We start from the raw sequence: 57,507 nt of genomic DNA on the forward strand, positions 1-57,507 counted from the left end.
GCGAGCGCCCAGGCGACGGCAGACGAGCAGTCGGCCAACCTCCAGCCCTTCAGCCAGCAGTGGAACGCCGGCATCAAGCAGGGCCGGATGGCCACGATGACCTGTCCCGCCTGGATGACCGGGCAGATCGCCACCGCCGCCGGCGACGCGGGCGCCGGGAAGTGGGACATCGCCGCGGTGCCGGGCGGCGGCGGCAACTGGGGCGGCTCCTTCCTCACCGTGCCCAAGCAGAGCAAGCACGCCAAAGAAGCCGCCGAGCTGGCCGACTTCCTCACCTCCGCCGCCGCGCAGAAGAAGATCTTCACCGGCCCGGTCGGCGCGCTGCCCTCCCTCGTCCCCGTCCTGGAGGACCCCGAGGTCCGGGGCACCACGTCCGAGTACTTCAACGACGCCCCGACGGGTCAGCTCTTCGCCTCCTCCGCCCGCGGCCTGGGGCCCAACTACCGGGGCACCAAGGACCAGCAGGCCCGCATCCCGTTCGGCAACGCGCTGCAACTCGTCGAACAGGGCAAGGCGGACCCGGAGGAGGCCTGGGACAAGGCGCTCGACGAAGCGGACAAGAACCTCCGCTGACACCGGCCGGGCGGCGCCGGCTCCCGCGCGCCGCCCCCGCCCCGCCCTCCCGCCCCTCAGACCTCCTCGTTGCGGAGACCAGCATGGCGCTCCAGGCCGCCTCCACCACCACGGACCCACCCGCCCGCGCGACGACCCCGCGCCGCTTCCGCGGGGAGCGCCATCTGCTCCCCTACCTGTTCATCGCCCCCTTCTTCCTCGTCTTCGGCGTCTTCGGGCTCTATCCGCTGCTCCAGACCTTCTGGGTGTCCCTGCACGACTGGGACCGCCTCGCCGGAGCGGGGGAGTGGGTCGGCCTCGAGAACTTCGGCAGGCTGCTGGAGGACTCGGACTTCTACACGGCCACCTTCAACACGCTCAGCATCTTCGTCCTCTCCACCGCGCCGCAGCTGCTCGCCGCCCTGGGCGTCGCCTGGCTCCTCGACCGGCACCTGCGCGCCCAGAGCGTGTGGCGGGCCCTGGTCCTCGTGCCCCAGTACGTCTCCGTGGTCGCCGTCGCGCTGGTCTTCTCCCAGCTCTTCGGCCGGGACTTCGGCATCGTCAACTGGGTCCTGGAGGGCACGGGGCTGATCGGCGACCCGGTCGACTGGACCGCGGACACCTGGAGTTCGCACCTCGCCATCAGCTTCATGGTCATGTGGCGCTGGACCGGCTACAACGCGCTGATCTACCTCGCCGCCATGCAGGCCGTGCCCCGCGACCAGTACGAGTCCGCGCAGATCGACGGCGCCGGACGCCTCCTCACCTTCCGGAAGGTCACCCTGCCCGCCATCCGGCCGACCATCGTCTTCACCGTGGTCATCTCCACCATCGGCGGCCTGCAACTCTTCGCCGAGCCCTTCCTGTTCGACCAGCAGGGCAACGCGGAGGGCGGAGCCGAGCACCAGTTCCAGACGCTCACGCTGATGCTGTACAAGTACGGCTTCATCAACAACGACGCCGGGTACGCCTCGGCCGTCTCCTGGGTGCTCTTCCTCGTCATCGCGGTCGTCGCCGCCGTCAACTTCCTGCTGGCACGCCGCTCCGAGCGCGGCTGACCGCCGCCCCGGCAACCTGGAGAACCCCATGGCCGTCACCACACCACCCCGAGTCCCGGCACCGGGCCGGGGCGCCGCCGTCCGCCGCGGTGTGCCGCGGACCGTCCCCAAGCGCGGGCCGGGCAGGCTCGACAAGGCAGGCCCCGTCGCCTACGCCCTCCTGGCGGCGATCACCGCCGCCTCCGTCTTCCCGCTCTACTGGAGCGTCGTCGTCGCCTCCCACGACGACAACTCCGTCCTCGCCGGCTCCACACCACCGCTGGTGCCGGGGGGCCACCTCGTCGAGAACCTCCAGCGCGTCTTCGAGCTGTCCGCCTTCTGGCAGGCGCTCGGCAACTCCTTCGTCGTCGCCGGCACCACCGCCGTCAGCAACGTCCTGCTCTCCTCGCTGGCCGGCTTCGCCTTCGCCAAGCTCCGCTTCCGCGGCCGCAACCCGCTGCTGGTGTGCGTGGTCGTCACCGTGATGGTGCCGACGCAACTCGGCATCATCCCGCTGTACATGCTCGTCACCGACATGGGCCTGTACGGCAAGCTGTCCGCGCTGATCGTGCCCGCCCTGGTCTCCGCCGTGGGCGTCTTCTGGATGCGTCAGGCCGTCGAGGAGAACATCCCCGACGAACTCGTCGAGGCCGCCCGCATGGACGGCGCCGGACTGCTGCGCACGTACTGGCACGTGGTGGTGCCCGGGGTGCGGACCACCGCGGCCGTCCTCGCCATGTTCACCTTCATGTTCGCCTGGAACGACTACTTCTGGCCGCTGATCGCCCTGCCGCCGGAGAACGGCACCGTGCAGATCGCCCTCAACCAGCTGGCCGCCGGCTACTACACCGACTACACCCTGATGCTCGCCGGTGTCGTCGTCTCCGTCCTGCCCGTCCTCGCGGCCTTCACGCTGCTCGCCCGGCGCATCGTGTCCGGCGTGATGGCCGGCGCCGTCAAGGGCTGACGCACCCCCTCACTCCCCGGAGAGACACATGACTGCCGTGCCCACCGCTCCCGGCCAGGACCGGTCCGACCGGCCACGGGCCGACGGGCGCCGAGGCCCCGACATCGTCAACCCCGTACTGCCCGGCTTCCACCCCGACCCGTCGATCCTGCGGGTCGGCGACGACTACTACATCGCCACCTCCACCTTCGAATGGCTCCCGGGCGTCGCGGTGCACCACTCCCGCGACCTCGTCAACTGGCGTCCGCTCGGGGGCATCCTGCGCGAGAAGCGCCTCATCGACCTGACCGGCCGGCCCGACTCCGGCGGCGTCTGGGCCCCCTGCCTGTCCCACACCGACGGACTCTTCCACCTCGTCTACAGCGACGTCACCAACCTCTCGGGCGCCTTCAAGGACGTCCGCAACCATGTCATCACCGCCCCCTCACTCGACGGCCCCTGGTCCGACCCGGCCCCCTTCCCGTCGCACGGCTTCGACCCGTCCCTCTTCCACGACGACGGCCCGGACGGCGACGGACGCAGCTGGGCGCTGTGGATGGAGTGGGACCACCGCCCCGGCCGGCACCCCTTCGCGGGCATCCTGCTCCAGGAGTGGGACCGCGCGCGGCGCCGGGTCACCGGCCCGCTGCACCGGATCTTCGGCGGCACCCGGCTCGCGCATACCGAGGGCCCGCACGTCTACCGCCACGGCGGCTGGTACTACCTGATGACCGCGGAGGGCGGCACCTCCTGGGCGCACGCGGTGACCGTCGCCCGTGCCCGTCGTCCGACCGGCCCCTACGAGGCCGACCCCGCGGGCCCCCTGCTCACCTCCGCGGGACACGACCGGCTGCCGCTCCAGAAGGCCGGACACGGCAGCCTCGTCACGACCCCGGACGGCGAGTGGTACCTCGCCCACCTCATGGCCCGCCCGCTCGGCCCCCTCGGCCCGTGCGTGCTCGGCCGGGAGACCGCCATCCAGCGTGTCGTGTGGACACCCGAGGGCTGGCCCCGCCTCGACGGCGAGCCCCCGGCCGGGCACGCCGGCCCACTGCCGCGCACCGTCGTGCCCGCGCCCGCGCTGCCCCCGGCCCCCGCGCCCCGTCCGCCCGCCCGGGACGACTTCGACGGGCCGCGCCTCGCCGCCCCCTGGGCGACCCTGCGCCGCCATCCCGACGCCTCCTGGCTGGACCTGTCCGAACGCCCCGGCCACCTGCGGCTGCGGGCCGGCCAGTCACTGGGCTCGACCCACGGGCAGAGCCTGGTGGCACGCCGGCAGCAGGCCAGGGACTTCGAGTTCTCCGCGCGCCTGGAGGCCGCCCCGCGCTCCCCGCTCCAGATGGCCGGCATCGTCCACTACTACAACTCGACGCTCTGGCACTACCTGCACCTGACCTGGGACGAGAAGCTCGGCCGGGTGCTGCGCGTCGGACTGTGCGCCCACGGCCGGTACTTCGAGCCCGCATCCCCGGTGGCGGTGCGGCCGGGCCCAGTGGACCTGCGGCTGACGGTCCTCGGCGCGCAGGGCGCCTTCTCCTGGCGCGGCGCGCGGGCGGCGGGCTGGCGGCGGACCGGCCCCGACCTCGACGTCACCCGGCTCTCCGACGAGAGCGCGACCCTCGGCGACCCGTCGACCGGCCACTTCACGGCGTGGGGGTTCACCGGAGCCTTCGCCGGACTGTGCGCGCAGGACCTCACCGGCGCGGGGATGACCGCCGACTTCGCCTGGGCGGAGTACCGGCACACGCCGCCGAGCGACGACGAGGCGGGGTGAGCCCGGCCTCCGGCGCGTGGCAGACTCCTGCGTGGCGGCCCCCGGAGTGGCGGAGTACGCACCACCCAGCGGAACGGACACCTCGAATGACAGCGGAGAAGCCCGACGCCCCGGGCCGGGTCACCCTCAGCATGATCGCGTCCGAGGCGGGCGTGTCCGTCTCCACCGTCTCCAAGGTCCTCAACGGGCGCTCCGACATCTCCGCGGAGACCAAGGACCGCGTGGAGGCGGTCGTGGAAGGACTCGGATACGAACGCCGGCCCGCCCGCCGCCGGGGCGCCGTCGTCGACCTCGTCCTCAACGAACTCGACAGCCTCTGGTCGGTGGAGATCATCCGCGGGGTGGACGAGGTGCTCCACAAAGCCGGCGCGAGCATGGTGCTGTCCGCCGTGCACGGACGCAGCTCCGACACCCGCGAATGGATCGACCAGCTCGCCGCCCGCCGCAGCAACGGGGCGATCCTCGTCGTCTCCGACCTGACGCCCCAGCAGCGCAAGAGGCTGGCCGCGCTGGAGGTCCCCTTCGTCCTGCTCGACCCCGTCGGCAGCGTCGACGCGCTGGTCCCCACGGTCGGCGCCACCAACTGGGCCGGCGCGGTGAGCGCCACCCGGCACCTCATCGACCTGGGCCACACCCGGATCGCCCACCTGGCCGGCCCCCGGCACGTGCTGTGCAGCAGGGCCCGCGCCGACGGCTTCCGCGCCACCATGGAGTCGGCGGAACTCCCCGTGCCGGCGGGCTGGGTGCCGTACGGGGAGTTCAACGACACCTCGGGACGCGCCGAGATGGCCCGTCTGCTGGACGCCGCCGACGCCGCGGGGGAGCCGGCCCCCACCGCGGTCTTCGCCGCCAGCGACCTCCAGGCCCTCGGCGCCTTCGAGGCGCTGCGCGAGCGCGGCCGGGCCATCCCGCACGACGTGAGCCTCGTCGGCTTCGACGACCTGCCCGTGGCCCGCTGGACCCACCCGCCGCTGACCACGGTGCGTCAGCCGCTGCAGGACATGGCCTCGATGGCCGCCAACACGCTGCTGCGCATCATGGACGGCGAGCCCGCCGACCAGCTCCGCCTCGAACTCCCCACCCAGCTGGTGGTCCGGGGCAGCACCGCCCGACGGGCCGTGCCATGACCCGCGCCGGCCGCCGACGCCGTGCCGCTCAGACCCGCCGGAGCTGTCGCCGGAGGCCGTTGCAGGTCCTGTGCCGGACGTGGCCGCCCGGGGCCCGGGAGCCCTCGGCCACGTCCCGTCAGTGTCCGCTGTTCGCGTTGACCGGCCGGTGGACCGCGCCGTCGGCGGCGCCCGCCGCGTCACCGGTGCCGGTGAGGGCGCCGGTGGCGAAGTACGGCCTGCACACCGAGCCGTCCCAGTCGGTGGCGATCTCCAGCACCCGCCGGCCGTCCGCCGACGGGAGCAGCGGTGAGCTGTAGTTCTGGCAGTAGTTGACCTCCGGCGCCGGCACGGATACGGGCGCCTGGATCTCGTACCACGGACCGCTGCCGTTCTCCGTGTTGGCGAGGATCGTGCGGCCGCTGCCCGCGGCGGGCGTGCCGTCCCGGTTGAGCAGTCGCTGCCCGATCAGCAGCAGCCGCCCGTTGGGAGCGCCGTCCGGTGACGGTGCCCAGGCGACGGTGGGCGCGGCGCGGAAGTACTTGCCGTCTGCGGTCTCGGGGCGGTACCCGAGGAAGGCGGGGTCGCCCCAGTCCCAGCCGTCCGCCGAGGTCCGGAAGTGGACCACGCACTGGTACTGGCCGCCGGGGGTGCAGATCTCGAAGGTCATGAAGTAGGTGCCGCCGGGCAGCCGCCGTACCACCGGCATGCCCGGGCGGTCCGTGGACAGGGTGCTCGCCACGGTGTCGTGGCGGTCCTGCCAGTGGACACCGTCGTAGCTGCGCGCGGCGACCAGCTTCTGGCTGTGCCCCGGATCCGTCTCGTCGGACCAGTGGCAGACCAGCGCGCCGTCCGCGGCCACCGAGAACTCCGGTTCCCACAGGCCGCCCGTACCGCCGGCGACGGCGCACGACGACAGGTAGGACCAGGTGCGTCCGACGTCGTCGCTCCGCCAGATCCTGAGGGCCATCCGGCGGTTCTGCTCGTCCTGGCCGGCCGACGAGGCCCACAGCAGCGTGCCCGCGCGCAACCCGCCGACCTGCCGGGGCAGTTCGAAGAGCGTGGTGCAGCACAGGCCCTGGCCCGCGCCCGAGTCGGGGTCGACGACCCGCCCGACCTCGCGGAAGCTCGCCCCCTGGTCGGTGCTCTCGTGGATCGCGCCGACGCCGTTGTCACCGTCGAAGGTGACGACGCTCGCGAGGACGCGGCCGTCGGCGGCGCCGTTGTGCTCGAGGCGGACGGCGCGCGGATAGAGGCCCGTGCCGTCGCGCAGCGGCGTTCCCGTGGCCGCGGGTGCGACGGCGGGTCCTGAGGCGGTGGCCGTCTCCGGCGGACGGGACGCCCCCGGGGCGTCGGTGCCGGCGGTGGCGGGGGTGGCCAGGGCCAGGCTCAGGACGCCGGTCAGCAGGCAGAGCGCGGCCCTGCCCCGGGCCCGCGCGAGGAGGTGGTACAGGCGGAGGATCACGACGGTCTTCCTTCCTGCGGAGGACGAGATCCGCGCCAGAGTAGAGCCGGGTGTACATCGATGTAAACGGAAGGGACAACACGGCTTGCGATGAAGGAAAATGTTTGATTCTTGCTCTTACTGAGGGACTTCGTTGAAGTCTGTTTCCGTGCTACGTTCCCCGCGTCTCAGTCGCTCACCCGCGTGTGCCCCCGTGCTCAGGAGGAGTTCGATGCGACGCTTCATCGCCTTTCTGACGGCCCTGCTGATGTCGGCCGCAGGTGCCGTGTCCCTCGTCGGCACCGCGTCCGCGGTTGTCATGCCCAAGACACCTCCGTTGTCGACGCCGTGGACCGGCCAGGTGTCCACCACCAACCCCCTGCCGGAGTACCCGCGACCCCAGATGACGCGGCCCGAGTGGCAGTCGCTCAACGGGGAGTGGGAGTTCCTCAACCCGCCGGCCGACGGCGCCGGCAACGTCGACCGCAACGCGGCCCCACCGGTCGGACAGACCCTGCCCGAACGGATCCTGGTGCCCTACCCGGTGGAGTCGGCCCTGTCCGGCATCATGCGCAACGACAACCGGGACCTGATGTTCTACAAGCGCTCCTTCACCGTCCCGCAGAACTGGAACGGAAGACGGGTGCAACTCCACTTCGGCGCCGTCGACCACGAGGCCACGGTCTGGGTCAACGGCACCCGCGTCACCTCCCACAAGGGCGGCTACGACCGCTTCGAGGTCGACATCACGCCCCAGCTCAGGAGCGGCGCCAACGAACTGATCGTGCGCGTCTACGACCCGACCGACGGGCGGGGCGAGAAGCAGACCGTCGGCAAGCAGGTGAACAACCCCGGCGGCATCTTCTACACACCGACGTCGGGGATCTGGCAGACCGTCTGGATGGAGCCCACGCCCGCGTCGTCGCTGTACTCCGTCGACATCCGTCCCAGCCTCTCGGACAACACCGCCCGGGTCCGCGTCTTCACCCGGGGCGACGTCGACGGCCACACCGTGCTCGCCGAGGCGATGAACGGCTCGACCGTCGTGGGCCGCGCCACCGGCGGCTTCACCGAGTTCGCCGTACCCGTCCCCGACGCCCGCCGCTGGTCGCCCGACGACCCGTTCCTGTACGACCTCCGGGTCACCCTGCGCAACGCCTCCGGCACCGCGGTGGACACCGTCACCAGCTACTTCGGCATGCGGGAGATCGGCGCCAAGAAGATCGACGGGGTCATGCGCCCCACGCTGAACGGTGAGTTCGTCTTCCAGATCGGCACCCTCGACCAGGGCTTCTGGCCCGACGGCCTCTACACCGCGCCCACCGACGACGCTCTCGCCTTCGACCTGCGCAAGCACAAGGAACTCGGCTTCAACATGGTGCGCAAGCACATCAAGGTCGAACCTGCACGCTGGTACTACCACGCCGACCGGCTCGGACTCCTGGTGTGGCAGGACATCCCCTCCACCCCGGCGTTCGACCACGCCCGGACCCCCGCGCAGACCGCGCAGTTCGAGACCGAGGCGCGGGAGATCATCGACGAGCACCGCTTCTCGCCGGCCGTCGTCACCTACGTCCCGTTCAACGAGGGCTGGGGCGAATGGGACCTCGCCGCCACCAGGCGCGTCACCACCGCCCTGGAGAACCAGGATCCGTCCCGGCTGATGAACCCGCACAGCGGCTACAACTGCTGTGACTCCAGGGGCGATCCGGGAACCGGGGACATCATCGACTGGCACGTCTACACCGGCCCCGACGCACCCCGCCCCTCCGACACCCGCGTCTCCGTCCTCGGCGAGTTCGGCGGCATCGGACTGCGCACACCCGGCCACGAGTACAGTCCCAACGGCCAGTTCTTCGCCTACGAGCAGGTCGGCAGCAGCGAGCAGCTCAACGACCGCTACACCGGCATGGTCCGCGACGTCCGGCAGCTCATGACCACCAAGGGCCTGTCCGCCTACGTCTACACCGAGATCACCGACGTGGAGGGCGAGTACAACGGCCTGCTCACCTACGACCGGCGCGTGCAGAAGGTCGACACCGAGCAGGTGCGCCGGGCCCACAGCGACCTGATCAACGCCTCCCGAACCCTCAACTCCCCGGCCCCCCTGACCCTCGGACACGTCCGGTCCTTCAAGGTGACCACGCCCGGACACACCGACCGCTACCTGCGGCACGCCGCCTCACTGGCCCGCACCGACGTCCTCGGCACCGGTTCGGCGGACGTCGCGCGCCAGGACGCCTCCTTCCGGACCGTGCCGGGCCTGGCCGACCCGCGCTGCTTCTCCTTCGAGGCGGTCAACCAGCCGGGCCGCTACCTGCGGCACGCCGACGGCCGGGTGCGGATCGACGCCGACACCGGTGGCCCCTTCGCCGCCGACGCCACCTGGTGCGCCCGGCCGGGCCTGGCCGCCGGCGGAGTCTCCCTGGAGGCCTCCAACCAGCGGGGCAGCTATCTGCGCCACTACGCGGACCAGGTCCACCTGGCCCGCAGCGGCGGCCCGAACGCCTGGGACACCGCCACCTCGTTCGCCGCGGACGCCACGTGGAACACCGCCGAACCGGCCCTGTGGCGCAGCTCCGTCCTGCTGCCCACCGACCGGCGCCAGTCCCTGCGGGTGACCACCTGGGGGCACACCAACCGGTACCTGCGGCACGCCGACAGCCTCGCCCAGACCGAGATCGTCGACGCCAACAGCAGCGGTCTGCTCAAGCAGGACGCCACCTGGACCCTGCGGCGCGGTCTCGCGGACTCCTCGTGCTACTCCTTCGAGTCCGTGAACTACCCGGGCCGGTTCCTGCGCCACGCGGACAGCCGGGTCCGCACCGCGACCGACGACGGCTCGGCGCTCTTCCGGCAGGACGCCACCTTCTGCGCCCGTCCCGGGCTCGGCGGATCGGGCGTCACCTTCGAATCGATCAACATCCCGGGCTCCTACCTGCGCCACTTCGCATCCGCCGTCCACATCGCCGCCGGAAGCGGAGCCGGCGACTCCTACGACCGCCCGCAGACCCTCACGGCCGACGCGACCTGGAGCGTGGCGGCACCCTGGGCGCCCTGACCGGACCGCTCCGCACGACCGCGGACTCCCCGGGAAGAAAAACCGCATCCCCGTCATACCTCTCCCGTACGGCACCGAATACCTGGCAGACGGAAAGACGTCCGACAGGCAGCGGCTCAGGGGGTCCTCATGACGGGACAGCGGCTGGAGGTGCGGGGCACGGTCCCCGCCCACCCCACCGGAGAGTCCGCGGATCCCGCGGCCGACGGAACGCGGGAGGCGTTCGCCGGGCTGCTCGCCGACGTGCTCCACGCCGACGACGTCCGCCCGGACAGTCACTTCTTCAACGACCTGGGTGCCGACTCGCTGCTGATGGCACACTTCTGCGCCCGGGTCAGGAAGTGCCCCGGCCTGCCGTCCGTGTCGATGCGCGACATCTACCGGAATCCGACCCTCGACGCCCTCACCGGGGCGCTCGCGCACCCTCCGGCCCCGGCTCCCGGTCCCCCGGGGGCCGTGCCGGCGGCGCCGGTGCCCCGCGCACCCGAAGCGACGGGCCGCCCCCACCGCCTGATCTGCGGCGCCCTCCAGTTTCTGAGCTACCTCGGCTACGCGGGACTCCTCGCGGTCGTGACCTCCCTCGGCTACGACTGGATCTCCGCCGGCGGCGGCGTACTCGACACCTACCTGAGGTCCGTGTCCTTCGGCGCGGTGCTGTTCGCCGTACTCTGCGCCCTGCCGGTGATCGCGAAGTGGCTGCTGATCGGCCGCTGGAAGCCGGCCCGGTTCCGGGTCTGGAGCCTCGCCTACGTCCGCTTCTGGCTGGTCAAGGCGCTGATCCGGGCGAGCCCGCTCGTCCTGTTCACCGGCACGCCGCTGTACCCCCTGTACCTCCGGGCGCTCGGGGCGCGCGTCGGTCCGGGGGTGACGTTCCTGTCGCGCGGCCTGCCCGTCTGCACCGACCTGCTGACGATCGGCGCGGGCACCGTCGTCCGCAAGGACTCGCTGGTCAACTGCTACCGCGCCACCGACGGGGTGATCGAGACGGGCCCCGTCACCCTGGGAGCCGACGCGGTCGTCAGCGAGGCGACGGTGCTGGACATCCGCACCTCGCTCGGGCGCGGCGCGCAGCTGGGACACGCGTCCTCCCTGCACAGCGGCCAGGCGGTCCCCGACGGCGAACGCTGGCACGGCTCACCCGCCCAGCCCGGCGGACCCGACTTCCGCGGAGTGGAGCCCGTCCCCTGCGGCACGCCCCGGCGCGCCGCCTACGGGAGCGTCATGCTGCTGGCCGCGCTCCTGGTGTACATCCCGCTCGTGGTGGGCTTCGTCGACGTACTGCTCTCCCGCGTCCTCGCGGGCGCCACCGTGCTCGACCAGGGCCGCCCGACACCGGCCGGCTGGGTCTTCTACGCCGACATCCTGGTGATCACCTCCGTGGTCTTCTTCGGCGCGGTGCTCCTCGCGATCGTCCTGGTGGGCACCGTCCCGCGCCTGACCGGACGATGGGTCGTCCCCGGCCGGACGTATCCGCTCTACGGCCTGCACCACGGCCTGCACCGGGCGACGGCCCTGCTCACCAACCGCAGGTCCCTCACCCGGCTGTTCGGCGACAGCACGGGCATCGTGCACTACCTGCGCTGGATCGGGTACGACCTGTGCCGCGTCGAGCAGACCGGCTCCAACTTCGGCACCCAGGTCAAGCACGAGAGCCCCTTCGTGAGCCGGGTGGGCACCGGCACCATGGTCGCCGACGGCCTCTCGCTGATGAACGCCGAGTACTCCGGCTCCTCCTTCCGGCTGCGCCCGACGGCCGTCGGCGCGCACAACTTCCTGGGCAACCGCATCGCCTACCCGCCCGGCGGCAGGACCGGCGACAACTGCCTGCTCGCGACCAAGGTCGGCATCCCCCTCGACGGTCCGCTGCGGCACGACGTCGGCCTGCTGGGCTCCCCCTCCTTCGAGATCCCGCGCTCGGTGCCGAGGGACAGCACCTTCGACGGGCTGAAGGAGGGCGACGGGCTGCGCCGCAGGCTGGCCGCCAAGAACCGCCACAACGCGGCGACGATGGCGGGCCACCTGCTCACGGGCTGGCTGTTCTTCTTCTGCGTCAGCCTGCTCTTCTCGTCCGCCGCGAGCCTGTACCCGCGCTGGGGGACCGTGGTGATCGCGCTGGCCAACGCGGTCCTGCTGCCGTTCACCCTGCTCTACTTCGTCCTGGTCGAACGCGTCGTCACGGCGCTGCGTCCTCCGGGGCCGCTGTTCTGCTCGATCTACGACCCGCGGTTCTGGCTGCGCGAGCGCTACTGGAAGATCCCCTCGGAGACGTACTTCCGGGTCCTCAACGGCACACCGTTCAAGGGCCTCGTGTGGCGCATGCTCGGTGTCCGGGTCGGAGCGAGGCTCTTCGACGACGGGTGCAGCCTGACCGAGCGCCCGATGGTCACCATCGGCGACGACTGCACGCTCAACGCGGGCAGCGTCGTGCAGTGCCACTCGCAGGAGGACGGCACCTTCAAGTCGGACCGCAGCGCGATCGGCTCCGGCTGCACCCTCGGGGTCGGCGCCTTCGTGCACTACGGAGTGACGGTCGGCGACGGCGCTCGACTGGAGACCGACGTCTTCCTGATGAAGGGCGAGACCGTGCCCCCGGGGGCCCGCTGGGTGGGCAATCCGGCCCGCCCCGCGTCCGACGGAGACGGAGGCGAACGGTGATGGCGACCGCGACGAACGAACGGCGCGCCCCCGGGCCCGGCGATCCGGGTGAAGGCGGCGCGACCGCCCTGCCCCGCTGGACGCGCACCCCCGTACCGGGTACGGCCGAGTACACGGTCGTCCTCCCCGGCGCCCTGACACCGGCCCTGCGCAGGCGGGCGGACCTGCTCGGCGTGACGCCCGCGGCGATCCTGCTGGCCGCCCACGCCAAGGTGCTGGCGCTGCTCTCCGGCGAGACCACGGTCCGGGCGGGCCTGCTGACGTCCGCCGCCGCGAGGCCGCTGCCCTGGGAGCTGGCCGTCCGTGCCGGCAGCTGGCGCCAACTCGTCGAAGAGGCCGGCCGGTCGCTCAGTGACTCCGCAACCCGCCCCGCGCCCCCGAGCGGCTTCGAGGCGGTCCTCGACCCGGCCGGGGACGCGGGCCCGCGTCTCCCGGACGGTGCCGTCCTCGCCGTGGCGGCGGGGGAGCGGGACGGCCGGCCGGTGCTGCGCCTGCGCCACCGCACCGACGCCTTGGACGCCGACAGCGCCGCCCGGATCGGCGGATACCACCTGGCCGCCCTCGAACGGATCGCCGCCGACCCCGGCGCCCCGCACGACCGGGACACCCTGCTCTCCCCCGAGGAGGTCCGCCTCCAGCGCGACTGCCTCGCCGGACCGGACCGGCCCCTGCCCGACCGCCGCGTCCACGAACTCTTCGAGGAGGGCGTACGCCGGCACCCCGCCGCCGTCGCCGTGGTCCACCGCGACCGGAGCTGGACCTACCGGGAACTGGACGTCCGCGCCAACCGGCTGGCCCGTGCCCTGCTCGCCCGGGGCGTGCGCCCCGAGGAGGTGGTCGCGGTCGCGACCGAACGCGACCTGCACTGGGCCGCCGCCGTCCTCGGCGTCCTCAAGGCCGGCGCCGCCTACCTGCCCCTCGACCCCCACGGCCCGCCCGACCGCATGACCGCCATGCTCCGCCGGGCCGGCTGCCGCCTCGTCCTCACCGAGCCGGGCAGCACCCGCAACCCGGACCGCGCCCTGACCGCCCTGCCCGGCACGCGCGCGCTGCTCGTCCCGGACGTCACCGAAGGCGCCAACGACGGCACGCCGCCCGGCCCGCGCGTACCCGCCGGCGCGCTCGCCTACGTCTTCTTCACCTCGGGGTCCACCGGCGAACCCAAGGGCGCGATGTGCGAGCACGCCGGCCTGCTCAACCACCTCCAGGCCAAGATCGACGACCTGGGCATCGGCGAGGGCACGGTGGTGGCGCAGACGGCCTCGCAGTGCTTCGACATCTCCCTGTGGCAACTGCTCGCGGCCCTGCTGGCCGGCGGCCGCACCCTGCTGGTCGGCCAGGACGCGATCCTCGACGCCGACCGCTTCCTCGACACGGTCACCGCGGGCCGGGCCGCAGTCGTCCAGCTCGTCCCCTCCTACCTCGACGTCGTGCTCGGCGCCCTGGAGCGCCGCCCCCGCGAACTGCCCGACCTGCGCTGCGTGTCGGTCACCGGCGAGGAACTCAAGGCGGACCTCGTCCGGCGGTGGTTCGAATCCGGGCCCGGCGTCCGCCTGGTCAACGCCTACGGACTGACCGAGACGTCCGACGACACCAACCACGAGGTGATGGACGGCCCGCCCGCCACCGGCCGGACACCGCTGGGCCGCCCCGTCCAGAACGTCCGCGTCCACGTCCTCGACGAACACCTCGCGCCCGTGCCGCTCGGCGCCCCGGGGACCATCGCCTTCTCCGGCGTCTGCGTCGGCCGCGGCTACGTCAACGACCCCGAGCGCACCCGCGCCGCCTACCTCCCCGACCCGCACCACCGGGGCCAACGCCTGTACCTGAGCGGCGACATCGGCCGCTGGCGCCCCGACGGCAAGCTGGAGTACCTCGGCCGCGCCGACGCCCAGGTCAAGATCCGCGGCTTCCGCGTCGAACCGGGCGAGGTCGAGAACGCGCTGCTCGGTGCCGCCGGGGTCCGGGACTGCGCGGTCGTGGTGACCGGCGCCGAGGCCCACGACCGGCAACTCGCCGCCTTCTGGGCGGGCGGCCCGCGCGTGTCCGCCGACGGCCTGCGCGAACACCTCGCGGACCTGCTGCCCGCGTACATGGTCCCGGCCTCCTTCCACCGGGTGGAGAGCCTGCCGCTGACCCCCAACGGCAAGACCGACCGGAAGGCGCTCGCCGGCCTCGCCCCGTCGCCCGGCGAACCGGGCCACGGCGACCGGCGGCCGCGCACACCGGCCGAGCGACGGCTCGCGGCCGCCTGGGCGGACGTACTCGGCCTGCCGGCCGGCCGGATCCGCCGCGACGACGACTTCTTCGCGCTGGGCGGCACCTCCCTGTCGGCGGTGCGGCTCGCCGTCTCCCTCGACCGGGCGCTCTCCCCGCGCGACCTCACCGGCCACCCGGCACTCGCCGACCTGGCCCGCCTGCTCGACGCCCGGACCGGCACGGAACCCGCCGCACCGGCGGCCGGGCCCTGACGAGACCCCCTCCGAAGGAGGAGACCCCATGCTGTCCGCACTGTTCCGCAAGCACCCGGCCGCCACCACGCCGTTCCCACCCGCCGGGCACACCCCGGCACCGGACGGCGCCGCACCACCGGTCCTCGCGGCCCGCGAACCGGCCGACCCCGCCGCCTGGGTCGCCGAGCACCGGGACACCCTGCGCGGCCTCGCCGCCGAACACGGCGCGCTCACCGTCCGCGGCCTCGGGCTGCGCGACGCGGCCGGAGTGAAGGCGGTCCTCGACCGGATCACCGGCCGCCCGATGACCGAACGCGAGGGCTTCGCCGCCCGCGACCGCCACGCGGAGGGCGTCTACTCGTCGTCGGCATGGCCGCGGAACCAGCCGATGTGCATGCACCACGAGATGAGCTACGCGACCCGCTGCCCCGGACTCCTGCTGTTCGCCTGCCTCCGGGCGCCCACCGAGGGCGGCGCCACCGCCGTCGCCGACGCGGCTGCCGTCCTGCGCTCACTCCCCGCCGAACTCGTCGAACGCTTCGAACGGGAGGGCTGGATCCTCACCCGCGCCTACCACGACGAGATCGGCACCGCACCCGCCCAGGCGTTCGGCACCGACGACCGCGCCGGGATCGAGGCGTACTGCCGCGACCACGCCGTCGACTGGTCCTGGCAGCCGGACGGTTCGCTGCGCACCCGGCAGCACCGCCGCGCCGTGGCCCGCCACCCGGTCTCCGGCCTGCGCTGCTGGTTCAACCAGATCGCGTTCCTCAGCGAGTGGACGACCGCGCCCGAGGTCCGGGAGTTCCTCACGGACGAGTACGGACCCGACGGCCTCCCCTTCAACACCCTGTACGGCAACGGCGAACCGCTCTCCCCGGACGTCGTGGAGCAGATCAACAAGACCTACGAGGCACACACCGTGCGCCGGCCCTGGCGGGCCGGGGACCTGATGATCGTGGACAACGTCCGCACCGCGCACAGCCGGGAGGCCTACCAGGGGCCCCGCGACGTGCTGGTGGGGATGGGAGACCCCCTGGCGCCGCAGCCGGCGCGATCCGAAGGGACAGCGACATGACCACCGTCCGACCGGCAGAGTTTCGCACCGCACCCGCGGACGCGCCGTCCGTGCCGCCCTTCGCCGTCATCCCCGGCAGCCAGGTCCAGGAGGCCCTCCAGGGCCAGGAGAAGGCGGTCGTGGACGTCGTGGAGGAGACGTACCGCCTCCACGGGGCGGGCCGCACCGTCAACCCCCCGTCCAGCTTCCTCCGCTTCACCGACCGGCCCACCGCACGCATCATCGCCCTGCCCGCCTCCCTGGGCGGCGAGAACCGCGTCGACGGCATGAAGTGGATATCGAGCTTCCCCGCCAACGTCGCCCGCGGCTTCCCCAGGGCCTCGGCCGTCCTCGTCCTCAACGACCACGACACCGGCTACCCGCTGGCCTGCATGGAGAGTTCCATCATCAGCGCCGCCAGGACCGCCGCCTCCGCCGCCTCGGCCGCCGACCGGCTCAGCCGGGGACGCGCCCGCCCCGCCCGGCTGGGGTTCGTCGGGGCGGGCCTGATCGCCCGCTACATCCACACCTACCTCGAAGCGACCGGCTGGTCCTTCGACGCCGTCGGCGTGCACGACGTGTCGGCCGAGAGCGCGGCGGGCTTCCGGACCTACCTGGAGCAGTCCGGGGCCGCCGGCCGGGTCACCGTGCACCGCGGCGCCGAGGAACTGGTCCGCACCAGCGACCTCGTCGTCTTCGCCACGGTCGCCGACCGCCCGCACGTCGACGAGCCGTCCTGGTTCGACCACAACCCGGTGGTGCTGCACGTGTCGCTGCGCGACCTGGCGCCCCGGGTGCTCCTGTCCGCCACCAACGTCGTCGACGACATCGACCACTGCCTGCGGGCCTCCACCTCGCCCCACCTGACCGAGCGCCTCACCGGCGGCCGCGCCTTCCTGGCCGGCACCCTCGACGACGTGATGGCCGGCCGGGTGACCGTACCGGCGGACCGGCCCGTCGTCTTCTCGCCGTTCGGCCTGGGCGTACTCGACCTCGCCGTCGGCAAGTTCGTCTACGACGCCGTCGCCCGTTCCGGGACCCTGCGCGTCGTGGACGACTTCTTCCACGAACTCCGGCGCCACGGCTGAGGCACCACGCACGTACCACCGAGGAGGGCATCGTGCCCGTCATCACCGCACCCCAGGCCTTCAACGAGGAAGACCTCTACGTCGACCTCGCACCGATGCTCGGGCACCGGCTCTTCCTGAAGTGCGAGGGCTTCAACTTCGCCGGTTCGATCAAGCTGAAGGCCGCGACCGAGATGGTGGAGTCCGCCGAGCGCTCCGGCACCCTCACCCGGGACTCGATCCTGGTGGAGTCCTCCTCCGGCAACCTCGGCGTGGCACTGAGCATGATCGCCGCGAGCAAGGGATACCGGTTCGTCTGCGTCACGGACTCCCGCTGCAACCTGACCACCCGTCTGATGATGGAGGCCCTCGGCAGCCGGGTGCACGTCGTCTCCGACGAACACGCCGCCGGCGGGCTGCTGGGCGCACGGCTGGCCCACGTACGCGCGCTGTGCGCCGCCGACGCACGGTATGTGTGGCTCAGCCAGTACACCAACGCCGACAACTGGCGGGCCCACTACTTCCGCACCGCGCCCGCCATCGCCCGCTGGTTCCCGCGGCTCGACGTGCTGTTCGTCGGCGTCGGCACCACCGGCACCCTCATGGGATGCGCCCGCTGGTTCCGCTCCTGGCACCGGCCGGTACGGATCGTCGCCGTGGACAGCGTGGGCTCCGCCATCTTCGGGGACCCGCCGGGCCGCCGCATGATCCCGGGCCTGGGCATGAGCACCCGGCCGCCGCTCCTGGACGAGGCGTACGTGGACGAGGCGGTGCGCGTCGACGAGGTGGACACCGTCCGCACCTGCCGGAACCTCGCGCGGCGCGGCTTCCTCTTCGGCGGCTCGACCGGCACCGTGGTCAGCGGCGCGGCGGGCTGGCTCGCCCGGCACGGCACGCCCGGCCTCACCGCCGTGGCCATCGCGCCGGACCTCGGCGAGCGCTATCTCGACACGGTCTACCAGACCAACTGGGTGCAGGCCCTCTACGGCGAGGACGCCCTCGACCCCGACCGGCAGGCCGACGGCGACGCGTACCCGACGACATCGCCGCCCACCGGCATCACCCGGGTCGCCCGGGTCACGCCGGGAGGGCGATGACGCCGAGCGGCGTAGTCGTCGGCTGCCGGGACCCGCCCGCCGGTTCCACCGTGATGCCGACCGCCGTGGCCCCGTCGAGCGGCCCCTCCAGCACATGGGCCAGCTCTCCGCCCGCGCCGGGCAGCAGTCCGGCCGCCCGGTACGCGCCGCCCTCCTCGTACCAGAGTTCGTAGACCTTGGCGCCGCTGAGCCGGGGGAGGCCGGAGGCGATGAACGCGGCCTCGCCCTTGGCCCGCGAGGTCACGACGCCGGCCGTGGCACCGTCCGCGAGCCGGGCGGTGCTGATCGTGGCGTCCGGCGCGGCCAGCACACCCGCCAGCGCCTCGGCACCGGCGTTCGCCTCGTGGACCTGCTCCCGGGCGGTGTCCGCCTCCGAGTGCTGCCACCAGGCGATCCCCCCGAACGCGGCGGCCGCCGCGACGGACGCGGCCAGGGCGAACCCCAGCACCCGCTTGCCCCGGCGCGCGCGCCGCGCCGCGCGTACGGCCTCCCCGGCATCCTCCCCGCCCCGCTCCCCGTGGCGCTCCTGACGCACGGTGCCGATCTGGGCGAGCACCCGCCGCCGGACCTCGGGCGACGGCGTCCGGTGCTCGGCCGCGCCCAGCATCGCCGCGGTGGCCGCCAGTCCGGCCGCCTCCTCGCGGCAGGCGGCGCAGCTCGCCAGATGGTTCTCGAAGGCCGCCTCCTCGTCGGGAGGCAGGGCGTGCAGCGTGTACGCACCGACGTCGTCGTGCGGGTCGCCGCCGCCCACCGTCATGATCCCGACTCCACACACTCGCGCAGGCGCCGCAGCCCCCGCCGCATCCGTGACTTGATGGTGCCCGCCGGGGTGGCGAGGGAATCGGCGACCTCCGCGTAGGTCAGCCCCTCGTAGTACGCGAGCACCAGCGGCAGTCGCAACTGCCGGGACAGCTCGGCCAGGCAGCGGAACACCCTCCGGTGCTCCTCCCGCTCCTCGACCTCCTCGGCGACCGTGTCGAAGGGCCGGTCCAGGTCCCGCGCGCCGGTGCGCAGCTCGCGGGCGCGACCGGAGACCACCGAACGCACCCGGTCGACCGCCCGCCGGTGCGCGAGGGTCAGCACCCAGTTCCGGGCGGCTCCCCGCTCCGGCCGGAACCGGTCGGCGGTGCGCCACACCTCGACCATCACCTCCTGGGTCACCTCCTCCGCCTGCGCCTCGTCCCTCAGCACCCGGAAGGCCAGCCCCATCACCGGCGGCGCCAGGGTGTCGTACACCCCGGCGAAAGCCTGTTCGTCGCCGCCGGCCGCACGGGTGAGCAGCTCGTCCACCCGGCTCTCGCCGGCCGTCCGCTCCCTGCCCGGCGGGCCTTCGCTGTCCGCGCCGGTCCCGGCTCCGTCGTCCATGGCCGTCCCTCCGCTCTGGTCGAGACTGGGGCATGCCGGCGACGAGCGCACGCGGTCGGGAGCCGTCCGCCTGACGCGTTCACCTCCTTGCGGAGCCACGGGAGGCGCTGGGGGCCGCACGGCCCTCACCTGTGGTTCGTAGCCGCCGTCCCCTCGGATGCCGCCCGCCCGGGCGGAATCCGCGTCACTCCCGCCCTGCGGATCCCAGCAGCTCGGCCAGCACCTCCTCCGGTTCGCGGACCATGCTGCGCAGCATCACGGACTCGTACTCCTCGTCGCCGAGCACCGAGCGGACGGTGCTCTCGTAGTGGACGCGCACCGGACCCAGTTCCGGAGTGCCGCGCTGCGGATGCCCGACCGAACCCCACAGGGTCTCGCCGGCGGCGTAGGCCTCGGCGGCGGGGCCGACGGAGCCCTCGGCCGCGAGCGCCGCCGCCAGCACGTCAAGGCCCAGGGCCAGCCCGAAGCCGTCCCCGATGCGGCGCTTGCCGTCCAGCATCGAACGGGCGTACGCGACCGCCTGGCGCGGGCGGTCCTGGAAGAGCGAGACGAGGGCGAGCTGGTAGTCGGTGTAGGCGCGGGTCCACCACTCGCCGATCGCGACGCAGTCCGCGCGCAGCGACTCGGCCTCCTCCCGCGCCCGGTCCAAAAAGCCCTGGCCGGTGAGGGCGAAGACCCTGACGAGGCGGCACATCACCGCCCCGGGGGTCACGGCCCCGGCCGCCCGCGCCAGACCCGCGTCGGCCGTGTGCCCGGCGGCCATGGGGCGCCCGGTGAGCAGGTGGATGAGGCCCGCCAGGTACGCCGCCCGCAGCCGGCCGTCCGCGTCCCCCTCCTGCTCGGCCTCGCGCCGGCACGCCTCCGCCAGGTCGCTCGCGGACCGGATGTCGCCGCGCAGGACGTGGGCGACGCCGAGCGCCCACAGCGCCCGCACCCGCGCCGGGCCGGGCGCGCCGGGGAGCGTGAGCGCCTCCTCCAGGTACGAGGCGGCCTCCGGCAGGTGTCCGCAGCAGCTCCAGAAGAAACCGAGCAGGCCGGTCAGTTCCACCGCGGCGCCGGAGCGGGTGGCGAGCCAGTGGTCGACGGCGGCGCACAGGTCGGGGTGGGCGTCCTCCGTCCACCGGTACCAGTGCGTCTGGTCCGGGCCGAGCCAGCCCGCGTCGGCGCGGCGCGCCTGCTCCAGGAAGTACCGGGCGTGCCGCTCGGACAGCTCCGGCGACTCGCCCAGTTCGTCGAGCCACATCCGGCCGTACTCGCGGACGGTGTCGAGCATGCGGTGGCGGCCGCCCCGGACGCTCAGCACCGACCTGCGCTCCAGGCCCCGGAGCGCGTCGGCCAGTACCGGCGGCGTGAGCGGGCCGCCGCCGCACACGGCGCGCACCGTCCCGGCGTCGACGGGGCCGCGGAAGACCGACAGCCGCGCCCACAGCAGCCGCTCCGTCGGGGTGCACAGCTCGTGGCTCCAGCCCACGGTGGTGCGCACCGCGCGGTGCCGGGGCGGGCCGGCGCCGCGGTCCGCGGCGATGTCCAGGCGGGAGAGCAGCGCCCGCTCGACCTCCTCGATGCTCTGCTCGGCCAGGTTGCCCGCCACCAGTTCGACCGCGAGCGGGATGCCCTGGAGCCACCGGCACAGCCGGCCCGCGGCGAGCAGGTCGGCGGGCGCGTCCAGACCGGCGCCCAGCGCGGCGGCCCGGTCGCGCAGGAGCCGCACCGCGTCGGTCTCGGCGGGCAGCGGCTCGACCTCGACGACCCGTTCGCCCGTCAGGCCGAGCGGCTCCCGGCTGGTCGCCAGCACCGTCAGCCCGGGACTGGCCCGCAGCAGCCGGTCGACGAGATCGCGGCAGCCGTGCGTGACGTGCTCGCAGGAGTCGAGGACGAGCAGGTGCTCCCGGTCGCGCAGCCATCTCCCCAGGGCCTCGACGGGGTCGATCGCCGTGTGGTCGGAGAAGTCGAGCGCGTCCGCCACCGTGGCGGTCAGCAGCCGGTCGTCGGGCAGCGGCCACAGGTCCGCCCACGCGACCGTCCGGCCCCCCGCCGCACGCACCCGGTCCGCCGCCTGGAGGGCGAGCCGGCTCTTGCCGACCCCGCCGACCCCGGTGAGGGTCACGAGTCGGGGCTCCCGCAGGGCCTCGTCCAGGCGGTCCAGTTCGCTCACGCGTCCGACGAAACCCGCCGGTATCTCAGGGAGGTTGCTCAACACGCCCCCAGTCTGGCCCGCCGCTCCGGTGCGGGGGAGACCTTCGGCCACCGGGCGGCCCCACACCGGCGGCCGGGTCACCCGACCGGGGGACGCGCGAAACCGGTGCCGAAGGCATCCGGCATCGACATCGGGGCATCCGCCTCGTACGGCAACTCACCCGGACGGAAACAGAGATGAGCGTGACGACGTGTCGTATCCCGAGCACCCCGCCACTCCCGGCAACGCCCCCCAGACGCAGCACGGCACCGGCGTGAGGCGCACCAACCCGATGGCGGTCGCCGCCCTCGTCCTCGGCATCCTGGCGGTCCTGCTCTTCTGGACCGTCGTCGGCGGTGCCCTGCTCGGACTGCTGGCCCTGATCTTCGGCATCATCGGCGCGCGCAAGGCACGCGGCGGACAGGCACCGCGCCGGGTGATGTCCATCGTCGGCGCCGTACTCGGCGCGCTCGGTCTCATCGCCTCCGTGGTGATCATCGCGATCGGCGCCTCGATCCTCAATTCGGACGAGTTCAAGGACTTCGACGACTGCGTCCAGCACGCCGACTCGCAGAGCGAACGGGACGCCTGCGCCGACGACTTCGAGCAGGACGTGAACAACTGACACCGGCCGCCCGCGGTGGTCTCCGACGCCGTCAGCGCCCGTCGGGCAGGAAGGTCACCTGGGGCGCTCCGGTGCGCGGATGGACGCTCACCTCGCCCACCACGCCGTACACGTCGGCGAGCAGCGCGGGGGTCAGCACCTCGGCCGGCGGCCCCGAGGCGACGATCCCGCCCTCGCTCAGCACGTGCAGGCGGTCGCAGTAGTACGCGGCGAGGTTCAGGTCGTGCAGGGCGAGCAGCACCGTCGCCGGCAGCCGGCGCAGTACCCCGAGGACGTCCAACTGGTGGCGGATGTCCAGGTGGTTGGTCGGCTCGTCGAGGACCAGCAGGGTGGGTTGCTGGGCGAGTGCGCGGGCGATGAGGACCCGCTGGCGCTCGCCGCCGGAGAGCCGGTCGAAGGGGCGGTCGGCCAGCCGGTCCGCGTCCACCGCGGCCAGGGCGTCGTCGATGACGGCGGCGTCCTCCGCGGTGTCCCCGGCCAGCATCCGCTTGTGCGGGGTGCGGCCCATGGCCACGACCTCCCGGACGGCGAGGTCGAAGTCCGCGGCGGAGTCCTGCACGACGGCCGCCACGGTGCGCGCCAGCTGCCGCGTGGGCAGCGTCCAGGCGTCGGCCCCGTCGACGCGGACCGTGCCGGCGGCGGGGCGCAGGACCCGGTAGACCGCGCGCAGCAGGCTGGACTTGCCGCTTCCGTTGGGGCCGACCAGGCCGACCACCTCACCCGCCGAAGCGGTCAGGGAGACGTCGCGCACCAGTTGCCGGGCGCCGGCGGTGAGGGTGACGCCCTCCACGGTCAGGTCGGCCGCGATGCTCATGCCACTCCTCGGTCGGTACCGCGCCGCGCGTCCCGGCGCATCAGCCACAGGAAGAACGGCCCGCCGCACAACGCGGTGAGCACGCCCACGGGGATCTCCAGCGGTGCGGCGACGGTGCGTGCGGCGATGTCGGCCCACACCAGGAAGACCGCCCCGGCCAGCGCCGCCGTGGGCAGCACCCGGCGGTGGTCGCCACCGACGAACAGCCGCACCACGTGCGGGAGGATCAGCCCGACGAAGCCGATCGGGCCGGACGCGGCGACGAGCACCCCGGTGACCAGGGACAGCAGCACGAACATGCGGGCCCGGAAGCGGGCGACGTCCAGTCCCATCGTGGTCGCCGCCTCCTCACCGGCCAGCAGCAGGTTCAGGTTGCGGGCCTGTACCAGCAGCACGCCGATACCGGTCAGCACCGCCACGCCCGGCAGCCACAGGGTCTGCCAGTTGACGCCGCCGAGGCCGCCCAGGGTCCAGGCGAGCACCGCGCGGGCCTCGTTGCCGCGGTCGGTGGTGAGCAGCAGCAGGTCGAGCACGGCGGTGAGCACCGCCGCGACCGCCACCCCGGACAGGACCAGGCGCGTGGAGGTGATGCGGCCGCCGGTGCGGGCGGTGGCGTACACGATCACCAGCGCGCCGAGGGCGCCGGCGAACGCGGCGGCGGACAACGACAGCGGGCCGAGGAAGGCGACGCCGAACACGATGACCGAGACCGCGCCGAGGGAGGCGCCGGAGGAGACGCCGAGCAGGTACGGCTCGGCCAGCGGGTTGCGGACGAGCGCCTGGAGCGCGGTGCCGACCACGGCGAGGCCCGCGCCCGTCACCGCGCCCAGCAGCACGCGCGGCGCCCGGACGTCGAGGACGATGGTCTCCCGCGCGCGCGACCAGTCGGGTTCGGCGAAGTCGGCGCCCATCGCGTGCGTCACGATCCCCCAGACCTGGCCGGGCGGTACCTGCACCGAGCCGATGGCCAGGCCCGCCGTCACCGAGACCACGAGGAGCACCACCAGGACCAGCGACGTCCCCGCCATGGTCGTGCGCCCCGCCCGGCGCGGCGGTGCCGAGGCGCCGGGCCGGGCGGCCGTGTCGGTGGCGGTGCCCGTCACCGGAAGCTCGCGGGGTGCAGCCCGCGAGCGAGGTCGCCCACGGCGTGGGCCGACCGGATGCCGACCAGGGTCGCGGTCAGCGGCAGGACGACGAACCGCTTGTTCCGGATGGCGGGGACGTCGGCCAGGGCCGGCTGCGAGAGCAGGAACTTCTTCTTCTGCTCCACGCTTCCGGCTCCGGCGTACTCGTAGATGGCGATGACCTCGGGCCTGCGCTCGACCACCTGCTCCCAGGAGACGTCGCCGAACACCTCGTCGAGGTCGCCGAAGACGTTCTCGCCGCCCGCCAGCCGGATCAGGTCGGTGCCGAGGCCCTTGCCGCCGGCGGTGAACGCGCTCTTGTCGCCGCTGTCGTAGACGAAGACCGGTACCTTCGCCTCGCCCTTCACGGCCGCGGACGCCTTGTCCACGCGGCCGCGCAGGTCGGCGACGAGGTCGTCGGCGCGGCCGGGGACGCCGAAGATGCCGGCCACGGTGCGGATCTCGGCGTAGGTGTCCTCCATCGTGATCCGCTTCTCGCCGCAGTACTCGCGGTTGAGGTACGTGTCGATGCCCGCGTCGGCGAAGGCCTTGCGGGAACGCCCCTCGTTCTCGGCGAAGGCGCTGCCGTAGCCGCCGTAGACGAAGTCGGGCTCGGCGTCCAGGATCTTCTCGAACGACGGTTCCCGCTCGGCGAGTTCGGGGATCGCCTCGTACGCCTTCCGCAGCTCCGGCAGGACGGCCGAGTCGGGGAAGGCGGTGCCCACCATGCGGTCCTCGAGACCGAGGGCGAGCATCAGCTCGGCCGGGTGCTGGTGGATGGTGACCACGCGGGAGGGCGGCTTGTCGTAGGTCGTCTTCACGCCGCAGTTGTCGACGGTGACGGGGAAGCCGGCCGCCGCCGAGGCGCCCGGGGCGCCGCCGTCGGACCGGTCGGACGCACCGCAGCCGGCGGTCACCAGGGCCGCCGACAGGGCGAGCGCGGCGGCCGTTGCGCGCAGGGTCCGGCGGCGCCGGGCAGGGGAGAACAGGGTTGACACGTAAAGCCTCCTGGGGAGTCCGCGCTCCTCGGATCGGGCCCGCGACGGGTCAGTGTCCTGACTCCCGGGCCCGCGCCCTTTGCCGGCCGGCCCGCTGTCGCGGGACGGGGCTTCGCACGTGATGCCCGGTCACAGTGGCGGGACCGTGCCGGATTCGCACCGGCTTCCTGTCTCCCGTCGCGGCTATGACCTGGCGATATTACGTTCCTGGGAGCCGGGTGCAAAGCGCGGGTGGCCAGGCGCCCGTGCGGCCGTCCCCGGGGTGGGGCCCCGCTGACAGGGCGGGGGAGGTGATGCGAGGATGCCCGGAGCAATTGGGCGACGGCGGCCCGAGGAAGCCGGTGCGATTCCGGCGCGGTCCCGCCACTGTGATCGGCGAGCGAGCCCCCACACGACCACTGCCCGACCGGGTGGGAAGGGGTGGGGCGGGCGACGACCCGAGAGCCAGGAGACTCACGCGGTCGCCTCCTCGACGGACCACCGGGGCGGATCTCCCCGGAGAGAGGGACGATGCCGCATGCCCGCCGAAGCGAGCCCGGCCCGAGCGACGCCCACCGCACCTCCCCGTGACCCGGCCCCCGCGCGGGTCGTCGTGTGCCGCGACTGCTGCTGCGGCACCCCGAAGATCGTCGGCGTCGACCACGCCGCGCAGACGGCGCGCCTGCGGGCCCTGGTGCCGGTGCGGGTGTCGGAGTGCCTCGACGTGTGCGAACAGGCCAATGTGATCGTCGTCCAGCCCTCCGCGGCGGGCCGCGCCGCGGGCGCCCGTCCGGTCTGGCTGGGACTGGTCAACGACCCGGACGCCACCGAGGACATCGCCGGCTGGGTCCGCGCCGGCGGCCCCGGCGTCGCGCCGCGGCCGGACATCCTCGACCTGTACGCCATCACGCCGCCGCGCCGCGGCCCGGTCTCCTGATCAGCGCCGCCGAGGACGACCCGGCGCCCGGGGGCCTCCGGGCATCGTCCGCCGAGGTCACCGCCGCCCTGCGCGACGTGGCCGCCCTCGGCGGCTTCTTCGTGCTGCGCGTCGGCGGCCCCGACGCCGGCTGGCAGCCGCTCGGCCGCTCCTACGCACGGGGCTGCACCGACCTCGCCGAGGCCGTCGCCCGCCGCCACCGGGCGCGCGAGGCCCGGATCGGGGTGTCCATCGCCCAGCTCGGGCACGCGGCACGCCTCTGGTCGCCCGCCCTGGCCTGCGTCCTCCTGCACGGGATCGTCCCCGACCTCGCCCGGCTCGAGCGGGCGGCCGACGGCCCCGCCCTGCGCATGCCGCACCCCGCCGGCCTGCGCGCCGACCGGCTCCCGTCGCCCTCCCTCGCGCTGTACGAGCAGGTCACGGGGCACCTGGACGCGCTGGCCCGCGGACTGCGCGTCAAGCTCGCCCCGCGGCTCCTTGACGGCAACTCCGCCTCGGCGCTGGTCGAGGCGGCCCGCGCCCTGCTCGCCGCCCGCCCCGCCCTGCGCGGTCCGCTCACCGCCCTCACCACCGAACTGCTGGCCACCGGCCGCCTCGTGGGCACCGGCGGCATCACCGGACCGGACCTCGCGTTCCGGCGCCGCAGCTGCTGCCTGTACTACCGCGCGCCCGACGGCTCCAAGTGCGGCGACTGCGGTCTGGCCCGGTGACGGGCGCCGTCACCGCCCGCCCGTCTCGGCCTCGGTCAGGGGCTGTTCGGTCCAGATGACCTTGCCGTGCGGGTGGTACCTGGTGCCCCAGCGCCCGGAGCACTGGGCGACGAGGAACAGGCCGCGGCCTCCCTCGTCGGTGCCCGCGGCCATGCGCAGGTGCGGCGCGGTGCTGCTGCCGTCGGAGACCTCGCAGATCAGGCTGCGGTCCAGCAGCAGCCGGACGCGGACCGGTGCGGCGCCGTGCCGGATGGCGTTGGTGACCAGTTCGCTCAGGATCAGCTCGGTGGTGAACGCCGTCTCCTCCAGACCCCACTCGGTGAGCCGGCGCGTCGCCTCGGCGCGGACGCCGGCCACGGCCGCCGGGTCGTGCGGCACGTCCCACTCGGCGACCCGGTCGGCGGGGAAGGCCCGGGTGCGGGCCACGAGGAGGACGATGTCGTCGGCCGGCCGGTCGGGCAGCAGCGCGTCCAGGATCGCGGCGCAGGTCTCCTCCGGTGTCCGGTCCCCGTCGGACAGCCGGCTCCGCAGCAGGTCGAGGCCCGTCTCGATGTCCCGGTCCCGGTCCGTCACCAGCCCGTTGGTGAACAGGACCAGGCGGCTGCCCTCGGGGAGCCGGAACGCGGCCGTGGCGAACGGCAGGCCGCCGAGACCCAGCGGAGGACCGGGCGGCAGCTCGGGGAAGTCCACGCGGCCGTCCGGCCGGACCACGGCCGGCGGCGGATGCCCGGCGCGGGCCATGGTGCAGTCGCCGGAGACCGGGTCGTAGACGACGTACAGGCAGGTGGCGCCGACGATCTCCGTGCCGCCGCCCGCCTCCGTGCGGTCCCGGTCGAGGCCGGTCACGAGTTCGTCGAGGTGGCCGAGGAGTTCGTCGGGGGCCATGTCCAGGGAGGCGAAGTTGTGCACGGCCGTCCGCAGCCGCCCCATGGTGGCCGCCGCGTGCAGCCCGTGGCCGGCCACGTCGCCCACCACGAGCGCGACCCGCGCCCCGGACAGCGGGATCACGTCGAACCAGTCGCCGCCCACACCCGCCTGCGCCGGCAGGTAGCGGTAGGCGATGTCGAGGGCGCTCTGCGCGGGCAGGCCGTGCGGCAGCAGGCTGCGCTGGAGGGCGACCGCGACGGTGTGCTCGCGGTGGTAGCGGCGCGCGTTGTCGATGGCGACCGCGGCGCGGGACGCCAGCTCCTCGGTGATCGACAGGTCCTCCCGCGTGAACGGCTCGGAACCGGCGCCCCGCCAGAAGTTCGCCACGCCGAGCGCGATGCCCCGGGCCCGCAGGGGCACGGAGATCAGCGAGTGGATGCCGTAGTCGAGGACCGCCGGGGCGCGCGCCGGGTCCTGCCGCTGCCAGCCGGTCTCCGCGCGCAGGTCGGCGATGAGGACCGCGTGGCCGGAGTCGAGGCCGGTCGTGGCCGGCGTGCCGGGCCGGATGGTCATCGCCTCGCCGACCGGGATCAGCGGGGCGTCGTCGCGGACGCCGTGCAGGACCACCCGGTGCATGACCAGGTCACCGGGTGCGGCCTCCTCGCCGCGCCGCACCGCCTCCAGCAGCTCGACGGTGACGAAGTCGGCGCAGCTCGGTGTCGACGCCTCCGCCAGTTCCTCGGCGGTGCGCTCCACGTCGAGCGTGGTGCCGATCCGCGCGCTCGCGTCGTAGAGCAGCTCCAGCCGTCTGAGCGCCCGCTCGGCCCTGCCGCGTTCCCGGTGCAGTTCGGTGGTGTCGCGCAGCGTGGCCACGGTCCCCCCGGCCGTGCCGCCCAGGTCCAGCCGGCGCTGGCTCACCGCCAGCAGCCGGTCGCCGGCCCGGTGCGGCTCGTCCGTGCGGGTGTCGCCCGCGGCGAGCAGGTCCGCGATGCCCGGGTCCAGGCCGAGGCGGGCGAGGGGCAGTCCCTCGCACCGGTCGGGCAGGCCCAGCAGGCGCCGCGCCTCGTCGTTGGCGAGGACCAGCCGGTCGCCGTCGACGATCAGGACGCCCTCCCGGATGGTGTGCAGCACCGCGTCGTGGTGCTCGTACATGCGGGTGATCTCGACCGGCCCGAGGCCGTGCGTCTGCCGCCGCAGCCGGCGGGTCACCAGGGCAGCGGCACCGAGGGCCAGGGCCAGCGAGGCGCCGCCCACCCCGAGCAGTGCGGGCAGTTGGCGGTGGGCGGACTCGTTGACGTTGGTCAGCGTGATACCGACGGCCACCCCGCCCACCACACGGCCGTCCGCCGCCCGCACGGGGGCGTCGGCGTTCACGGTGGGGCCGATGCTCGTGTCGAAGGTCCGGGTGAAGGCCTCGCCCCGCATGACCCGCTCCACCAGCCCGGGCGGGCCGACGACGCGTTTGCCGATCAGCGCCGGATCGGGGTGGGTCAGGCGGATGCCCTCGGTGTCGAAGACCACGACGTAGTCCACGTCGGTGGAGTCGCTGACCCCTTCGGTACGTGGCTGGAGCACCGCGGTGGGATCGGGTCCGGTGAGCGCCGTCGCCGTGCCCGGAGCCCTGGCGAAGGACTCCGCGACGCCCAGGGAGGTACGGCGGGCGTCGTCGGTGCTGTCGCGCTGCGCCTGGAACACCAGGAGCACCACCGCGGTCACGATGAGCAGCACCGCCGTGCCGACCTGCAGCAGGAAGACCTGGCCGGCGATGCTCCGCCGTGGCGAGCGGTCCATAGCGCCAGTTTTCATCAATACCGCAGGTGCGACCAGTCAGGCCCGGCCGTGACCGGCCGCCCGCGACGGGAGACTCACGACGCGAGGGGCACCAGGTGCCGCGCCGGACGGCGCGGGCCGAGGAGGACGACGACGCCCCGGCCGCCGGAGGAGCGCGGGCGTCGTCCACGCGGTGGCGAAACCGGCGGTCTTCCCGTCGCGCACGGCGGTCCCCGGCGGACGGGGGAGGAGGGCGGCGCGAGGATCCCCCGCCCGCGCCGCCCCGTCAAGGGCCGGGCCGCCCCTGGAGAGCCGTCCGGAGCCCGCCGCCCCCCTGAAGCGCGAGGATCCGGGCCACGGCAACGCCTGGGACACCCGCCTCGCCCCCTCCTGCCCTCGGCAGGTTGTTGCAATCAGTGTGCAATAAGAACCCGGTGAGACGCACCCGTGCAACCCCGTGCAGGTGGGCGCCCCGTAGAGTGCGTCCTCGACACAGTGCGCCCCGCGCCTCCCGAGCCCCGAAGGTACTCAGCAGTGACCACCGCCCAGACCCCCGCACCGGCCGTCGTCGGGATCGGCGCCGACGGCTGGGAAGGGCTCGCGGACCCCGCGCGGCGGACCCTGCTCGACGCGGACGTCGTCATCGGCGGCGCCCGCCAACTCGGCCTGCTGCCACCGGAGTGCGCCGGTGAACGGGTCGCCTGGCCCGCTCCGCTGCGGCCCGCCGTCCCCCGCCTCCTCGCCGCACACGCCGGCCGCCGCATCGCAGTCCTGGCCAGCGGCGACCCCATGTTCTACGGCATCGGCCGCGCCCTCGCCGAGGAGCTGGGCCCCGGGGCCGTGCGCGTCCTGCCGCACCCCTCGTCGGTCTCCCATGCCTGCGCCCGCCTCGGCTGGCCCCTGGAGGACGTCGAGGTCGTCACGCTCGTCGGCCGGCCCGCGGCACGCCTCGCCGCCGCCCTGCACGACGGGCGCCGCCTCCTCGTACTCAGCGCCGGCGCCGCCACTCCGGGCGAGGTCGCCGCCCTGCTCAGGGACCGCGGCTTCGGCCCGAGCCCGATGCGGGTGCTGGAGCAGCTCGGCGGCGCGCGGGAGCACACGACGACGCCGGCCACCGCCGACGACTGGGCGGAGCGGCAGCCGCCGGGCGACCCCCTCAACATCGTCGCCGTCGAATGCCGCCGGGCCCCGGACGCCCTCCGCCTCGGTGCGGTGCCCGGCCTGCCGGACGCCGCCTACGAGCACGACGGGCAGCTCACCAAACGCCACGTACGGGCCGTCACCCTCGGCGTCCTCGCCCCCGCTCCCGGTGAACTCCTGTGGGACGTGGGCGGCGGTTCCGGCTCGATCGCCGTCGAGTGGATGCGCACGCACCCCGCCTGCCGGGCGGTCACCGTCGAACGCGACCCCGCCCGCGCCGAGCGCATCGCCCGCAACGCCGAACGGCTCGGCGTGCCCGGACTGCGCGTGGTGACCGGTGCCGCCCCCGGGGCGCTGGCCGGGCTGCCCCGGCCGGACGCGGTGTTCGTCGGCGGCGGCCTCACCGCTCCCGGCCTGCTGGCGGCCTGCTGGGACGCCCTGCCGGACGGCGGGCGCGTGGTCGCCAACACCGTGACCCTGGAGTCCGAGGCGCTGCTGGCCGAGGCCCACCGCCGCCACGGCGGTGAGCTGGTCCGCCTGGCCGTGTCGCACGCCGTGCCCGTGGGCGGCTTCACCGGGTGGCGGCAGGCGATGCCGGTCACCCAGTGGGCCGCGCGGAAGACCCTCGCCACCACCGCAGGAGCAGACAGATGACCGTGTACTTCATCGGTGCCGGCCCCGGCGCCGCCGACCTCATCACGGTGCGCGGCGCCCGGACGCTCGCCGCCTGCCGGGTCTGCCTCTACGCGGGGAGCCTGGTGCCGCGCGAACTGCTCGCGGAGTGCCCCGAGGACGCCCGGCTGGTGGACACCGCGCGGCTCACCCTCGACGAGATCACGGCCGAGCTGGTCCGCGCCCACGAGGAGGGCCACGACGTCGCCCGGCTGCACTCGGGCGACCCGTCCGTGTTCAGCGCGGTCGCGGAGCAGATGCGGCGGCTCGACGGGGCCGGGGTGCCCTACGAGGTCGTCCCGGGCGTGCCGGCCTTCGCCGCCGCCGCGGCCGCCCTGAAACGTGAGCTGACCGTGCCGACGGTCGGGCAGACCGTCATCCTCACCCGCGTCGCCCAGCAGGCCACGCCCATGCCCGAGGGCGAGGACCTCGTCACCCTCGGCCGCAGCGGGGCCCTGATCGTGCTGCACCTGGCCGCCCGCTACGTGGACCGCGTGGTCGCCGAACTCCTGCCGCACTACGGCGCCGACTGCCCCGCCGCCGTCGTCGCCTACGCCTCCCGCCCCGACGAGCTGGTCCTCCGCGGCACGCTCGACGAGATCGCCGGGAAGGTGAAGGACGCGGGCGTGCTGCGCACGGCCGTCATCATGGTCGGCCGGACGCTCGGCGCGGAGCAGTTCCGGGACAGCCACCTGTATTCGGCGGAGCGGGACCGGCATGTCTGCTGAGTCCGCCGCACCGGCCGAGGAGGTCATCCCGGTACTCCGGGTGGGCGACGCCGCGGCGGCCGTCCGCTGGTACGCCCGCCTGGGCTTCGCCCAGCAGTGGGAGCACCGCTTCGAACCGGGGTTCCCGCTGTTCACGGAGATCGCCCGGGGCGGGGTCCGGCTCTACCTGTCCGAGCACGAGGGCGACGCCCGGCCGGACACCCTGGTGTACCTGCGCGTCGCCGACCTCGACGCGGTCGCCGCCGAGTTCGGCCTCGTCCCCGAGGACCAGCCCTGGGGGCGGGAACTGGCCCTCACGGACCCGGACGGCAACCGCCTGCGGGTCGGCCCGGCCAGGGCGTAGCCCCGCCCATGACTCACGCGATCCCGCTGCGGCCCACCACCGTCCCCGCACGGTCGACGCAGATCACGTCGACCGCGACCGGCGCCCCGCGCAGCACGGCCAGCGCCTGGTCGCGGGCCGCCGTGGCCACCAGGTCGCCCAGCGGAACCCCGGCGGCCCGGCACAGCTGGAGCGCGGCGAGTCCCGTGTTGGCCCCCGCGACCTCGGCGGCCAGCGCCGCGTCGGCACTGCCGCGGCGGGCCAGGCCGGCGAGGAATGCCTTGTCGACCTGCGAGCGCGCGGAGTGCAGGTCCAGGTGGCCGGCGGCGAGCTTGGAGAGCTTCGCGAAGCCGCCGCACACGGTCAGGCGGTCCACGGGATGACGGCGGACGTACTTCAGCACGGCGCCCGCGAAGTCGCCCATGTCCAGCAGCGCGTCCTCGGGCAGCCCGTACTCCTCGACGACCGTGCGCTCCGAGGTCGAGCCGGTGCACCCCGCGACGTGCCTGCGGCCCGCCGCGCGGGCCACGTCCACCCCGCGCCGGATCGAGTCGATCCAGGCCGAGCACGAGTACGGCACCACGATCCCCGTGGTGCCGAGGACCGAGAGGCCACCGAGGATTCCCAGCCGGGGGTTCCAGGTGGAGCGGGCGATCTCCTCGCCGTCGTCGACCGAGACGGTGATCTCGACGTCGCCGCTGCCGCCGTACCGCTCGGCGACGCGGGCGACGTGGTCGCGCATCAGCTGCCGCGGCACGGGGTTGACGGCCGGTTCGCCCACCGGCAGGGGCAGGCCGGGCCGGGTGACCGTACCCACGCCCGGTCCGGCACGGAAGACCACACCGGACCCGGCGGGCAGCAGCCGCACCGTCGCCCGCACCAGCGCCCCGTGCGTCACGTCCGGGTCGTCGCCCGCGTCCTTCACCACCCCGGCCGTCGCCCGTCCGTCCGTCAGCTCCTCGGCGGCGAGGGCGAAGGACGGCGTCTGCCCTCTCGGCAGGGTGATCGTCACTGGGTCGGGGAAGTCACCGGCCAGCAGCGCCGTGTACGCGGCGGTCGTCGCCGCGGTCGCGCAGGCGCCCGTGGTCCAGCCGGGGCGCAGACCGGTGTGCTCGAGCTGGGCGCCGCGACCGCCCCTGGCCGCTCCGGTCATGTCGTCCTCCCCCGTGTCCCGCGCCCGGGACGCCGTCGCGGAAAGGCAACGGTCCCGCCGTGCACGTACTGATCCTCGGCGGTACCACGGAGGCCCGCCGCCTCGCCGAACTCCTCGCGGCCGAGGCCCTGCCCGGGCTCCGCGTCACCAACTCCCTGGCCGGACGCGTGGCCGCACCCCGCACGCCCCCCGGCGAGGTGCGTGTCGGCGGCTTCGGCGGCGCCGACGGACTCGCCGCCTGGCTCGGCGGCCACGGTGTCGACCTGCTCGTCGACGCCACCCACCCGTTCGCCGGCACCATCAGCTTCAACGCCGCACGGGCCGCCGAGAGGGTACGGGTGCCGCTGCTCGCCCTGCGCCGCCCCGGCTGGACGCCGGCCGCCGGGGACGCGTGGCACGACGCCGGTTCCCTGGCCGAGGCCGCCCGGTTGATCCCCGGGCTCGGCCGGCGGGTCTTCCTCACCACCGGCCGCACCGGACTCGCCGCCTTCGCCGGGCTGCGCGACCCGTGGTTCCTCGTCCGCTCCGTCGACGCTCCCGAGGCGCCGCTGCCGCCCCGTACCGAAGTGCTGCTCGATCGCGGCCCGTTCACCCTCGACGGGGAACGCGAGCTGCTGCGCCGGCACCGCATCGACGTCCTGGTCACCAAGGACAGCGGGGGAGAGGCCACCGCGCCGAAACTGACCGCCGCCCGCGAGGCCGGGGTGCCGGTGATCGTGGTGCGCAGGCCCCCCGTGCCCGAGGGCGTCCCGGTCGTGAGCGGGCCGGGGGAGGCGGCGAGGCGGGTCCGCGAGGCGCACGCCGGGCGTCGTCCGCCCGGCGCCCCTCACGCCTCGGGGTAGCGGCGGGGCGTCCACACGACCTCTTCGCCGTCGCCGCGCCGCACCACCTGGGTCTGGGAGGAGCCGACCAGCAGGATCGTGCGCATGTCGACCTCTGCCGGATCCAGGTCCGCCAGCCGCACGATCCGCAGCCGCTCGCCAGCACCGCCCACGTCCCGCGCCACCACGACCGGCGTGTCCGGCGCCCGGTGCTCCAGGAGCAGCTCGCGGGCCTTGCCGACCTGCCAAGTGCGGCTGCCCGAACCGGGGTTGTACAGCGCCAGCACCAGGTCGGCGCCGGCCGCTGCCCGCAGCCGCTCCGCGATCACCTCCCACGGCTTGAGCCGGTCGGACAGCGACAGGGCCGCGTAGTCGTGGCCCAGCGGCGCACCCGCGCGCGCCGCGGCCGCGTTGGCGGCGGTCACGCCGGGCAAGACCCGCACCGGAACGTCCGCGTGCTCCTCGGCCGACGCGGCCTCCAGCACGGCCGTCGCCATGGCGAAGACCCCGGGGTCGCCGCCGGAGACCACGGCTACCCGCCGCCCCCGGCGCGCGAGCTGCAGCGCGAACTCCGCGCGCTCCGCCTCGACCTTGTTGTCCGACCCGTGACGCCGCTGACCGGCCCGGACCGGGACCCGGTCCAGGTAGGTGGTGTAGCCGACCAGGTCGTCCGCGGCGGCGAGTGCGCCCCGCGTCTCGGGCGTCAGCCACAGCGGGCCGGCCGGTCCGGTCCCTACGACCACGACCTCCCCGACGGCACCCGGCGCCGGCTCCGGCGCCACGGCGTCCACCTGGCTGGGCAGCACCGCCACCGAGAAGTACGGCACCGACTCCGCGTCCACGTCGGCCAGAAGGGCACGGCGCTCGCCCGCCATCGTGGCCCGCTCCACGTACCGGGCCCGTGCCAGCCGGCCCGAACCCTCCAGCGCGCGGCGCACCTTGGGGAAGGTACGTCCCAGCTTCATGACCACGGCCACGTCCGTCGCGGCCAGCCGCGCCGTCAGCTCCTCCTCGGGCAGCGTGCCGGGCAGGATCGTCAGCACCTCCTCGCCCTCGGCGAGCGGCGTGCCCAGCCGGGCCGCGGCGGCCGACACGGACGTCACCCCCGGGATCACCTCGGTGTCGTACCGGTCGGCGAGCCGCTTGTGCATGTGCATGTAGGAGCCGTAGAAGAGCGGGTCGCCCTCCGCGAGGACGGCGACCGTGCGGCCCGCGTCGAGGTGGGCCGCGAGCCGCGCGGACGCCTCGGCGTAGAAGTCGTCCATGGCGCCCTGGTAGCCGCCCGGATGGTCGGTGGTCTCCACGGTGAGCGGGTAGACCAGCCGCTCCTCGACGTGGTCGGCGCGCAGGTGCCGCTCCGCGATGGAGCGGGCGATGGACCGTCCGTGCCGGGCGCTGTGATACGCGATCACGTCGGCCTCGGCGATGACCTCGACCGCGCGCACCGTCATCAGGGACGGGTCGCCGGGGCCGAGCCCGACCCCGTACAGCTTGCCGCTCATTCTTCCTCGCTCGCGATCGCGTTGAGTGCGGCGGCGGCGATGGCGCTGCCTCCGCGACGGCCCCGGACGACCAGGTGGTCCAGGCCCGAGGGGTGGACCGCAAGGGCGTCCTTGGACTCGGCCGCACCGATGAAGCCGACGGGCACACCAATGACGGCCGCGGGCCTGGGCGCCCCCTCCTCGATCATCTCCAGGAGCCGGAAGAGGGCGGTGGGCGCGTTGCCGACGGCGACCACGGCGCCCTCCAGGCGGTCGCGCCACAGCTCCAGCGCGGCGGCGCTGCGGGTGGTGCCCAGCTCGGCCGCGAGCGCCGGGACGGCCGGATCGGACAGGGTGCACAGCACCTCGTTGTCCGCGGGCAGCCGCTTGCGGGTCACGCCGCTGGCCACCATCTGCACGTCGCAGAGGATCGGCGCACCGGCCAGCAGGGCCTCGCGGGCGCGGGCCACCACGTCGGGCGTGTGGCCGATGTCCCGCACGAGGTCGACCATGCCGCAGGCGTGGATCATCCGGACGGCGACCCGGCTGACGTCGGCGGGCAGTCCCGTGAGGTCCGCCTCCGCCCGGATCGTGGCGAAGGACTGGCGGTAGATGGCCGCCCCGTCCTTCTCGTATGCGTGCGTGGTCACGGTGTTCTTCCCGCTGCTCTCGGTGGTCGTACGGCTCATGGGGTCATCGCCGCCAGTGCGGCGGCGAGTTGGGAGGGGTCCGTGAGGACCGTGGTGCGCGCCGGCCCGTCCGGCGGGCCGGCCACGGTGAGGCGGTAGCCGCCCTCGGGGAGGGCGACGAGGTCGACCCGTTCGCCGCGCGGGTGCCCGCAGCGGCGTTCGCAGCCTGACCAGTACAGGGGGAGCGGGGACCGTCCGGCGGCGCTCAGGGTGCCGGCCGCGTCCGCCCGCACGTCGGCGTGCGCCTTCGCGCAGCCGGGCCGGCCGATGCACGCGCCGACACGCGGCCAGGGCGAGCCGGCGTCGGTGACGAGGCCGGCGGCGGTGAGGCGGGCGAGGGCGTCCGCGGTGTCCGCCGCGTCCAGGCCCCGGACCGGCACGACGACGCCCCGCCACGGCGTCAACCGCAGTTCGGCGTCCGGCGTCCGCGCCGCGACCCCCGTCAACTCCCGCCACTGCGGGCCGGTGAGGCGCCCGAGCGGCACGTGCGCGCACAGCGCGTCCCCCGTGAGCCCGGGAGAGGGGGCGTCCGCGCGGTCGGTGACCGCGGGTTCCCGGGTGTGGCCGACTCCCGCGTCGGACAGCCGGCGCTCCGCCGCCCGCCTCAGAACCCGCGCGGGTACGGCGAGTTCGGCCACCCGCCACACCCGGGCCCCGGCCTCACGGGCCACGTCCAGGAAGGCCTCGGCGGCCAGCAGCGCGGCCCGGGGCGCGTCGTGCGCCGCCACCCGCCAGACCTCGTCCAAGGAGGAGAGAGCGACCAGCGCGTCGTCGTCGGCGGCCCGCACGGCGACATCGGCGCCGAGGCCGGTCAGGTCCCCCCGCCCGTCGTCGAGCGCGAACAGGAACCGGCCCGACAACTCCCGTGCCGGCCCGCTCGCGCACAGCGCCGCGTCCAGGTCCGACAGCCACGCCCGTACGTCCCGAACGCCCCGCCCGTCGAGCCCGGACAGCGGCGAGGCGACGACGTTGCGCACCCGTTCGTGCGCCGGCGAGGGCAGCAGCCCGGCCCCGTCCAGCAGCCCGGCCAGCTCCGCGCCGCAGCCGTCGCGCAGCCCCCGCAGCTGCACGTTGCCCCGGGACGTCAGATGCAGGTCGCCGTCGCCCAGCCGACGGGCCGCGTCCGCCAGCGCCTCGGCCTGAACGACGTCCAGGACCCCGCCGGGTATGCGCACCCGGGCGAGGGCACCGTCGTCGGCGGCGTGCAGCCGCAGCGTCCCCGGGCAGGCGTCACCGCGGTCCCGTGCGGCCACTGTGGCCTGGGAGGATGCGGAGGGGAGCGCCGTGGACATGGCGGCGAGCATACCGACCATCACACCGGTGGCACCGCCCGCCCTTCCCGGCGGGACCCTTACTATGCTCGTGGGCCGATCACCCGATCGGCCCACCGCCAGACGGCGACAGGGGAGGAAGCCCGGTGTGAATCCGGCGCGGTCCCGCCACTGTGAGTCCGGCCACGCCGTGGCCCGGACGAGTCAGGAACTCCCGCCGTCTCTCACCGCCCGGGGCGCGGACCCCGAGGAAGGGCAGACGCCGCATGCCGCATTCGTCCGGGGAGCGCGCCTCGCACCCCAGCATCCTGCTCCTGTCGACGTCCGACACCGACCTGCTGAGCGCCCGCGCCTCCGGCGGCCCGGTCACCTACCGGTTCGCCAACCCCGCAAGGCTCCCGCTCGACGACCTGCCCGCCCTGCTGGACGGCGTCTCCCTGGTGGTCGTACGCCTCCTCGGCGGACTGCGCGCCTGGCGCGAGGGACTCGACCTGCTGCTCGCCGACGGCCGCCCGGTCGTGGTCCTCAGCGGCGAACAGGCCCCGGACGCCCAGCTGATGGAGGCCTCCACCGTCCCCGTCGGCCTCGCCGCGGAGGCGCACGCCTACCTCGCCCACGGCGGCCCCGCCAACCTGGAGCAGCTCGCCCGCTTCCTCTCCGACACGGTCCTGCTCACCGGGCACGGCTTCGAACCGCCGACGCCCGCCCCCACCTGGGGCCCGCTGGAGCGCACGGCGCGCCCGGGCGCCGACGGGCCCACCGTGGCCGTGCTCTACTACCGCGCCCACCACATGAGCGGCAACACGGACTTCGTGCACGCCCTGTGCGACGCCGTCGAGAACGCGGGCGGACGGCCGCTGCCCCGGTACGTGGCCTCACTGCGCGCCCCCGAGCCCGAACTGATCGAGGACCTGCGGGCGGCCGACGCGATCGTCACCACCGTCCTCGCCGCCGGCGGCACCAGGCCCGCCGAGGCGTCCGCCGGCGGTGACGACGAGTCCTGGGACGCCGGCGCGCTCACCACCCTCGACGTCCCCATCCTCCAGGCCCTGTGCCTGACCGGCTCCCGCGCCGACTGGGAGAGCAACGACGAGGGCGTCTCCCCGCTGGACGCCGCCAGCCAGATCGCCGTCCCCGAGTTCGACGGCCGCCTGATCACCGTGCCGTTCTCCTTCAAGGAGATCGACGAGGACGGCCTCCCCGCCTACGTCGCCGACCCCGAACGCGCCGCCCGCGTCGCCGGCATCGCCGTACGCCACGGCCGCCTGCGGCACATCCCGGCCGCCGACAAGCGCCTCGCCCTGGTCCTGTCCGCCTACCCGACCAAGCACTCCCGCATCGGCAACGCCGTAGGCCTGGACACCCCCGCCAGCGCGGTGGCCCTGCTGCGCCGTCTGCGCGAGGAGGGCTACGACTTCGGCGCCGACGGCGAGGTCCCGGGCCTCGCCTCCGGCGACGGCGACGAACTGATCCGCGCGCTCATCGAGGCCGGCGGCCACGACCAGGACTGGCTCACCGAGGAGCAGCTCGCCCGCAACCCGGTCCGCATCCCGGCCGCCGACTACCGGCGCTGGTACGCCACCCTGCCCGCGGAACTGCGCACCGCCGTCGAGGAGCACTGGGGCCCGGCACCGGGCGAGATGTTCGTCGACCGCAGCCGCAACCCGGAGGGCGACATCGTGCTCGCGGCACTGCGCCGCGGCAACCTGCTGATCCTCATCCAGCCGCCGCGCGGCTTCGGCGAGAACCCCATCGCCATCTACCACGACCCCGACCTGCCGCCCTCCCACCACTACCTCGCCGCCTACCGCTGGATCGCCGCGCGGGCCGAGGACGGCGGCTTCGGCGCCGACGCGATGATCCACCTCGGCAAGCACGGCAACCTGGAGTGGCTGCCCGGCAAGAACGCCGGCCTCTCCGCCGCCTGCGGCCCCGACGCCGCCCTCGGCGACCTGCCCCTGGTCTACCCCTTCCTCGTCAACGACCCGGGCGAGGGCACCCAGGCCAAGCGCCGCGTGCACGCCACACTCGTCGACCACCTCGTGCCGCCGATGGCCCGCGCCGACTCCTACGGCGACATCGCGCGCCTGGAGCAACTCCTCGACGAGTACGCCCAGATCGCCTCCATGGACCCGGCCAAGCTCCCGGCGATCCGCGCCCAGATCTGGACCCTGATCCAGGCCGCCAAGCTCGACCACGACCTCGGTATGCAGGACCGCCCGGACGACGACGGCTTCGACGACTTCCTGCTGCACGTCGACGGCTGGCTCTGCGAGGTCAAGGACGCCCAGATCCGCGACGGCCTGCACGTCCTCGGCAACCCGCCGGCCGGCGCCGACCGGGTCAACCTCGTCCTCGCCATCCTGCGCGCCCGCCAGATCTGGGGTGGCACCACCGCCCTGCCCGGCCTGCGCGAAGCCCTCGGCCTCGACGAGTCCGCCGCCACCCGCACCACCGCCGACGCCGCCGAGGAGCAGGCCCGCGCACTGGTCCAGGCCATGGACGACGCCGGCTGGGACCTCGCCGCCGTACCGTCCGAACACGGCGAACAGGTCGCCGCGGTGCTGGAGTTCGCCGCCCGCGAGGTCGTCCCCCGCCTCGCCGCCACCACCGCCGAGATCGACCACGCCGTGCACGCCCTGAACGGCGGCTTCGTCCCCGCGGGCCCCTCCGGCTCACCCCTGCGCGGCCTGGTCAACGTCCTGCCGACCGGCCGCAACTTCTACTCCGTCGACCCCAAGGCCGTGCCCTCCCGGCTCGCCTGGGAGACCGGCCAGGCCCTCGCCGACAGCCTCCTGGAGCGCTATCGCACCGACAACGGCGCATGGCCCACCTCCGTCGGCCTGTCCCTGTGGGGCACCAGCGCCATGCGCACCGCCGGCGACGACGTCGCCGAGGTCCTCGCCCTGCTCGGCGTACGCCCCGTCTGGGACGACGCCTCCCGCCGCGTCACCGGCCTCGAAGCCGTCCCGCACGAGGAGCTGGGCCGCCCGCGCATCGACGTCACCCTGCGCATCTCCGGCTTCTTCCGCGACGCGTTCCCGCACACCGTCGGCCTCCTCGACGACGCCGTGCGGCTCGCCGCCTCCCTGGACGAGCCGGCCGAGGCCAACCACGTCCGCGCCCACGTCCAGGCCGACCTCGCCGAACACGGCGACGAACGCCGCGCCACCACCCGGATCTTCGGCTCCCGTCCCGGGACGTACGGCGCGGGACTGCTCCAGCTGATCGACTCCCGCGACTGGCGCACCGACGCCGACCTCGCCGAGGTCTACAGCGTCTGGGGCGGCTACGCGTACGGCCGCGAGCTGGACGGCCGCCCGGCCCGCGACGAGATGGAGACGGCGTACAAGCGGATCGCGGTGGCCGCCAAGAACACGGACACCCGCGAGCACGACATCGCCGACTCCGACGACTACTTCCAGTACCACGGCGGCATGGTCGCCACCGTCCGCGCCCTGCGCGGCACCGCCCCCGAGGCGTACATCGGCGACTCCACCCGCCCGGAGACGGTCCGCACCCGCACGCTCGTGGAGGAGACCTCGCGGGTCTTCCGCGCCCGCGTGGTCAACCCCAAGTGGATCGAGGCGATGCGCCGCCACGGCTACAAGGGCGCCTTCGAACTCGCCGCCACCGTCGACTACCTCTTCGGCTACGACGCCACCACGGGCGTGATCGCGGACTGGATGTACGACAAGCTCACCGAGGCGTACGTCCTGGACCCCGCCAACCGCGAGTTCCTCCAGCAGGCCAACCCCTGGGCCCTGCACGGCATCGCCGAGCGGCTGCTGGAGGCGGAGTCGCGCGGCATGTGGGAGAAGCCCGACCCGGCCGTCCTGGAAGCCCTGCGGCAGGTGTACCTGGAGACCGAGGGCGACCTGGAGGGGGAGGACTGACGCCGGAGCGGCGGCGCGGGCCGACGCGTCAGGCGAGCACGCGGTACGTCAGGTGCGTGACCCCGGTCGCCGCGCGTGCGGCGATCTGCTCCAGCCGGAGCGGCGGGACACCGTCGAAGAGCCGGGTCCCGGCCCCCAGCGTGAACGGCACGACGTGCAGCCGCACCTCCTCGACCAGACCGGCGGCGAGGTACTGGTTGACGGTGGTCGCGCCGCCCTGGATCTGGACGTCCCGGCCGCCCGCGGCGGCGCGCGCCCGGTCCAGCGCGGACTCGATCCCGTCGGTGACGAAGTGGTAGGTCGTCCCGCCCGCCATGGGCTGCGGCTCGCGCGGATGGTGGGTGAGGACGAAGACCGGGGCGTGGAACGGCGGGTCGTCGCCCCACCAGCCGTTCCACGGCCGGTCCCAGTCGCCGCGCACGGGGCCGAACATGTTGCGCCCCATGACGAACGCCCCGGCCGCGGCCATCCGGTCGAGCTCGGCCCGGTTCTCGTCGGGCGTCTCGAACATCCAGGCGTGCAGCCGCTCGCCCGTGCCGTCTCCGCCGTCGTCGCCGAACGGCCGTCGCTCGCTCTGCCCGTGACCGGCGGAGTAGCCGTCGGCGGTGACCGTGATGTCGCAGACCACCTGGCCCGTGTGTGTACTGATGGCTGGCTCCTCGTCGTTCGCCCCACGTCTCCTCCGAGGGTCCTCCCGCCACGGAGCCGCCGCACCTCGTGCGTGTGGATGATGGGAGGAAAACACAGTCCGTTTTAGTGTTGTCCGATGCGAGTTGTCCCCAGATGGGTCCTGTTCACCTCGGGGTGCGCGCCCGTCCTGCTGATCGGAGGCTGGACGGGCGCGGCGCTGTTCGAGGGCCCGGCCTACGACCCCGTGTCCCAGACGATCAGTGTCCTCGGTGCCTACGGCGCCCCCGGCTTCTGGGTGATGACGGCGGCGTTCCTCCTCCTGGGCGCCTGCCATCTGCTGACCGCCTGGGGGCTGCGGGCCGCCGCCACCGCCGGACGCGTGGCGCTGGCCGGCGGCGGCCTCGCCGCGCTGGGCGTGGTGGTGCTCCCCGCGCCGACCAGCGGGGGGTCGCTGCGGCACGGGGCGGTGGCGGTCGTCGGCTTCACCCTCCTGGCGGTCTGGCCGGTCCTGGCCGTCAACGGCGGCCCCGCCGCCCCGTGGGCGCTGCGACTGATGCCCTCCGTCACGGTGACGGTGGTGATGGCGGTCGGCGGGGCGTGGTTCCTGCTGGAGATGCACCGGCAGGGCGACGTCGGCGTCGCGGAGCGCGTGGTGACCTCGATCCAGTCGCTGTGGCCGCTGGTCGTGGCCGCCTCCTGCCTGCGCCACGCCGCGAAACGGGTGTGACGGACCGTCGGCCGGGTCAGCCGGCGATGAGCGCCGGGCCGGCGGGGTGCCCGGCCCGGACCGCCGGGATGCGGCCCGCCCAGGGCCGGGCCCGCTCGAGCTGTCCCGCGAGGCGGAAGAGCAGGTCCTCCCGTCCGTGGCCCGCGGCGAACTGCATGCCGATCGGAAGCCCCGTGGAGGGGTCGGCGGTGAGCGGTACGGACATGGCGGGGTTGCCGGACACGTTGAACGCCGTGGTGAACGGCGACCGGTCGTTGAGGCGGTCGATCCAGCCGGCCCCGTCCAGGTCCGCCCCGCCCTCGGTGTAGGCGCCCAGCCGCATGGGCGGTTCCGGGAGGGTCGGGGTGAGGAGGACGTCGTGGGCCGCGAAGTACCGGGCCAGGCTCCTGGCCACCGTGTTGCGTATCGCGAGGGCGGCCACGAAACGGGGGCCGCTCACCCGCCGCCCGTAGTGGAGGCCCGCCAGGGTCGCCTCCTCCAGGGTGGAGCGGTCGGCCGGGCGGCCGAAGGCGGCGGCCACCGCGTCGACCGTGGCGGCCAGGTTCACCGTGAACAGCACGGCGGTCGCCGACGTGAACTCCTCCCAGTCGGCACCCAGGTCGACCGCGGTCTCCTCCACCCGGTGGCCCAGCGACTCCAGCAGCCGGACGGTGCGGGTCACGGCGTCGGCCACGGGCGGAGCGGTGCGGCGACCGCCCCAGGCGTGGGTGAGGACCCCGATCCGCAGCGTGCCGGGGTCGCGCCCCGCCTCCTCCAGGTAGGGCCGGTCCGGGCGCGGGGCGGCACAGGGGTCGCCGGGCTCCGGCCCGAGGATCCGGTCGAGCAGTGCCGCGCTGTCCCGGACGGTCCGGCTCAGACCGCCCTGCACGGCGAGGCCGCTGAAGGTCTCGTCGGCGTCGGGGCCCAGGGAGACGCGGCCGCGGGTGGGCTTCAGCCCGAAGAGCCCGTTGACGGAGGCGGGAATCCGCAGGGAGCCGGCGGCGTCGGTGGCGTGGGCGAGCGGAACGATCCCGGCGGCGACGGCCGCGCCCGCGCCTCCGCTGGATCCGCCCGCACTGAGAGTCGGGTCCCACGGATTGCGGGTCGGCCCGTACAGCACGGGCTCCGTGGTGATGCTGTACGCCAGCTCGGGCGTCGCGGTGCGGCCGAAGGTCACCAGGCCGGCCTCCCGGAAGCGCCGCATCAGGAAGGAGTCGGCGCGGGCGACGTTGCCGGCCGCGAGCCGGCTGCCCAGCTCCGAGCGCCGTCCGGCCATGGTGACGCCGATGTCCTTGATCAGGAACGGCACCCCGGCCAGCGGTCCGCTCCCGGCGGGCCCGTCGTCGGCGGGCCAGGTCTCCGCGACCGCGTTGACGCGCCCGTCGACCTCGTCGTGGGCCCGGCGGGCCAGCGCCTCCAGTCCGGCGGGGGTCACCTCGCCGGAGGCCACCAGCTCCGCGAGGCCGACCGCGTCACGGCACACGTACTCGGACATCTCCATCGTCACTCCAAGGGCAGGTCCGGCACCCGTTTTGGTACCCGGTGGTCCCGGACGATACCAAGCGGTATCGTCCGGGACGGACTGGTACCGTAGCAGGATGCGCAACGGCCCCAGCCGCACGGACGCCGCGGAGGACTCGTGACCACGACCGTCAGAAGGCCCGGCAGGGTGGCGAAGCTGCCGCCGAGGGAACGCATCCTCGACGCGGCCGAGGAGCTCTTCCAGAGCGAGGGGATCCGGCGGGTCAGCGTCCAGGCGATCGCCGACCGGGCCGAGACCACCAAGATGGCGGTCTACCGGCACTTCGCGACCAAGGACGCGCTCGTCGAGGAGTGGCTGCGGATCGTCGCCGCCGACTACCAGGCCGCGTTCGACCGGGTCGAGGCCGACCACCCGGGGCGGCCGAAGGACCAGATCATGGGTCTGGCCCGCTTCATCGCCGAAGGGCTGCCGGCCATCTCGCACCGGGGCTGCCCCTTCATCAACTCCCTCGCCGAACTCCCCGACCGGGCGCACCCCGCACGGCGGGTGATCGAGGAGCACAAGGCCCGCCAGACCCGCAGGCTGACCGCCATGTGCGCGGACGCGGGCGTGCCGGACCCGGCGCAGACGGCGGCCCAGATCACCTTCCTCCTCGAAGGCGCCCAGGTCAGCACCCAGAACGGAAGCATCGACCGGGTGGGGGACCGGCTGCTGAGCATCGTCGAGGGCATCGTGGAAGCGCACGCGGCGTCCGCCCCCGGACATGGCGGCCGCGACCTGCCGAAAGGACAGTGATGAGCGACGGCACCGGTCTGCTGACCTCCGAGGACCTCGACTTCCTGCGGCGGCCCCTGTACGGGTTCCTCACCGTGGCCGCCGGCCCCGTTCCGCCCCAGCCGCGCCCGGTCTGGTTCGAGGCCACCGACGAGGGCACCGTCCAGCTGTTCACGGGCCCGGAGACGGTCAAGGTGCGGCGCCTGCGCCGGGATCCCCGGGCCTCCCTCCTCGTCGCCTCGCCGGTCGGTGAGCGCGAGCGCTGGGTCTCGGTGGCCGGACGCACGACGCTGGAGACGGGCGGTGCCCACGAGTTGGCGGCCCGGCTGGCCGCCCGCTACTGGGACCTCGACGACCCGGACCGGGCCGAGGACCTGGCCGGGATGCTGGCGGTGGAACAGGTGCGCCTGGTCATCCACCCGGAGAAGGTGAGCCGCTTCACGAACTGAGCCGGCGCCGGGCTCCGCCGGCACCGCGGTGCGTCAGGCCTGCGGCCAGCCGCGCAGGAAGGCGTCGGCCGCCTCCCGCAGCTCGTCGCGGCAGACACCGCTCGCGGCCTGCACGGCGATGCCGAAGGCGAACGTGGTGAGGCAGCGCGCCAGCACGTCCGGATCCGTCCGCGCCGGCAGGTCGCCCTCGTCGACGGCCCGCCGGAAGCGGTCCCGGACCGCCGTGTGGCTGTCGTTGCGCCAGGCGGTCAGCAGGTCGCGCACCGCGCGTCCCCCGTCGCTCGCCGTCAGGGCGCTCTGCACGCCCAGGCATCCCCGCGGGCGGGAGGGGCGCGTCGTGGTGCGGATGACGCCGGTCAGGACACCGGTCGCGACGCCGAGCGCCGTCGGCTCCTCCAGGGCCCGGGTGAAGTAGGCGCTGGGACCCTCGCTGTAGCGCTCCAGGACCTTGCGGAACAGCTCCTCCTTGTTGCCGAAGGCCGCGTACATGCTGGTGGTGGAGATGCCCATCGCGCGGGTGAGGCAGGTCAGGCTGGCGCCCTCGTAGCCGTGCTCCCAGAAGACCAGCATGGCCCGCTCGAGAGCCTCGTCCGTGTCGAACCCCCGGGGACGGCCGACGGGGCAGCTCTGTTTCGTCTCCACGACCCCAGCCTACCGCTTCCGCATCGATCACTTCAGAAGTGCTACGGTGCAGATTCCGCATCGATCGATGCGGAAGTCGGTCCTGCGAGGGGAAGCCCATGACCGTCACACTCATCACCGGAGCCAACAAGGGCCTCGGCTTCGAGACAGCCAGGCAGCTCCTGGCCCTGGGCCACGCGGTCTACGTCGGGGCGCGCGACGCCGGCCGGGGGGAGAAGGCCGCCGCGGAACTGGGGGCGCGGTTCGTGCAGTTGGATGTGACCGACGACGCGTCGGTGAGCGGCGCGCTCGCGGCGATCGACGCCGCCGAGGGCCGGCTCGACGTGCTCGTGCACAACGCGGGCATCCTGCCGACCGGGACCCCGGACGGACCCACCGCCCTGCGGGCGTTCGACACCAACGCGGTGGGCGTCGTACGCGTCACCGAGGCGGCACTCCCGCTGCTGCGCAGGTCGTCGAACCCCACCGTGGTCACCGTCTCCAGCAGCGCGGGATCGTTCTGGGCGGTGAACAACCCGGACCGGCCGGAGTACAGCCTGCCGACCACGCTCTACTCCGCCTCGAAGGCGGCCGCCACCATGCTGACGGTGCAGTACGCCAAGTCCGAGCCGGGGATCAGGTTCAACGCGGTCGAGCCCGGCTTCACCGCCACCGACATGACGGCGGGATTCGAGGGCGGCCGGACACCGGAGGAGAGCGCCCGGACCATCGTGCGGCTCGCGACCCTCGGCCCGGACGGCCCGACGGGCACCCTCCAGGACGAGAACGGGGAGCTGGCCTGGTAGACGCCGGCCGGCGGCGGCCGGGAAACGCGTTTGCGCGGCCCGCCCCGGCTGGCTTGGCTGAACGCATGACGGAACTGCGCACCGACCGCCTCCTCCTGCGCCCCTGGCGGGCGTCCGACCTCGCGCCGTGGGCGGCGATGAACGCCGACCCGGAGGTCCGGGAGCACCTCGGCGAGCCGCTCACCCGCGAGCAGAGCGACGCCTCCGTCGCCGCCTTCCGGGCCGACTTCGACCGGCGGGGCTACGGGTGGTGGGCCGTCGAGGTCCGGGACACGGGCGAGTTCATCGGTTTCGCGGGGCTCGACGAGGTGGAGGACGGGCTGCCGTTCACCGGCGTGGAGATCGGCTGGCGCCTCGCCCGGCCGTCCTGGGGCCGGGGCTACGCGACGGAGGCCGCACGGGCGGTACTGGCCCACGGCTTCGACACCCTGGCCCTCCCCGAGATCCTCGCGGTGACCACGGCCGCCAACCTCCGCTCCCAGGCCGTGATGCGCAGGCTCGGCATGACCCGAAACCCGGCCGACGACTTCGACGACCCGACGGCACCGGAGGGGCCCCTGCGCCCGAACGTACTGTTCCGCATCGCGCGGGAGGGCTGAACCGGCAGGGCCGGAGCGGCGAACGGGGCGCCCGGCGGCCTCAGTTCGTGAAGCGGTCCGGGGCCAGTGTGCTCAGCAGGGACCGGATCACCAGGTCCGTCGAGGCGGCCATCGCCACGGCGTCCGGGTCCAGGAGCCACTGGACCTGGAGGCCGTCCATGACGGCGATGATCGCGTTCGCCGCGTCGCGGGTGCGGGGTGCGTCCGGGTCCGGCAGGCCGCAGGCCTCGGTCAGGGCGTCGGTGACGAAGGCGCGCAGGCCGGTGTAGCGGTCGCGGAAGTAGGCCTGGGCGGGGTGGTCCTCGGTGACGGACTCCGCCGACAGGACCGCGTAGAGCCGGACGAGGCCCTCCCGCTCCGCGTTGCGCAGGGCCGTGTCCACGAGGTGGCGCAAGAAGGGGAGACCGCGCGGGCGTTCGGGGCCGAGCTGCTCGATGTCGCCCTGGTCGCGCCGTTCGAGGACGCTGGTGAGCAGCAGCGACTTGGAGCGGAAGTAGTGCAGCACCCCGGCCTGGGTCAGTCCGGCCCGGTCCGCGATCTCGGCCAGCGAGGCGTTGTTGTAGCCGCGGGCGGCGAAGGTGTCCGTGGCGATGTTCAGGATCTCCTGCTGGCGCCGCCGGGCCTCGGGGCTGCGCGGGGTGCGGGGACCGGTCTTCGGCCCGCGCCTCGACCTGCCCACGGACGGGCCGCCGCCCACTGATTGCTCGCTCACGTGCGACAGCCTACGTTCCGTCGGGCGCGCCGACCGGGGGAGTTCCGACGGAGTGGCGCGCGTGTGACGCACGCCACTTACTAAGTACTTAGTAGGTGTGCTTTCATGGCGCCGTTATTCCGCTCAGGCCCCCTCCCGCACGGGGCGCGGACCGGTTCGGCCATCTCCTCCGCAACGCCCCCCGGGCCGCCGGCACGCCCCGCTCCTCCCCACCGCAGCGAAGGAGACCCGCACCGTGTCGACCAGTACGAGAACCCGATCCCGGGGCGCTCGCCCCCGGTCCCGCGCCTTAGCCGCCCTCACCCTCGCCCTCGCCGGTCTCGGTGCCGGCCTCACCGGCTCCGGCACCGCGCAGGCCGCCGACCCGGTCGCCCAGGTGTGGGTCACCACGCCGGACGGCGCCAAGCGGCTCACGGCCGAAGGGGCCGTTCCCTTCACCGGCACACCCCAGTCCGTCGACATACGCGTCGACGCGGGCAGCCGGGGCCAGCGGTTCACCGGCGCGGGCGCTTCCGTGACGGGCGCCTCCGCCCGCCTGATCCAGAGCCTCCCGCAGGACCGGCGCGGCGAGCTGATGCGCTCGCTGTTCTCGACCGCCGGTGACGGCATCGGACTGAACTACCTGCGCCAGCCCCTGGGCAGTACCGACTTCGACGCGACGAACAGCCCCTACTCCTACGAGGACACCCCGGGCAGCTTCTCCATCGACCGGGACCGGCCCGAGATCCTCCCCGTCCTCAGACAGGCCACGGCCGTGAACCCGCAGATCCGCTTCATGGGTTCGCCCTGGTCGCCGCCCGCGTGGATGAAGACCGGCAACTCCCTCAACGGCGGCAGCCTCAAGCCGGAGAACTACCCGGCCTACGCCGACTACCTGGTCAAGGCGATCCGGGCGTACCAACAGGAGGGCATCGCGCTCACCGACCTCACGGTGCAGAACGAGCCCGAGTTCGCGACCAGTTACCCCTCGACGTCGATGACGTCGGCGCAGCAGGCCGACTTCCTCAAGGTCCTCGACCCGAAGCTCACGGCCGCCGGACTGCCCACCAACATCCTGGCCTACGACCACAACTGGGACCACCCGAACTACCCGCTGGACGTCTTCTCCCGCACGGCGGGCATCAGCCGCGTCATCGGCGCCGCCTTCCACTGCTACGGCGGCCAGGTCTCCGCGCAGCAGCAGGTCGTCGCCGCCGGAAAGCGCGTCTTCTTCACCGAGTGCTCCGGCACCGACAGCGCCGACACGAGCAGGACCTTCGCCGACACCCTGCGCTGGCACGCCGAGAACCTCGTCGTGCAGAACGTCCGCCACGGCGGCGAGACCGTACTCACCTGGAACCTCGCCCTGGACCGCGACGGCGGCCCCCACCAGGGCCACTGCACCAACCGGTGCAACGGCGTCGTCGAGATCGCGGGCGGCAACGTGACCCGCAACGCCGAGTACTACGTGCTCGGACACGTCAGCAAGTTCGTCAAGCCCGGCGCCACCCGCATCGGCTCCACCAGCCAGGGCGCGGGCGGCGTGCAGAACGTCGCCTTCCAGAACCCCGACGGCTCCCGCGTGGCCTACGTCGTCAACACCGCGTCGGCGGCCCAGCGCTTCTCCCTCACCGACGGCGGCAAGTCGCTCGCCTACACCCTGCCCGCCGGAGCCGTCGCCACCTTCGTGTGGAGCGGCACCGGCGGCGAGCCGACCGGCCCGATCGACCCCGCCGCCTGGTACCGCGTCGCGAACACCGGCAGCGGCGCGTGCCTCGACGCCGCCGACTGGGGGACCGCCAACGGAACCGCCCTCCAGCAGTGGGCCTGCGGCACCGGCGCCAACCAGTCCTGGCAGTTCCGCCCCACCGGTGACGGCTACTACCAGGCCGTCAACCGCCACAACGGCAAGGCGTGGGACGTGGACGGTGGCTCCGGCGCCACCGCGGACGGCGCCCGCGTCCACCTGTGGGACTACGTGGGCGGCACCAACCAGCAGTGGCGCCCCGAACCCGCCGGCACCGCGAACCGGTACCGCTTCGTCGCCCGCCACAGCGGCAAGTGCCTGACCGTCGACAACGCCTCCACCGCCGACGGCGCCCGGCTCTCCCAGCAGCCCTGCTCCCAGGCCGCGTCCCAGGCCTTCACCCTCACCGGCTGAGCCGACGGCCGTCCCGGGGCCCGCGGGCCCCGGGCCTGGCCTTGCCCGCCGGGAACAACTAAGGTTAGCGTTGCCTAAGTCGGCGCCGTGAAGGAGGAGTTGTGACCAACCCGTTCGAGGACGAGACCGGCACGTACCTGGTGCTCGTCAACGACGAGGGACAGCACTCCCTCTGGCCTTCCTTCGCTCAGACGCCCGGCGGGTGGACCGTGGTCCACGGCCCGGACACCCGTGCCGCCGGTCTCGCCTACGTCGAGAAGAACTGGACCGACCTGCGCCCCAGGAGCCTCGTCGAGGGTACGGCGGCCGAGAGGGCGTGACCGCCGCGAGGTGACCCGGCGGCCCTGCTGCCGCCTGGAGTAAGCCGTGGCATGAGTCGGTGATCCGCAGGGCAGTCGACACCTTGTCCGTGTCAGCCGCCCCAGGGGGACCCTCGTGACGACAGCCGGAAGCGACGCCACCGCCTCGCCGGGAGGAGCGGACGACACCCCGCTGAAGCGGGCCATCGGCCCCAAGCTGCTGATCCTCTTCGTCATCGGCGACATCCTCGGCACCGGCATCTACGCCACCACCGGGCAGGTCGCGGGCAAGGTCGGCGGAGCCCTGTGGCTGCCGTTCGTCATCGGGTTCGTGGTCGCCATCCTGACGGCCGCCTCGTACGTCGAACTGGTCGGCAAGTACCCGAAGGCGGCCGGGGCCGCGCTGTACACGCAGAAGGCGTTCCAGGTCCCGTTCCTCACCTTCATCGTCGCCTTCATGGTGATGTGCTCGGGCCTGTCCTCGGCGAGCGCGGCGGCCCGGGCCTTCAGCGGCGACTACCTCTCCGAGTTCACCGACTTCTTCCCGCCCACGCTCATCGCGATCCTCTTCATCCTCGCCCTCGCCGCCCTCAACCTGCGCGGCGTCTCCGAATCGGTGAAGACCAACGTGGTCCTCACCCTGGTCGAACTGACGGGCCTCTTCGTCATCCTCGCCGTCGGCGCCTGGGCGGTCCTCACCGGCGACGGCGAACCCTCCCGGCTCGGCGAGTTCCAGGCCGGCGGCTCCGGCTACGCGCTGGTCACCAGCGTGCTGGGGGCGACCGCGCTCGGCTTCTTCGCCTTCGTCGGCTTCGAGGACTCGGTCAACATGGCCGAGGAGACCGTCGACCCCGCGCGCACCTTCCCGCGGGCCATCTTCATCGGCGTCACCGTCACCGGCACCATCTACGTCCTGGTCGCGCTGATCTCCTCGCTCCTCGTCGACTACCGGGTGCTGGAGGACTCCAGCGGACCGCTGCTGGAGGTCGTCAAGGCCGGCGGACTGGACTTCCCGCCCAAACTCTTCGCGCTGATCGCCCTGTTCGCGGTCACCAACTCGGCGCTGATCAACATCATGATGGCGTCCCGCCTCTGCTACGGCATGGCGAACGAACGCATCCTGCCCCGCGCCCTCGGCCGCGTCCTGCCCCGGCGCCGCACGCCGGTCGTCGGCATCGTCTTCGTGTCGCTGCTCGCCATCGGCCTGGTCTCCACCGGCGAGATCGCGGGCCTCGGCGACACCACGGCCTTCCTGCTGCTGTGCGTCTTCGCGGTGGTCAACATCGCCGTGCTGGTCCTGCGCCGCGACCCGGTGGAGCACCGGCACTTCCGCACGCCCACCGTCCTGCCGGTGCTCGGCGCGATCGCCTCGCTGGCCCTGGCCAGCCCGCTCGCCGACCGGCCCGCGGACGTGTACATCCGGGCGGGTGTGCTGGTGGCCGTCGGCATCGGGCTGTGGGTGCTGAACAAGACGGTGATGAAGGCCCGGGGCGAGGAGTGAGCCGCCGCCCCGGACCGCCCGGCGGTCCGGGGCTCAGCGGGCGACGCGGGGGATGCGCCGCTCCCAGGTGCGGTGGAAGACGACCTCGTCGCCCTCCCGGCACACCACCTCGTTCGACGTGACGAAGTCGTCCGCGTCGCAGGTGATCTCCGAACGGGTCTCCACCCGAGCGTCCCAGCCCAGCTCGGGCCGGTGCAGCCGCACGGTCCAGTCCGACCTGGCCCGCGCCGACAGCGGGTCGTCCTCCCGGACGGTGTAGGTCTCCAGCGCGTCCTCGGTGAACTCCAGACCGTCCGGGTACACGCGCGTGCCGCCGTAGCGCGGGTCCACCTCCAGGCGCCACTCGCCCTTGGCCACGTCCCGCACCACCAGCCGCTCCGGGCGCTCCTCCTCCAGCGTGGCCGGCGACACCACCTGCAACGGCTCGGACTGCTCGGGTGCCTCGAAGCGGATGCCGGTGTCCTCGGGGTGCTCCGCGGCGTCCCGCACGGGCAGCTCCAGCGCCGATCCGGCCGGCTCCAGGAGGAAGCCGTCGGAGCCGGCCTGCGGCCAGATCCACGGCCAGTACGCCGAGGACACGGCGAGGCGGATGCGGTGTCCGGCGGGGAAGGTGTGGCCGACTCCGTTGAGCGGGAAGGACACCGTCTCCGCGGCGCCCGGCGTCCACGGCACACTGCGGTCCCGGCCCTCCCGCGCGGCGAGGTTCAGCACACCGCGGGTCACCAGGGTCGACGACCCGTCCGGGGCGACGTCGCAGAGCCGGGCGACGGCCTGCCCGTGGGGCACGTCCATCCTCAGGCGCAGGGTGACCCCGGGGCGGCCCAGGATCTCGACGGGCGCGTCGGCGACGGGGAACTCGAAGCACACCGAGCGCCCGTCCTCCTCCCGCTGGTCCGGCGGCAGGTCGGCGTCGTTGCCGAACGGGAAGAACCGCCCGGCGTCCACGCCCGTGTGCTGGGGCGAGCGCACGACGACCGGGTCGCCCCCGAGCGCGTACGGCGTGGGGGTGACGTACGGGGACGGCCAGGCGGGGTCGCCGACCCAGCGGCCCGGCAGCTCGGGGTAGACCGTGGCCGGCGGGTGCGACTCGCTGATCCAGGAGCGGAGCGCCGGCTCCTCCATCACGCCGGTGTCCTCGCCCTTCAGGTGCTGGTCCCACCAGCGCAGCGTCTCCTGGAGGAAGCCGATCGGCGGGCCCGGCGGCAGCCCGCGGTCCGGGTACTGGTGCGACCACGGCCCGATCAGCCCGCGCACCCGGTCCGCGGGCAGGTGCTCCACGAGCCGCAGCACGGTGTCGCGGTACGGGTCGTGCCAGCCGCCCACGGCGAGGACGGCGGCGTCGATCGCGGAGTAGTCCTCGCAGACGCTGCCGTGCTTCCAGTAGTCGTCCCGCAGCTGGTGCCCCAGCCAGGTGTGGATGAACGGGTCGACGGCCTCCAGGCGCCGCAGCCACATCTCCCGCCACGCCTCGCCCGCGTACACCGGGTCCGGCGGGCGGCAGACGAACGCGAGCATCGTGGCGGCCCAGGCGTGCATGTCGACGCCCAGCACGGAGCCGCCCATGTAGTGCACGTCGTTGTCGTAGCGGTCGTCGGCGGAGCAGACCGTGACCACGGCCTTGAGCGGTTCGGGGGCGAGCGCGGCGATCTGGAGCGAGTTGAAGCCGCCCCAGGAGATCCCGAACATGCCCACCCTGCCGCTGCACCAGGGCTGCGCGGCCAGCCACTCGACGACCGCGACGCCGTCGGCCAGCTCGGTGGCGTCGTACTCGTCGCCGGGCAGTCCCTCGCTGTTGCCGTGCCCGCGCACGTCGACGCGCACGGAGGCGTAGCCGTGGCCGGCGTACCAGGGGTGGCGCTGGCTGTCGCGGGGCGCCGTCCAGTCGCTCAGCCGGTAGGGCAGGTACTCCAGGAGGGCCGGGACCGGCTCCTTCGTGACCGGCCGCCAGATCCGCGCGTAGAGCCCCGTGCCGTCCGGCAGCGGGATGCGGATGTCCTCGTGGGTGGTCTCGTACGGGAAGTCCGTGCGGATGCGCATGGGGCGGTACCTTCCGGCGTGCCGGTGCTCAGTGGACGGGGTGCATGGTGCGCCGCAGCCACGGCGCGAGGGCGACGACCACCAGGCCGAGGACGACCGCGATGCCTCCGTTGACACCGAAGTAAACGGGGTGTGACACGTCGTCGTAGATCTTCACGACCTGGGCCTGGATCCCGTTGGCCAGGGCCAGGGAGAGGAACCACAGGGCCATGGTCTGGCTGGAGAAGGCCTTGGGCGCCAGCTTGCTGCTGGCGGACAGGCCCGAGGTCTCCAGGAGGACGTCGCCGAGGCCGAGCAGCAGGTACGAGCCGACGATCCACCAGGCGGCCATCCGGTAGTCGGTGCCCTCGTGTCCCGCCGTCGGGACCACCATGAGCAGGAACGACAGGCCGCCGAGGATCACGCCGAAGGCGATCTTGTTGGAGGCGTGCGGCTGGCGGCGGCCCATCCGCACCCAGACGGCGGCGACCACGGGAGCCAGCGCCACCTCGAAGGCGCCGAGCGCGGAGGCGTACCAGCTGGACGGGAAGTCGAAGCCGAGGATGCTCGTGTTCGCGTTCGTCGACGCGAGCAGCATCATCGTCGAGTACGCCTGGAAGAGGATGAAGTTGAAGACCACCGAGGCGAGGAAGAGCACGATGTAGGGCCGCAGCCGGCCGCGCTCCTCGGCGGTGACCCGCGGGCTGGTGAACATGACCCAGAAGTAGACGGCCGGCGCGATCACCGAGGCGAGGGTGAGCACGTCGACGAAGCGGTCCATGGTCAGCCAGCCGACGCCCGCGAGCAGCCCGCACAGCGCGGCGAACGCCAGGGTGCCGCCCACCATGAGCCACACGGCCCGCCGCATGGCCGCGGGGGCCAGGGCGAACTCGGCGGCGTGCTTGCGCCCGGCCAGGTGCCGCCGCCCCGCGACGTACTGGATCAGCCCCAGCGTCATGCCGAAGGCCGCCGCCGAGAAGCCCCAGTGCCAGCCCTGGTGCTCGCCCAGCCAGCCGGTGATCAGCGGACCGGCGAAGGCGCCGATGTTGATGCCCATGTAGTAGAGGGCGAAGCCGGCGTCGCGGCGGTCGTCGTCGGTGCGGTAGAGCTTGCCGACCATGGCGGCCACGTTGGGCTTGAGCAGACCGGTGCCCAGACTGATCAGGCCGAGGCCGACCCATGTCATGGTCGCGGTGGGCACGGCCATCGAGTAGTGGCCGAGGGCGATGAGGATGCCGCCCCACAGCACGGCCCGGTAGGAGCCGAGGATGCGGTCGGCGAGCCAGCCGCCGCCCACGGAGACCAGGTAGACGAGGGTGCCGTAGGCCGCCGACACCGACGCGGCCGTGCCCGCGTCCATGCCCAGGCCCTCGTTCGCCACCGAGTCGGCGAAGTACAGGACCAGGATCGCCTGCATGCCGAGGAACGAGAACCGCTCCCAGACCTCCAGGCCGGACAGGGTGAGCAGACCCTTCGGCTGTCCGAAGAAGGCACGGTCGTCCCCCGACGGCGGCTGCTCGTCGTCGGCCGTCACGGGATGGGCACGGTCTGTCATGGTTCCTGTCGCCGGTCGGGGATGGGGGCCGGGCCGCCGGCGGGTGAACCGGCCGGCAGCCCCGTGTTGCTGGTCAGGAGATCAGGGGTCCCCCTCGCTTCGCAACTGCATACGCCCTGGCAGGGGCCCCTGGAACGGCGTGGCGGCTAGTGGAGCGCCATGTTCTTCGTCTCCGGGGCCCAGGCCACCGAGGCGACCAGTCCGGCGAGCAGGACCAGGGTCAGCACCAGCATCGTGGGGGAGAAGCCGAGGTGGTCCAGGCTCAGCGGGAGGAGGAAGGTGCCGATGGCCGAGCCCACCCGGCTGAGCCCGTTGAGCAGGCCGACGCCGGAGCTGCGCAGGTCGGTGGGGAAGAGTTCGGCCGGGTAGACCTGGTCCAGGTTGACCGCGGCCGACATGGTGAAGGTGAAGACCAGGAACAGCGGGAAGAGCACCGCCGTGGGGGCGTCCGGCCAGATCGCCATCGGGGCGAGCGAGGCGATGAGGACGACGAAGGACCAGATGGTGAGACCGCGACGGGACGCCTTGGCCACGAACCAGAGCCCCGCGAGGCTGCCCGCGAGCAGGAAGACGTTCAGCATGCCGTCGCTGGTCGTGTCCTCCTCGCCGACCCCCATCTTCAGCAGCACCAGCGGCAGGAACGTGTAGATCGCGAAGTACGGCACCACCTGGGCGTTGTAGAAGACCGCCCCGAACGCGGTGTTCCGCCAGTGCGCGCGTCCGAACAGGTCCCGGTAGCGGGCCGTCGTCGTGCCGCCCGCCGCCCCGGTGCTCCGCACCAGCGAGGCGAACGCCTCCGCGTCCCCGCCGAGCCGCTGGACGACCGCGCGGGCCTGCTCGACCCGGCCCCGCGCCAGCAGCCACCGCGGCGACTCCGGCACGCCGATGCGCAGCAGCACCACCGCCACCGCCGGCACACAGCTGGTGGCGAGCAGCCAGCGCCAGGCGTCGTCGCCGAGCGAGACCATGTAGTTGCCGAGGAAGAAGGCGATGACATACCCCACCGTCCACAGGACGGTCAGCGAGGCGAGAAGCCCGCCCCGGTACTTGCGGGGCACGAACTCCGCGACGAGCGTCGGCCCCAGCGCGTAGTCGGCGCCGATCCCGATGCCGATCAGGAGCCTGAGGACGAACAGCTGGGCCGGTCCGGTCACGAAGAACTCGGCGGCGGACGCCACGGCTATCAGCACGAAGTTCCACGTGTACAGCCGCTGGCGGCCGATCCGGTCGGCGGCCCAGCCGACGATCACACTGCCGAGGAAGATCCCGATCAGGGCGGACGCGCCGAGCAGTCCCTCCCAGACCGCTCCGAACCCGAGCTGGGAGGCGATCAGCGGCAGGGCGATGCTGATGATGCCCAGCTCGTAGCCGTCGGAGGCGTTGGCGCAGAACGTCAGCGAGGTGATGCGCAGGTGGAACCGGTTCAGGG

Annotated in this window: 45 protein-coding genes, 2 pseudogenes and 3 riboswitches (2 of these 50 cut by a window edge); of the genes and pseudogenes, 28 read left to right on the top strand and 19 right to left on the bottom strand. The window is 73.9% G+C overall.

All coding sequences use genetic code 11. The features are described from left to right. The 5 genes from IE108_RS27530 to IE108_RS27550 all read left to right on the top strand — a co-directional run. A protein-coding gene (locus tag IE108_RS27530) for an extracellular solute-binding protein (protein WP_064726007.1) crosses the window boundary here: on the top strand, window positions 1-573 show its end. Its footprint begins 708 nt before the window's first position; only the last 573 of its 1,281 coding nucleotides appear in the window; its start codon lies off the left edge, out of view; the stop codon is at window positions 571-573. A gap of 83 nt (window positions 574-656) precedes the next feature. Continuing rightward, window positions 657-1,610, top strand: coding sequence for a carbohydrate ABC transporter permease (locus IE108_RS27535; RefSeq protein ID WP_064726006.1), 954 nt, complete (start codon window positions 657-659; stop codon window positions 1,608-1,610). A 28-nt stretch (window positions 1,611-1,638) separates the two neighbouring features. Further along, a complete protein-coding gene (locus IE108_RS27540; protein WP_079163390.1) occupies window positions 1,639-2,556 on the top strand; it encodes a carbohydrate ABC transporter permease in 918 nt (305 codons plus the stop codon). A gap of 28 nt (window positions 2,557-2,584) precedes the next feature. After that, the gene (locus IE108_RS27545; protein ID WP_064726005.1) at window positions 2,585-4,309 is read left to right on the top strand and encodes a glycoside hydrolase family 43 protein; all 1,725 of its coding nucleotides are present in this window, start codon (window positions 2,585-2,587) and stop codon (window positions 4,307-4,309) included. A gap of 86 nt (window positions 4,310-4,395) precedes the next feature. Then, entirely contained in the window at window positions 4,396-5,436 is a 1,041-nt protein-coding gene (locus IE108_RS27550) for a LacI family DNA-binding transcriptional regulator (protein ID WP_064726004.1), read from the top strand. Between the two features lie 118 nt (window positions 5,437-5,554). Here IE108_RS27550 and IE108_RS27555 read toward each other — a convergent pair whose 3' ends face one another. After that, window positions 5,555-6,880 (bottom strand): sialidase family protein, encoded by a 1,326-nt coding sequence (locus IE108_RS27555; protein ID WP_229852429.1) that lies wholly within the window; start codon window positions 6,878-6,880, stop codon window positions 5,555-5,557. Between the two features lie 211 nt (window positions 6,881-7,091). Here IE108_RS27555 and IE108_RS27560 point away from each other — a divergent pair. From IE108_RS27560 to sbnA, 7 genes and pseudogenes are all read left to right on the top strand, one after another. Then, window positions 7,092-9,422 (top strand): annotated as a pseudogene (locus tag IE108_RS27560) (AbfB domain-containing protein); the annotation flags it as partial. 60 nt (window positions 9,423-9,482) lie between these two features. Beyond that, window positions 9,483-9,920: pseudogene (locus IE108_RS35365) on the top strand (AbfB domain-containing protein); the annotation flags it as partial. Between the two features lie 129 nt (window positions 9,921-10,049). Continuing rightward, window positions 10,050-12,575 carry a Pls/PosA family non-ribosomal peptide synthetase gene (locus IE108_RS34890; RefSeq protein ID WP_079163389.1) on the top strand — a complete coding sequence of 842 codons (2,526 nt, stop codon included), beginning with the start codon at window positions 10,050-10,052 and terminating at the stop codon, window positions 12,573-12,575. Beyond that, window positions 12,575-15,046 (top strand): non-ribosomal peptide synthetase, encoded by a 2,472-nt coding sequence (locus tag IE108_RS27565; RefSeq protein ID WP_064726002.1) that lies wholly within the window; start codon window positions 12,575-12,577, stop codon window positions 15,044-15,046. Before IE108_RS34890 ends, IE108_RS27565 begins: the two co-directional genes overlap by 1 nt. 28 nt (window positions 15,047-15,074) lie before the next feature. Continuing rightward, window positions 15,075-16,106 carry a TauD/TfdA family dioxygenase gene (locus IE108_RS27570; protein WP_079163388.1) on the top strand — a complete coding sequence of 344 codons (1,032 nt, stop codon included), beginning with the start codon at window positions 15,075-15,077 and terminating at the stop codon, window positions 16,104-16,106. Continuing rightward, complete coding sequence (gene sbnB / locus IE108_RS27575; protein ID WP_064726001.1) at window positions 16,103-17,173, top strand: 2,3-diaminopropionate biosynthesis protein SbnB; 1,071 nt, start codon at window positions 16,103-16,105, stop codon at window positions 17,171-17,173. Before IE108_RS27570 ends, sbnB begins: the two co-directional genes overlap by 4 nt. A gap of 32 nt (window positions 17,174-17,205) precedes the next feature. After that, on the top strand, window positions 17,206-18,249 hold the full coding sequence (gene sbnA, locus IE108_RS27580; protein ID WP_064726000.1) for a 2,3-diaminopropionate biosynthesis protein SbnA: 1,044 nt from the start codon (window positions 17,206-17,208) through the stop codon (window positions 18,247-18,249). On the opposite strand, the gene IE108_RS27585 is transcribed toward sbnA, so the two are convergent. The 3 genes from IE108_RS27585 to IE108_RS27595 all read right to left on the bottom strand — a co-directional run bounded on the left by IE108_RS27585 (window position 18,230) and on the right by IE108_RS27595 (window position 21,769). Then, entirely contained in the window at window positions 18,230-19,006 is a 777-nt protein-coding gene (locus tag IE108_RS27585) for an anti-sigma factor (protein ID WP_064725999.1), read from the bottom strand. The genes sbnA and IE108_RS27585 overlap by 20 nt on opposite strands. After that, window positions 19,003-19,614: an ECF RNA polymerase sigma factor SigK gene (gene sigK, locus IE108_RS27590; protein ID WP_079163387.1), complete on the bottom strand. Its 612-nt coding sequence runs from the start codon at window positions 19,612-19,614 to the stop codon at window positions 19,003-19,005. Before sigK ends, IE108_RS27585 begins: the two co-directional genes overlap by 4 nt. Before the next feature lie 184 nt (window positions 19,615-19,798). After that, window positions 19,799-21,769, bottom strand: coding sequence for an ATP-binding protein (locus tag IE108_RS27595; protein WP_229852432.1), 1,971 nt, complete (start codon window positions 21,767-21,769; stop codon window positions 19,799-19,801). Between the two features lie 232 nt (window positions 21,770-22,001). On the opposite strand from IE108_RS27595, the gene IE108_RS27600 reads away from it, so the two are divergent. Continuing rightward, window positions 22,002-22,415, top strand: a complete 414-nt coding sequence (locus IE108_RS27600) for a DUF4190 domain-containing protein (protein ID WP_064725997.1) — start codon at window positions 22,002-22,004, stop codon at window positions 22,413-22,415. A gap of 31 nt (window positions 22,416-22,446) precedes the next feature. Here IE108_RS27600 and IE108_RS27605 read toward each other — a convergent pair whose 3' ends face one another. The 3 genes from IE108_RS27605 to IE108_RS27615 are packed head-to-tail and all read right to left on the bottom strand — an operon-like array spanning window position 22,447 to window position 25,351. Further along, on the bottom strand, window positions 22,447-23,229 hold the full coding sequence (locus IE108_RS27605) for an ABC transporter ATP-binding protein (protein WP_064725996.1): 783 nt from the start codon (window positions 23,227-23,229) through the stop codon (window positions 22,447-22,449). Next, complete coding sequence (locus IE108_RS27610) at window positions 23,226-24,332, bottom strand: FecCD family ABC transporter permease (protein WP_064725995.1); 1,107 nt, start codon at window positions 24,330-24,332, stop codon at window positions 23,226-23,228. Before IE108_RS27610 ends, IE108_RS27605 begins: the two co-directional genes overlap by 4 nt. Further along, complete coding sequence (locus tag IE108_RS27615; protein ID WP_064725994.1) at window positions 24,329-25,351, bottom strand: ABC transporter substrate-binding protein; 1,023 nt, start codon at window positions 25,349-25,351, stop codon at window positions 24,329-24,331. Before IE108_RS27615 ends, IE108_RS27610 begins: the two co-directional genes overlap by 4 nt. A 30-nt stretch (window positions 25,352-25,381) precedes the next feature. Then, window positions 25,382-25,560: riboswitch (cobalamin riboswitch) on the bottom strand. 123 nt (window positions 25,561-25,683) lie between these two features. Continuing rightward, window positions 25,684-25,805: riboswitch (cobalamin riboswitch) on the top strand. Between the two features lie 63 nt (window positions 25,806-25,868). On the opposite strand from IE108_RS27615, the gene IE108_RS27620 reads away from it, so the two are divergent. Together IE108_RS27620 and IE108_RS27625 are read left to right on the top strand one after the other, a co-directional pair. Continuing rightward, on the top strand, window positions 25,869-26,267 hold the full coding sequence (locus IE108_RS27620) for a hypothetical protein (protein ID WP_107420042.1): 399 nt from the start codon (window positions 25,869-25,871) through the stop codon (window positions 26,265-26,267). Next, the gene (locus IE108_RS27625; RefSeq protein ID WP_064731588.1) at window positions 26,267-26,977 is read left to right on the top strand and encodes a (2Fe-2S)-binding protein; all 711 of its coding nucleotides are present in this window, start codon (window positions 26,267-26,269) and stop codon (window positions 26,975-26,977) included. The genes IE108_RS27620 and IE108_RS27625 overlap by 1 nt, the downstream gene beginning before the upstream one ends. Before the next feature lie 9 nt (window positions 26,978-26,986). On the opposite strand, the gene IE108_RS27630 is transcribed toward IE108_RS27625, so the two are convergent. Continuing rightward, window positions 26,987-29,635 carry a SpoIIE family protein phosphatase gene (locus IE108_RS27630; protein ID WP_064725993.1) on the bottom strand — a complete coding sequence of 883 codons (2,649 nt, stop codon included), beginning with the start codon at window positions 29,633-29,635 and terminating at the stop codon, window positions 26,987-26,989. Between the two features lie 474 nt (window positions 29,636-30,109). Between IE108_RS27630 and cbiE the strand changes: the two genes are divergently transcribed. Genes cbiE through IE108_RS27645 form a run of 3 tightly spaced genes read left to right on the top strand, consistent with a single transcriptional unit; the run spans window position 30,110 to window position 32,497 of the window. Then, the gene (gene cbiE / locus IE108_RS27635) at window positions 30,110-31,408 is read left to right on the top strand and encodes a precorrin-6y C5,15-methyltransferase (decarboxylating) subunit CbiE (RefSeq protein ID WP_373297053.1); all 1,299 of its coding nucleotides are present in this window, start codon (window positions 30,110-30,112) and stop codon (window positions 31,406-31,408) included. Next, window positions 31,405-32,154, top strand: a complete 750-nt coding sequence (cobM, locus tag IE108_RS27640; protein WP_064725991.1) for a precorrin-4 C(11)-methyltransferase — start codon at window positions 31,405-31,407, stop codon at window positions 32,152-32,154. Before cbiE ends, cobM begins: the two co-directional genes overlap by 4 nt. Then, on the top strand, window positions 32,144-32,497 hold the full coding sequence (locus tag IE108_RS27645) for a glyoxalase superfamily protein (protein WP_064725990.1): 354 nt from the start codon (window positions 32,144-32,146) through the stop codon (window positions 32,495-32,497). The genes cobM and IE108_RS27645 overlap by 11 nt, the downstream gene beginning before the upstream one ends. 13 nt (window positions 32,498-32,510) lie before the next feature. Here the strand turns inward: IE108_RS27645 and IE108_RS27650 are convergent, their stop codons facing one another. Beyond that, window positions 32,511-33,629 carry a cobalt-precorrin-5B (C(1))-methyltransferase gene (locus tag IE108_RS27650; RefSeq protein WP_064725989.1) on the bottom strand — a complete coding sequence of 373 codons (1,119 nt, stop codon included), beginning with the start codon at window positions 33,627-33,629 and terminating at the stop codon, window positions 32,511-32,513. Window positions 33,630-33,688: 59 nt separating this feature from the next. Here IE108_RS27650 and IE108_RS27655 point away from each other — a divergent pair, with 59 nt between their 5' ends. After that, window positions 33,689-34,471: a cobalt-precorrin-6A reductase gene (locus IE108_RS27655; protein ID WP_064725988.1), complete on the top strand. Its 783-nt coding sequence runs from the start codon at window positions 33,689-33,691 to the stop codon at window positions 34,469-34,471. Here the strand turns inward: IE108_RS27655 and IE108_RS27660 are convergent. Genes IE108_RS27660 through cobG form a run of 3 tightly spaced genes read right to left on the bottom strand, consistent with a single transcriptional unit; the run spans window position 34,456 to window position 37,924 of the window. Beyond that, window positions 34,456-35,952: a precorrin-2 C(20)-methyltransferase gene (locus tag IE108_RS27660; protein WP_064725987.1), complete on the bottom strand. Its 1,497-nt coding sequence runs from the start codon at window positions 35,950-35,952 to the stop codon at window positions 34,456-34,458. The genes IE108_RS27655 and IE108_RS27660 overlap by 16 nt on opposite strands. Continuing rightward, the gene (locus IE108_RS27665) at window positions 35,949-36,620 is read right to left on the bottom strand and encodes a precorrin-8X methylmutase (RefSeq protein ID WP_064725985.1); all 672 of its coding nucleotides are present in this window, start codon (window positions 36,618-36,620) and stop codon (window positions 35,949-35,951) included. Before IE108_RS27665 ends, IE108_RS27660 begins: the two co-directional genes overlap by 4 nt. Beyond that, window positions 36,617-37,924, bottom strand: a complete 1,308-nt coding sequence (gene cobG / locus IE108_RS27670) for a precorrin-3B synthase (protein WP_189397778.1) — start codon at window positions 37,922-37,924, stop codon at window positions 36,617-36,619. Before cobG ends, IE108_RS27665 begins: the two co-directional genes overlap by 4 nt. Before the next feature lie 102 nt (window positions 37,925-38,026). After that, a riboswitch (cobalamin riboswitch) is annotated at window positions 38,027-38,105 on the top strand. A 52-nt stretch (window positions 38,106-38,157) separates the two neighbouring features. On the opposite strand from cobG, the gene cobN reads away from it, so the two are divergent. Beyond that, complete coding sequence (gene cobN, locus IE108_RS27675; protein WP_064725982.1) at window positions 38,158-41,787, top strand: cobaltochelatase subunit CobN; 3,630 nt, start codon at window positions 38,158-38,160, stop codon at window positions 41,785-41,787. Window positions 41,788-41,815: 28 nt separating this feature from the next. On the opposite strand, the gene IE108_RS27680 is transcribed toward cobN, so the two are convergent. Next, window positions 41,816-42,415 carry a dihydrofolate reductase family protein gene (locus tag IE108_RS27680; protein WP_373297055.1) on the bottom strand — a complete coding sequence of 200 codons (600 nt, stop codon included), beginning with the start codon at window positions 42,413-42,415 and terminating at the stop codon, window positions 41,816-41,818. A 138-nt stretch (window positions 42,416-42,553) separates the two neighbouring features. Between IE108_RS27680 and IE108_RS27685 the strand changes: the two genes are divergently transcribed. Continuing rightward, window positions 42,554-43,144: a DUF998 domain-containing protein gene (locus IE108_RS27685; protein ID WP_064725980.1), complete on the top strand. Its 591-nt coding sequence runs from the start codon at window positions 42,554-42,556 to the stop codon at window positions 43,142-43,144. Window positions 43,145-43,160: 16 nt separating this feature from the next. On the opposite strand, the gene IE108_RS27690 is transcribed toward IE108_RS27685, so the two are convergent. Beyond that, the gene (locus IE108_RS27690) at window positions 43,161-44,624 is read right to left on the bottom strand and encodes an amidase (RefSeq protein WP_064725978.1); all 1,464 of its coding nucleotides are present in this window, start codon (window positions 44,622-44,624) and stop codon (window positions 43,161-43,163) included. Window positions 44,625-44,762: 138 nt separating this feature from the next. On the opposite strand from IE108_RS27690, the gene IE108_RS27695 reads away from it, so the two are divergent. Together IE108_RS27695 and IE108_RS27700 are read left to right on the top strand one after the other, a co-directional pair. Next, window positions 44,763-45,401 carry a TetR/AcrR family transcriptional regulator gene (locus tag IE108_RS27695; RefSeq protein WP_064725976.1) on the top strand — a complete coding sequence of 213 codons (639 nt, stop codon included), beginning with the start codon at window positions 44,763-44,765 and terminating at the stop codon, window positions 45,399-45,401. Then, a complete protein-coding gene (locus IE108_RS27700) occupies window positions 45,401-45,829 on the top strand; it encodes a pyridoxamine 5'-phosphate oxidase family protein (RefSeq protein ID WP_064725974.1) in 429 nt (142 codons plus the stop codon). Before IE108_RS27695 ends, IE108_RS27700 begins: the two co-directional genes overlap by 1 nt. 33 nt (window positions 45,830-45,862) lie before the next feature. Here the strand turns inward: IE108_RS27700 and IE108_RS27705 are convergent, their stop codons facing one another. After that, window positions 45,863-46,471: a TetR/AcrR family transcriptional regulator gene (locus tag IE108_RS27705; RefSeq protein ID WP_064725973.1), complete on the bottom strand. Its 609-nt coding sequence runs from the start codon at window positions 46,469-46,471 to the stop codon at window positions 45,863-45,865. A gap of 98 nt (window positions 46,472-46,569) precedes the next feature. Here IE108_RS27705 and IE108_RS27710 point away from each other — a divergent pair, with 98 nt between their 5' ends. Both IE108_RS27710 and IE108_RS27715 read left to right on the top strand, forming a co-directional pair. After that, window positions 46,570-47,256 (top strand): SDR family NAD(P)-dependent oxidoreductase, encoded by a 687-nt coding sequence (locus IE108_RS27710; RefSeq protein ID WP_064725972.1) that lies wholly within the window; start codon window positions 46,570-46,572, stop codon window positions 47,254-47,256. 65 nt (window positions 47,257-47,321) lie between these two features. Beyond that, entirely contained in the window at window positions 47,322-47,855 is a 534-nt protein-coding gene (locus IE108_RS27715; protein WP_064725971.1) for a GNAT family N-acetyltransferase, read from the top strand. 40 nt (window positions 47,856-47,895) lie between these two features. On the opposite strand, the gene IE108_RS27720 is transcribed toward IE108_RS27715, so the two are convergent. Next, a complete protein-coding gene (locus IE108_RS27720; protein WP_372466846.1) occupies window positions 47,896-48,567 on the bottom strand; it encodes a TetR/AcrR family transcriptional regulator in 672 nt (223 codons plus the stop codon). A 235-nt stretch (window positions 48,568-48,802) separates the two neighbouring features. Here IE108_RS27720 and IE108_RS27725 point away from each other — a divergent pair, with 235 nt between their 5' ends. The 3 genes from IE108_RS27725 to IE108_RS27735 all read left to right on the top strand — a co-directional run bounded on the left by IE108_RS27725 (window position 48,803) and on the right by IE108_RS27735 (window position 52,507). Beyond that, window positions 48,803-50,707, top strand: coding sequence for an RICIN domain-containing protein (locus IE108_RS27725; protein WP_064725970.1), 1,905 nt, complete (start codon window positions 48,803-48,805; stop codon window positions 50,705-50,707). A gap of 101 nt (window positions 50,708-50,808) precedes the next feature. Next, the gene (locus IE108_RS27730; protein ID WP_064725969.1) at window positions 50,809-51,027 is read left to right on the top strand and encodes an MbtH family protein; all 219 of its coding nucleotides are present in this window, start codon (window positions 50,809-50,811) and stop codon (window positions 51,025-51,027) included. Between the two features lie 115 nt (window positions 51,028-51,142). Further along, window positions 51,143-52,507 (top strand): APC family permease, encoded by a 1,365-nt coding sequence (locus IE108_RS27735; RefSeq protein WP_064725968.1) that lies wholly within the window; start codon window positions 51,143-51,145, stop codon window positions 52,505-52,507. A gap of 33 nt (window positions 52,508-52,540) precedes the next feature. Here IE108_RS27735 and IE108_RS27740 read toward each other — a convergent pair whose 3' ends face one another. The 3 genes from IE108_RS27740 to IE108_RS27750 all read right to left on the bottom strand — a co-directional run. Next, the gene (locus IE108_RS27740) at window positions 52,541-54,544 is read right to left on the bottom strand and encodes a CocE/NonD family hydrolase (RefSeq protein WP_064725967.1); all 2,004 of its coding nucleotides are present in this window, start codon (window positions 54,542-54,544) and stop codon (window positions 52,541-52,543) included. Between the two features lie 28 nt (window positions 54,545-54,572). After that, on the bottom strand, window positions 54,573-56,078 hold the full coding sequence (locus IE108_RS27745; protein ID WP_064725966.1) for a peptide MFS transporter: 1,506 nt from the start codon (window positions 56,076-56,078) through the stop codon (window positions 54,573-54,575). A 146-nt stretch (window positions 56,079-56,224) separates the two neighbouring features. After that, window positions 56,225-57,507, bottom strand: the 3' portion of a protein-coding gene (locus tag IE108_RS27750) for an MFS transporter (RefSeq protein ID WP_064725965.1). It continues 88 nt past the right edge of the window; the window shows 1,283 of its 1,371 coding nt (coding positions 89-1,371); its start codon lies beyond the right edge, outside the window; it ends in the stop codon at window positions 56,225-56,227.

This window comes from Streptomyces parvulus (assembly GCF_014648855.1).
GTDB classification, from domain to species: Bacteria; Actinomycetota; Actinomycetes; order Streptomycetales; family Streptomycetaceae; genus Streptomyces; species Streptomyces parvulus.

Excerpts from the sequence above, each read along its gene's own strand:
- IE108_RS27660 (WP_064725987.1), bottom strand. The coding sequence starts at position 35,952 with ATGAGCGGCAAGCTGTACGGGGTCGGGCTCGGCCCCGGCGACCCGTCC.
- IE108_RS27570 (WP_079163388.1), top strand. The coding sequence starts at position 15,075 with ATGCTGTCCGCACTGTTCCGCAAGCACCCGGCCGCCACCACGCCGTTC.
- IE108_RS27690 (WP_064725978.1), bottom strand. The coding sequence starts at position 44,624 with ATGGAGATGTCCGAGTACGTGTGCCGTGACGCGGTCGGCCTCGCGGAG.
- IE108_RS27630 (WP_064725993.1), bottom strand. The coding sequence starts at position 29,635 with ATGGACCGCTCGCCACGGCGGAGCATCGCCGGCCAGGTCTTCCTGCTG.
- IE108_RS27540 (WP_079163390.1), top strand. The coding sequence starts at position 1,639 with ATGGCCGTCACCACACCACCCCGAGTCCCGGCACCGGGCCGGGGCGCC.
- IE108_RS27550 (WP_064726004.1), top strand. The coding sequence starts at position 4,396 with ATGACAGCGGAGAAGCCCGACGCCCCGGGCCGGGTCACCCTCAGCATG.
- cobN (WP_064725982.1), top strand. The coding sequence starts at position 38,158 with ATGCCGCATTCGTCCGGGGAGCGCGCCTCGCACCCCAGCATCCTGCTC.
- IE108_RS27565 (WP_064726002.1), top strand. The coding sequence starts at position 12,575 with ATGGCGACCGCGACGAACGAACGGCGCGCCCCCGGGCCCGGCGATCCG.
- cobG (WP_189397778.1), bottom strand. The coding sequence starts at position 37,924 with ATGCTCGCCGCCATGTCCACGGCGCTCCCCTCCGCATCCTCCCAGGCC.
- cobM (WP_064725991.1), top strand. The coding sequence starts at position 31,405 with ATGACCGTGTACTTCATCGGTGCCGGCCCCGGCGCCGCCGACCTCATC.
- IE108_RS27665 (WP_064725985.1), bottom strand. The coding sequence starts at position 36,620 with ATGAGCCGTACGACCACCGAGAGCAGCGGGAAGAACACCGTGACCACG.
- IE108_RS27605 (WP_064725996.1), bottom strand. The coding sequence starts at position 23,229 with ATGAGCATCGCGGCCGACCTGACCGTGGAGGGCGTCACCCTCACCGCC.
- IE108_RS27620 (WP_107420042.1), top strand. The coding sequence starts at position 25,869 with ATGCCCGCCGAAGCGAGCCCGGCCCGAGCGACGCCCACCGCACCTCCC.
- IE108_RS27745 (WP_064725966.1), bottom strand. The coding sequence starts at position 56,078 with ATGACAGACCGTGCCCATCCCGTGACGGCCGACGACGAGCAGCCGCCG.
- IE108_RS27740 (WP_064725967.1), bottom strand. The coding sequence starts at position 54,544 with ATGCGCATCCGCACGGACTTCCCGTACGAGACCACCCACGAGGACATC.
- IE108_RS27710 (WP_064725972.1), top strand. The coding sequence starts at position 46,570 with ATGACCGTCACACTCATCACCGGAGCCAACAAGGGCCTCGGCTTCGAG.
- IE108_RS27685 (WP_064725980.1), top strand. The coding sequence starts at position 42,554 with ATGCGAGTTGTCCCCAGATGGGTCCTGTTCACCTCGGGGTGCGCGCCC.
- IE108_RS27535 (WP_064726006.1), top strand. The coding sequence starts at position 657 with ATGGCGCTCCAGGCCGCCTCCACCACCACGGACCCACCCGCCCGCGCG.
- IE108_RS34890 (WP_079163389.1), top strand. The coding sequence starts at position 10,050 with ATGACGGGACAGCGGCTGGAGGTGCGGGGCACGGTCCCCGCCCACCCC.
- IE108_RS27715 (WP_064725971.1), top strand. The coding sequence starts at position 47,322 with ATGACGGAACTGCGCACCGACCGCCTCCTCCTGCGCCCCTGGCGGGCG.
- sbnB (WP_064726001.1), top strand. The coding sequence starts at position 16,103 with ATGACCACCGTCCGACCGGCAGAGTTTCGCACCGCACCCGCGGACGCG.
- IE108_RS27650 (WP_064725989.1), bottom strand. The coding sequence starts at position 33,629 with ATGACCGGAGCGGCCAGGGGCGGTCGCGGCGCCCAGCTCGAGCACACC.
- IE108_RS27700 (WP_064725974.1), top strand. The coding sequence starts at position 45,401 with ATGAGCGACGGCACCGGTCTGCTGACCTCCGAGGACCTCGACTTCCTG.
- IE108_RS27645 (WP_064725990.1), top strand. The coding sequence starts at position 32,144 with ATGTCTGCTGAGTCCGCCGCACCGGCCGAGGAGGTCATCCCGGTACTC.
- IE108_RS27545 (WP_064726005.1), top strand. The coding sequence starts at position 2,585 with ATGACTGCCGTGCCCACCGCTCCCGGCCAGGACCGGTCCGACCGGCCA.
- IE108_RS27585 (WP_064725999.1), bottom strand. The coding sequence starts at position 19,006 with ATGACGGTGGGCGGCGGCGACCCGCACGACGACGTCGGTGCGTACACG.
- sigK (WP_079163387.1), bottom strand. The coding sequence starts at position 19,614 with ATGGACGACGGAGCCGGGACCGGCGCGGACAGCGAAGGCCCGCCGGGC.